Here is a 56899-nt window from a genome sequence, read left to right on the forward strand (position 1 = left end):
GCCCGGTTCGGCGCCCGCCTCGTCGGCGAGGGTCTCGGCGAGGATCTGCTCCCGCCGCTCGTGGAGTTCCCGGGTGCGGGAGACCAGCGACGGGGCGTCGTTGATCATCTTGGCCACGAGTTCGCTGCCCTCCGACGTGCCGTAGCGCCAGTCGCGGGTGTCGATCGCGTCGAGGAAGTCGCGGCGCAGGGCGTCGACGGCCGATTCGCCCGGGCGGCGGTCGCGGACCACGACGGCGAGGAGCTGCTCAGCCTCGTCGAGGCGGTCGAGGCAGAGGTCCTCCTTGGTCCTGAAGTAGTTGAAGACCGTGTTCACCGAGACGTCGGCGACCCTGGCGACCTCGGCGACGGTCACGTTGTCGAAGCCGTGGTGCAGGAACAGGCCCATCGCGATGTCCGAGATCTTGAGCCGCGTCTCCCGCTTCTTGCGCTCCCGCAGGGTCTCCATGGTTGGGATCCTACCAAACTTGTAGTGACACCAATTTTAGAGTTACTCTATCGAAGTGATTACCGCCAGAGCGCTGACCAGGACCTTCAAGGGCGTGCCCGCCGTGCGGGGCGTCGACCTCGACGTCCACGAAGGGGAGATCTGCGGCTTCCTCGGCCCGAACGGGGCCGGGAAGACCACCACGCTGCGCATGCTGACCACCCTCCTCAAGCCGACCTCCGGCACCGCGACCGTGGCGGGCCACGACCTCGTCGACGACCCGCCGGGGGTGCGCCGATCCATCGGCTACGTCGCCCAGGGCGGCATGTTCTCGCCGCTCTCCCTGATCGGCGACGAACTGCGCCTGCAGGCCCGGCTGTACGGCCACTCGGCCCGCGAGGCGCGGCGGCGGACGGGGGAGGTGCTCGACCGGCTCGACCTGGGCGGCTTCGAGAAACGCACCCCGGCCTCGCTCTCGGGCGGCCAGGCCCGGCGGGCCGACCTGGCGATGGGCCTGATCCACACCCCCCGGGTGCTGTTCCTCGACGAGCCCACGAACGGGCTCGACCCCCGGGCGCGGGCCGAGCTCTGGACGTACATCAGGGGCCTGAAGACCACGATCTTCCTCAGCACCCACTACCTCGACGAGGCCGACGCCCTGTGCGACCGGGTGCTGATCATCGACGACGGCCGGATCGTGGCCGCCGGCTCGCCGGCCGACCTCAAGCGCGACCACGCGGCGGCCACCCTCGACGAGGTCTTCCTGACCGTCACGGGCCGCCCGATGGAGGGGGCGGCGGCGTGAACCGGGCCGGGAAATGGGCGCCGCGTTTGTGCGGAAATATGTTTCCGGATTTTTCCGGATGCCTTCATCGGATGGGTGCGCACAACCCAAACGATCTTCGTCGGGAAACGTCCCGGCATTCGGCTGACAAGAAGGAGGTCATCGGATGACTGCGTTTGTTGTGGCGGCGCATTATCTCCGCGAAACGTTCCGTAACCGATTCGTGATCGTTTTCGGGGTGGTCCAGCCCGGGCTCTATCTCGTCTTCTTCGGGCCGGTGTTCACCGGGTCGGGCGTCGGCTCGTGGGACGTCCTGGTCCCCGGCCTGCTCATGCAGCTCGCGTTGCTCACCTGCGGGCTCACCGGGTTCAACATCGTGTTCGACCACCGCTTCGGGGTGCTCGAACGGCTCCGGGTCACCCCCGCCAGCAGGTTCGCGCTGCTGGTCGGGCGGGTCCTCAAGGACGCCGTGCTGCTGCTGGTGCAGTCGGTGGCGCTGCTCGTGCTCGCCGTCGCCTTCGGGCTGCGCGCGTCGGTGCCGGGCATGCTGGCGGGGCTCGTGCTGGTGATCGTGATGGCCCTGGGGCTCGCGGCGCTGTCGTACGTGGCCGCCCTCACCCTCGGCGACGAGCTGTTCCCGCCGGTCGCCGGCACCGCGGTGGTGCCCCTGCTGCTGCTGTCGGGGGCGCTGCTCCCCATGGACGGCGCCCCCGCCTGGCTCGACGTCGCCTCCCAGGCCACCCCGTTCCGGCACGTCGTCGACGCCCTGCGGTCGCTGTTCGCCGGATCGGCCGACGGGTTCGGGACCGCCGTCGTGGGGGTGGCCCTGTTCCTCGCCGTCGCGCTCCCCCTGGCGACGCGCGTGTTCAGCCGGGAGAACGCCTAACCGAGCAGGTGGTCGAAGCGGCCCGACTTGATCTCGGTGAGCATCGCGGTCAGCGCCTCGGCGCCGAAGACCAGCGCCGGGCCCTCGGGGTCACGCGAGTTGCGCAGGGCCGTGGTGCCGTCGGGAAGGCGGGCGAACTCCACGCAGCTGCCGTTCGGGTTGCTGTGACTGCTCTTCTTCCAGACGACGTGCCGCAGCTGACCGGAATTCGGAACGTATCCCATCGCGCCCTCTCATTGGTTCAGAGGGCCACCCTAGTAGGTCATCTGCACGTGCATCGGAGATTACAGAGAGGTGCGAATCTCCGTCAGGAGATCGTGTGTCTGCCGGGCCTGGTAGGCCTCCACGCACAGGCTGTTCATGACCTGCATGTAACGGTCCACCTCGTCCAGTTTCTCCAGGTAGAGGGCGCTGGTGAGCTGTTCGAGGTAGACCACGTCGGGCAGTTCGCGCTCGTCGAAGCGCAGGATCGTGAACGGCCCGCCGGCCGCCGCGTGGCCGCCCCGGTCGAACGGCACGATCTGGAGCGTGATGTTCGGGTGCTCGCTCATCTCCAGCAGGTGGTCGATCTGGGCGCGCATCACGTCGCGGCCGCCGAGCGGGCGGCGCAGGGCGGCCTCGTCGATGACCGTCCAGAGCTTGACCGCGTCGGGGCCCTCCAGGCGGGCCTGGCGGGTCATCCGGAGGGCGACGCGGCGCTCGATCTCCGCCTCGGGGGCGCCGGCGTTGCCGAGCAGGATGACGGCGCGGGCGTAGTCGGGGGTCTGGAGGAGCCCGTGGACGAACTGGACCTCGTAGGCCCGGATCACCGAGGCGGCCTCCTCCAGGCCGACGTACATCTCGAACCAGGAGGGGAGCAGGTCGCTGTACTTGTGCCACCAGCCGGGCGAGTTGGCCTGCCGGGCCAGGGTGATCATGGCGTCGCGGTCGACCGCGCTGGTCACGCCGTAGAGGGTGAGCAGGTCGGCGACGTCGCGTTCCTTGAAGCTGACGCGGCCGAGCTCCAGGCGGCTGATCTTCGCGTGGGAGGCGCGGATGACGTGGCCGGCGTCCTCGGGGGAGATGCCCTTGGCCCGGCGCAGCCGCCGGAGCTGGGCGCCGAGAAGGATGCGCAGCACCGTGGGTCCACCACGGGAGTACGAGAGCACACCGGGGTGGGCCGGTTCAGCGGTCACGACAGTCTCCACACGGGTACGTCACAGGTCGGGCATTTCCTTAACCAGTGCATCATTGTCGCATCAGCGGCCCTTGGCAAACAGTGCCCTATTCATGGGAAAATGCCAAGAGCCGCCACCTGCACGTGCATATGCGATTATTTGTTGATTAGTACCGATTCGTTAGACCGGCTGACAATGGGGGCCGCGTCGTGGTGGCGCACCTCCGGCAGCAGCCGGTCGAGCCAGCGCGGCATCCACCAGTTGGCCCGCCCGAGCAGCGCCATCGTGGCCGGCACCAGCACCAGCCGGACGAGCGTCGCGTCGATCAGCACGGCCGCCGCCATGCCCACCCCGGTCGTCTTGACGGTCACGTCGGGGTCGAGCGCGAAGCCGACGAACACCGCCACCATGATCGCGGCGGCGCTGGAGATCACCCGGCCGGTCGAGGCCAGCCCCCGGATCACGCTGCCCCGGGCGTCGCCGGTGGCGAGGTAGTCCTCGCGGATCCGCGAGAGCAGGAACACCTCGTAGTCCATCGACAACCCGAACAGCACCGTGAACATCAGGATCGGCACCCAGCTCGACACCGCCCCGCCGTGCGGCAGCCCCACCAGCGCGGCCCCCGCGTCGGTCTGGAACACCGCCGTGATCACCCCGTACGCCGCCGCGACCGACAGCAGGTTCATCACCGCGGCCTTGAGGGCGACGACCGGCGCCCGGAACAGCACGGTCAGCAGCAGCAGCGACAGCACCACCACGAACGCGACCACCACCCACAGCCGCTCGGCCAGCCGGTCGGAGATGTCGCCGAACACCGCCACCACGCCGGTGACCATGACCCCGCCGGGCAGGGTCGCGCGCAGGTGCCGGACGAGTTCGGTGGTGCGTTCGTCCTGCGGCCCGGTCGCCGGCTCGACGGTGATCACCGCGGCCGTGCCCTGGATGATCGGCGGCGACACCGCCACGACGTCCGTCAGCTTCGCCAGCTCGGCGGCCGCGGCCGGCGCGAGTGAGGCGTCCATGGCCAGCACGATCGGGCCGTTCGCGCCGGGGCCGAACTCGGCGGCGACCAGGTCGTAGGCGACCCGGGTGGTCTTGCTCTCGGGCTGGGTGCCGGCGTCCTGCGGCCAGGTGCGCATGCCCAGCATCGGCGCGGCCAGCGCCAGCAGCACCACGACCGCGACGAGCGCCGACCTGACCGGCCGCTCGCCCACCCACGCGGCCCACCGGGCCGTGCGCGGGGCCCGGACGACGGGCTTGACCAGGCCCAGCCGCTCCCGGCGGGGCAGCACCCGGCGGCCCGCCAGGCCCAGCATCGCCGGGACCAGCGTGATCGAGGCGACCATGACCGCCCCGACGGTGGCGAACGTGGCGTACGCGAACGACGCGTAGACCGGCAGCGTCGACAGGTTCAGCCCGAACAGCGACACCAGCACGGTCAGGCCCGCCATCAGCACCGACGTCCCGGCGGTCGCGGTCGCGTGCGCCGCCGCCTCCCGGGGCGGCAGCCCGGCCCGCAGCGCCTCGACGTGCCGGCTGACCAGGAACAGGGCGTAGTCGATGCCGACCCCGAGGCCGACCATGGTGGCGATCGTCGGGGCGATGGTGGAGATCTCGGTCAGCGCGGCCAGCAGGGTGACCAATGCGGTGCCGACGCCCAGGCCCATCAGCGCGACGAGGATCGGCAGCCCGGCCGCGACCAGCGAGCCGAGCCCGGCGATCAGGATGACCAGGGCGGCGACGATCCCGACCACCTCGGCGGTGCCGCTCGGCGCGGAGACGTTCTCCGGCACCTCGCCGCCGAACGCGACCGTGAACCCGGCCTCCTTCGCGGGGGCGGCGGCGTCGGTGAGGGCGTCCACGGCCTCGGAACCCCGGAAGTCGGTCACCGGGATCGAGTAGCCGACCTCGACCAGGGCGGTGTCGCCGTCGGCCGACAGGCGCGGCGGGGCGACGCGGGAGACGTGCGGCATCGCGGTGAGGCGGTCGGTCAGCGTGGCCAGCAGGTCGGCCGGCACCGGACCGTCGCCGTGGACGACGACCCGCGACCCGGCCCCGGCCATCGCCGGGAAGTGCTCGGCCAGGAACGCCTTGCCGTCCTGCGACGGGATGCCGGGCACGTCGTAGTCGTCGTGGGTGGTGCCGCCCGCGGCCATCGACAGGCCGGTCGCCGCGACGAGCGCGACCAGCCAGACGGCGAGCGTGCGCCACGGATGTGCGGCGGCCGCGCCACCAAGGCGGCCGAGCAAGCGTGACATCGGGGGTGTCCTCTCGTGGTCGGGTTACACCCCCCACGTTCGGCCCGGCCGCTTGGTCGCCTCTTGGGGCGGGCTTGGAGACCGGGAGGTCACCCCTCCGCGAGCGCCGCCAGGGCCTTCTCGGCGTCGGCCGCCCACAACGGCGCGCCCCGGCCGAGGGCCACCTCGATCGCCAGCCGATAGCAGTCGGCCGCCTCGTCGAGGTCGCCCAGGCGGACCGCGAGGTCGCCCAGCAGGTGGGCGACCGGCCGCAGCGCGATCGACAACGAGGCCGCCCCCGGGATGCCGTCGCGCAGCGGCAGCAGCTGCTCGCGGATCTCCCGGGCCTCCTCGGGCGAGCCCACCCGGGCCACCGCCATGGCGCGCACGCCCAGGTAGACGGAGTAGTAGAAGTCCTTGCGGATCGGGAGCAGCTCGGTGCGGATCTCGGCGGCCTCCCGCAGGCGGCCCTCGCGGCCGAGCGCCACCGCCACCAGGTCGTTGACGATCGCGCCGTGCTCCTCCTTCAGGGCCCAGGCGACGTCGGCGTACTCGCCGTGCCGGTCCTGGGTGAGCCGGATCGAGAAGACCGCCAGCGCGTGGGCCCCCGCCGCGTTCAGCGAGCCCTTGCGGTGGAGCAGGCCGAAGGAGGCGGCGTAGGCCGCCTCGGCGCCGTCGAGGTCGCCGGCCACGTGGCGGAGCGTCGCGTAGGCGACGTTGACCACCTCGCGCGCCTCGATCATCTGGTACGCCGTCGCGAGCCCGTTGGCCGCCTTCAGGTGCCGGTGCATGCCGGGCAGGTCACCCAGCATCCAGCAGCCCCGGGCGGCGACGAACATGCCGTACCAGCGGTAGGCCAGCAGGTGGTCGTGGCGCTCCGACAGGTCGATCAGCCGGATCGCCAGGTCGAGCACCTGCCGGGGGTGCAGCTCGAACGGGGTCTCCTTGATCCGGACCGTGAGGGCCAGCGCCGTCATCGCCGGGTCGCCGAGCGTGGCGGCCAGCTCCTCCAGTTCGGCGGCGGCCGCCGCGCTGCGCGGGTCGCCCTCGTTCTCCAGCTCGGAGACGATCATCTCCAGCAGGCGGCACCGCACGACCGGGTCGAGGCCGCCCCGGTTCAGCAGGCGGGTGATCAGGCCGACGGTGTGCTCGTCGACGTAGGAGTAGGGCCGGATCAGCCAGGGCGTGGCCTCGGTCCAGCACGAGAACGCGGCGATCAGCAGGTCGTCGCGGCCCGCCGTCTGGGCGATCTCGACCGCCTTCTGCCGGGTCTGCCGGGCGTGCGCCACCGCGCCGTCCTGCACCTGGGCGCGGACCAGCGCGGCCAGCAGCCCGACCTTGGCCGCCTCGCGGTCGGCCACGGCCTGGGCGGGCACGCGCTCGAACGCGTCGAGCGCCTGCTCGTAGAGCTCGGTGGCGGTGTCGTAGGCGTAGCGGCGGGTGGCCAGTTCGGCGGCCTTGACCGAGTGGGCGACGGCGCGTTCGGCGGTCGCCGAGGTGCCCGCGCGGGCGTAGTGGTGGGCCAGCGCCGTGTGGTCGTCGGGGTGCAGCGCGGCCAGGGCGTCGGCGACGCGGGCGTGCATGCGGGTGAGCCGCACCTGCGAGAGGTCGTGGTAGAGGGTGTCGCGGACCAGCGCGTGGGCGAACCGCACCCGGCCCGGCGACGGTTCGGTGAGCAGGCCGGTCAGCACGCCCGCCTCCAGGGCGTCGAGCACGCCGTCCTCGTCGGCGTCGGCCGCGCCGACCAGCACCTCGACCTCGGCCTCGCGGCCGACGGCGGCGGCGAGGCGGAGCACGGTGACGGCGGGCGCGGGCAGCCGGGCCAGCCGGCGGCGCAGGACGTCGCGCACCCCTTCGGGCACACTCCGGGCCACCCCCGCCAGGCTGCCCTCGGAGGCCAGCAGGCGGGCGCTCTCCCGTACGTAGAAGGGGTTGCCGCCGGTGCGTTCGGCGATCCAGGCGACGGTGCCGGCCTCGACCTCGGGTCCGCAGACCGAGGTCACCAGCCGTTCGACGTCGCCCTCGGAGAGCCCGTCGAGGTGGAGGCGGGTGGGGGAGCGCCCGGCCAGCGCGGCCAGCGCGTCCTCCTGGGCGTCGGTCACGTCGGAGGGCCGGTAGGCGGCCACCAGCAGCACCCGCGCGGCGGTCAGCTCCCCGGCCACGGCGACCAGCAGGCCGAGCGTCTCGGCGTCGGCCCGGTGCAGGTCGTCGAGCACGATCGCGAGCGACCGGCCCGACGTCGCGGTGAGGGAGCGCAACCAGGCGCAGGCGGCGCGGTGCATGCGGAACCGGCCGGCCGCGCCGTCGTCGGAGGGCGGGCGGGCGTCGCCGAGCAGCGGGGCCAGCGCCTCGGCGTGCTCGTTCAGCGGGGCGATCCGGGTCAGCGGGGCCAGCGCCTCGATCCACGCCCAGGCGGGCGGCGCACCCTCGGTCTCGGGGCAGCGCCCGGTCGCGACCAGCCAGGCCGCCGGGTCGAGGTCGTCGGCGATACGGGCGATCAGGGTCGACTTGCCGGCCCCCGGCTCGCCGCTGATCAGCACCACGCCCGCGTCACCAGCGGCGGCGCGGGCGGCGGCCTCGGCGATCTCGGCCAGTTCGAGGTCGCGGCCGACGAACAGCGGCCCGGCGGGATCGGTCCAGTTCTCGGCCGCGCGGGGCGCGGCCACCGTGATCGGCGCGGTCCCGGCCGGTCCGGGCGCGCGGGTGGCGGCGTGCAGCAGGTCGAGACGCTGGGCCAGCACGGCGTCCTCGAGGTCGGTCAGGGCCGGGCCGGGGTCGAGGCCCAGTTCGTCGACCAGGGTGGTGCGGGCCCGGCGCAGCGCCGCGAGGGCGTCGGCCTGCCGTCCGCTGCCCCACAGGGCCAGGGCCAGCAGCCGCCAGCCCTCCTCGCGCAGCGGTTCGCGCCGCGTCAGCATCTCGGCCGCCGGGACCGCGTCGGCCGGCGGCGCCGACCGCAGGGTGGTCTCGACCAGCAGCTCCTGGGCGACCAGGCGGACCTCGGTCAGCCGGGCGGCTTCGGCGACGGCCCACTCCTCGTCGGCGAACTCGGCGAACGCCGCGCCCTGCCAGATGCCCAAGGCGTCGCTGAGCAGCGTGCGCGCGGCGGCGGGGTCGCGGGCGCTCAGGTCGCGGGCCTCGGCGGCGGAACGTTCGAACCGCCAGGCGTCGACGGCGTCGGCGTCGAGGCGGACGGCGTACCCGGGGGCGGCGCTCACCAGCACCGAGGCGGGGGCACGCGGCGGCCGGCCGGGTTCGAGCAGGCGGCGCAGGTTGGCCACGTACGACTGGAGCGAGGCGATCGCCTTGGCCGGGGGCTCCCCGCGCCACAGGTCCTCGATCATGCGGTCGACGGAGACGACGTCTCCGCGCGAGGCGACCAGGAGGGCGAGCACGGCGCGCTGCCTCGGCCCGCCGAGGAGCACGGAACGCCCGTCGACGTCCGCTTGGAGGGGACCAAGCACCCGTACGCGAACGGTCACGCGGCCAGGTTATACCCCCAGAACATCCCAAGAGACCTTCAAGCCACATGGCGGACATTCAATGCCTGACCTCGACAGAAAGGTAAGACGATCATGTCTGCCGATCGGCCCGACACCCACGACATGCTCGTGGTCCACCGGGTGTTCCGGCGCGAGTCGCGGGTGCTCGCGGAGCTCGTGCCCACCGTCGCCGGGGGCGACGTCGCCCGCGCCCGGATCCTGGCCGCCCACCACCGCGACTACGCGATGGGCCTGCACCACCACCACACCGGCGAGGACGACCTCATCTGGCCCAAGCTGCTGGCTCGGGTCGACCTGGAGGCCGACCTGGTGATCCGCATGGAGCACCAGCACGAACGCGTGCAGGCCGGCCTCGACCGCATCGACGCCGCGCTGCCCGAGTGGGAACGCACCGCCGACCCCGCCCTGCGCGACCACCTCGCCGGCCTGTACGCCGACCACCGGGCCGCCCTCCTGGAGCACCTCGACGACGAGGAGAAACACGTCCTGGCGCTGATCGAGGAGCACCTCACGGTCGCCGAGTACGCCGCCGCCGGGGCCCGGTTCGCCACCGAGACCCCTCCAGACAAGCTGCTGCTGTTCCTCGGCGCGATGCTGGAGGAGGCCACCCCGGCCGAACGCGCCCACCTTCTCGGCAACCTGCCGCTGCCCGCGCGGCTGGCCTGGTTCCTGGTGGGCCGGCGTCGGTACCGGCGGCGCGTGGCCCTGGTACGCGGCTCTTCAAGAGGCTGACCAATCATCTCCAAGTGCCCCGTCCCAACCTGGGGCCCATGACGAACGAACGCCCTTACGTCCAAGAGATGGTCATGATCCACCGGGTCTTCCGGCGGGAGGCGAAGATGATGCCCGAGCTGTTCCGCCGGGTCAGGCCCGGCGACGTCGCCCGCGCCGCTCTCATGGCGGAGCACTACCGGGGCTACGCCGACGGCCTGCACACCCACCACACCGGCGAGGACGACCTGCTCTGGCCGAAGCTGCTGGCCCGGGTCACGCTGGAGGCCGACCTGGTCAACCGGATGGAGCACCAGCACGAGTACATCGCCGACACCATCCGCCGCATCGGCGACCTGCTGCCCGAGTTCGAGCGCACCGCCGACCCGGTCGTCCGCGACCGCCTCGCCGACCTGCTCACCGACCACCACCAGGCCCTCGACGAGCACCTGCGGGAGGAGGAGACGCACATCCTGCCGCTGGTCACCGAGCACATCACGGTCGCCGAGTGGAACGAGATGGGGGAGCGCGGCGTCAAGGAGGCGTCGGGCGGCTCGCTGAAGCAGCAGCTGATCGTGCTGGGCGCGATCCTGGAGGACGCCACCCCCGAGGAACGCGCCCACTTCATGGGCAACCTGCCCGTCCCCGCCAAGATCGCGTGGAACCTGGCGGGGAGGCGCTTCTACGCCAGGCGCAGGGCGCTGGTGCGCGGCTAGTTGGGCTCGGCCTCGCCGGTGGCGGCCTCGACCGCGTCCTCGGGGCTGGCCTCGAGGTCCTGCTCGGCGTTGGCGACCGCCAGCGCCGACTGCTTGTCGAGCCGCACCCAGCTGTTGACGCTCTCGACCGAGAACAGCACCACCAGGTAGAGGGTGAGCGCGCCGGCCACCCAGGTGAGCGTGCCGGTGGCCGCGCCCACGCCGAGCAGCAGCAGCCGCACCTCCCAGCCCAGACCCGCCTGGAAGATCCACGCCGGGGGCCAGATGCTCTGGCGGGTCCGGTAGACGGTGTCGTAGGTGTGGTAGCCGACGATGTAGAGCAGCACGAACAGCAGCCACTTGGGGGTGTCGGCGGCCAGCCCGACCAGGATGATCGTCAGGAACTCGGCCGCCCGGAGCAGCGGCGGCGTCAGCCAGTCGAAGCGTCCCAGGTGGTCGTGCGAGGCCGTCGGCAGCACCAGCACGGTCAGCACCACCGCGGGCACCAGCAGCATCGGGCCCTCGGTCAGCGACCCGGTCACCGCCAGCGCGATGATCGCCAGCAGCGCCGCCAGCGCCATCGGCACCGGCGGCAGCCCGCGGCCCAGCCGCGGCTTCAGCAGCGTGACCAGCGGGCCGTCGTCGCGGTAGGCCACCAGGCGGGCGGTCTGCACCCGCTGCCGCTCCAGGTGGGGGTCGACGACCTCGGGCTCGGGCTGGGGGTGCGTGATCATGCCATCGACCTCAGGAGACGTCCGGTCAGGGTGTACGTGGCCGCGATGCCGCCCCAGGTGATCAGCACCAGGAACGTGACCCTGGGGTCGAAGAACGCGGTGACGATGGCGATGGCGGCGAACCGCTCGCCGATCGGGAAGACGATCATCTTGCGGGCCCAGTGGACGGTCCGGAACTTCCCGGCCTTCGTCCACAACCGCAGCAGGTTCTTCACCGCGCCGCCGCTGGTCGCCTTGCGCACCTCGAGGGCGTCGCGCAGCGGCCGGTCGTCGGCCACGGCCAGGTCGAGCGTCGGCAGCGGGTTCGGCGGCTTGCGGCGGTTGGCCGCGCCGAAGGAGAAGTCGAGCAGGTGCTTGACCGACTGGAGCGCCAGCGCGATCAGGGCCAGCGTCCAGATCTGCTCGCCGTCGCCGAACTGCCCCGAGACCGTGGCGCCCACGGCGAGGCCGACGAAGACGGCGTACTCCTTGAACCGGTCGAACGTCGCGTCGAGCCAGGCCCCGAGCACCCCGAACTTGCGGGCGTACCGGGCGACCTGCCCGTCGACGCAGTCGAACACGAACGCGAAGTAGATCAGCACGCCGCCGGCGACGTAGCCGGGCCGCCCGCCGGTCGCGAACGCGCCCGCGGCCAGCAGGCCCAGCGCGATCGAGATCAGCGTGACCTGGTTGGGGGTCAGCCCCCGCCGCGCCGCCCACCGCGCGATGAAGCGCGAGTAGGTGCTGACGAAGTAGGTCGTGAAGAACCCGTCGGCGCCCTTGACGGCGTTGTCGAGCCGGGCCCGGTCCTCGTCGTAGGTGAGGAACTCCTGCACGGCCTCGGCCGCGTTCCCGGCGTCGACCTGCCGGTAGAACAGGTCACGGCGCCCGCGGATGCCGACCGAGACGCCGCGGCGGACCAGCCCCAGCACCAGCAGCTCGGTCACCCCGTCTTCCGGGCCGGTGAGCGAGGCGAACTCGGCCAGGTCGCTCGCGGCCTCGGCCAGGTTGGCGACCTGGCTCGCCTTCAGGTGCAGCGGCCCGAGCAGCGCCGCGTTGGGCCGGGTCACCTGGTGGTAGGCGCTGCCCTGCGAGATCACCCGGGTCTTGCTGATGCGGGCCCGCTGGGGACGCCCTTCCAGGACGTTCATCCCGATCTCGGGCACCGCCTCCTCGATGGGAGGCGGCTCGGGGGCGTCGGGGTCGCGCTCTTCGCGGACGACCAGCGCGACGGCGCCCCGCTTGGACTTCACGAGCTGGTAGATCAGCTCGTCGTGGATCAGCGAATCGGCCGGGAGGACCAGCAGGTCCTCGTCCAGCCCCGCGGCCACTTCGGCGATCGCCCGCAGGTCCCCGGCCCGGTCGGCGCTTTCCACCGTCCGGGCGCCCGGGTAAAATGCGGCTTGACCTGGCCTGATGATCACGACCGGTTCGGGGTCGTAAGGCACGGCCTGGTCGATCAGCCGCTGGAAGGCCATGGGGGAGCCCGGCAGGCCGGCGAGCGGCGGGGGCGCTCCGTTTTCGGAGCCCAGCAGCACCACGCGGGTCATGGCACCCTTTCTCTGGTTCATGCGGCGGGCGGAGGAAACCCACGCAGAGGCCAAAGCTTAGTGACCTTTCGGTTAACCCGTCGCACCCCAGGTTTACCGGACGTATAGACAGTGCCACGAGGTTACTTACCGAAATTTCACCAAACGTGACCCCGAGTAGGCTGACGCCGTGAGTCTCTACCGTGACGAGGGCGTCGTCCTGCGCACCCACAAACTGGGCGAGGCCGACCGCATCATCACGATCCTGACCCGGCGTACCGGCAAGGTCAGAGCGGTCGCCAAAGGCGTCCGCAAGACCAAATCCCGCTTCGGCGCCCGCCTGGAACCCTTCACCCACGTCGACGTCCAGTTCCACACCGGCCGCACCCTCGACATGGTCACCCAGTGCGAGACCATCCGCCCCTACGGCGAACCGCTGGTCTCCGACTACCCCCGCTACACCGCCGGCACGGCCATGCTGGAGACCGCCGACCGCCTGACCCTGGGCGAGAAGGAACCCGCCCTCCGCCAGTTCCTGCTGCTGGTCGGTGGCCTGCGCACCCTCGTCGACGGCTCCCACGAACCCCGCCTGGTCCTCGACGCCTTCTTCCTGCGCTCCCTGGCCGTCGCGGGCTACGCCCCGGCCCTGTCGGAGTGCGCGCGATGCGGCGCGGAGGCGGTCCGCGCGTTCGCGATCGTGGCCGGGGGCGTGGTCTGCGGCAACTGCCGCCCCTCGGGCGCGGCGGTCCCGGCGGCGGAGACGATCGCGCTGATGATCGCGTTGCTGCGCGGCGACTGGGAGACGGCCGACGCGTCGGAGGCCCGGAACCGGGTGGAGTGCAGCGGGCTGGTGGCGGCTTATCTGCAGTGGCACCTGGAACACGGAATCCGGTCCCTCAAACACGTCGAACGGGGCCTCGCGCCGTCCTGAGTTTCGCTACATTTCCGGCGGTGGACCTCATTCCGGCCGATCTTTCTTTCGCCGAGGAAAAGGTCGTCGCGGCCTTTCCCGTGGGAGCGCCGGTCGATCTCACCCGGCTTCCCGATCGCCGGGTGCGCGCCGAGGTCGTCGCCGCGGTGCTTTTCGGCGTGTGCGACCTGCCACGCGGCGCGCGACCCGCGTTACGTCTCACCGGAGCCCGGGTCGTGGAAGAACTCGTCCTGGAGGCGGGTTCGATCACCGCGCCCGTTTCGATGACGGGATGCGATTTCGAATCGGGCATCGACCTGGCCGACGCCACCGCCGTCACCGTCCGCCTGCGCGACTGCCGGCTCGCCTTCCTGCACGCCTCCGACCTGCGCACTCAAGGGGACGTCGAGCTCACCGACGGCTCGGTGGTGATGGGCGCGATCGACCTACAGGGCGCCCGGATCGGCGGCGACCTGCGATTGTCGAAAGTGCACGTGCACCCCGGGGAGAAGACGGCGGTGTATCTCAGCCGGACGAGAATCGAGGGCGGCCTTTTCGTCCGCGATTCGCTCGTCTGCGGTCAGCTCCGCATGATCAGCACCCACGTCGGCGGATTGTTCACCGCGCGGGGGTCGGATATCCGGGTGGACGAGGTCTCGGCGATCCACGCCGAACGGCTGAAGGTCGGCGAGAGCGTGTTCATCGACCGGGGATTCCGCTCGACCGGCCGGGTGTATCTGCGCGCCGCGGAAATCGCCGGCGGCATTGGGGCGCAGCACGGCCGGATCGCCCCGACGGCCGGTGAATGCGTCAATCTCACCCGCGCCGCGATAGGCCGCAACGTGCATTTCCACGGCGCCGAACTGAACGGCGACTTCGACGCGCGGGGATCGCACGTCGGCGGAAACATCGACCTTGACAAGACTGTCTTCGCGGCGGACGCCCGCGTCGACCTGTCGTTCGCCGAGGCGAGAACCGTCAGGGTCGCATTCGCCGATCCGCCCGATTCGCTGAATCTCGAAGGCGCGAAGTACGGCGTCATCGAAGACCGCCGCGACACGTGGCCCCGGCACGTGCGCCTGGAGGGCTGCGCCTACGGTGCGGTCAAGGACGACAGCGACGCGGGCGTGCGCGACCGGTTGACGTGGCTCGACCGCGACGAGGGCGGCTTCTCCCCGCAGCCCTACGAACAACTGAGCGCCATGTACCGGGCCCGGGGCGACGAGGCCGCCGCCCGCAGGGTCGCGCTCGAACGCCACCGCCGCCGCCGGAGGGCGCTGACCGCCGGCGGCAAGGCGGTCAGCTGGTTCTCCGAGGTGACCGTCGGGTTCGGCTACCGGACCTGGCTGGCCGGGATCTGGCTGGCCGCGCTGCTGGCGGCGGGCGCGGTGATCTTCTCCGTCTGGCCGCCCACGGCCGTCGACCCGAAGACGCTCCGCCACTTCGAGCCGGTGATCTACACCCTCGACCTGCTGCTCCCCATCGCCGACCTGAAGCAGGAGCCCTTCTGGCAGCCCGCAGGCGGCACCCGCTGGTTCGCGTGGGCGCTCGTGCTGTTCGGCTGGGGTCTCGGCACCGCCCTGATCGCGGGCCTGATGCGCCTGTTCAACCGGAACTGACGCGGAACGAGGACCGTCCGGGACCGAATACGCTCAGGGACCATGGTCCGACCCCCGACGCCCCACCCTTCCGGGGCCACTCCGCCCGCCCTGCCCGCTGATCTGGTCCCCCGTCACGTCGCGATCGTCATGGACGGCAACGGCCGCTGGGCCAAGCAGCGCGGCCTGCCGCGGACCAAGGGCCACGAGATGGGGGAGGCGTCGCTGTTCGACGTCATCGAGGGCGCCATCGAGATGGGCATCCCCTACCTGTCGGCGTACGCCTTCTCGACCGAGAACTGGAAACGCTCGCCCGACGAGGTCCGGTTCCTGATGGGGTTCAACCGCGACGTCATCCGGCGTCGCCGCGACGAGCTCAACGCCATGGGCGTGCGGGTGCGCTGGTCGGGGCGGCCGGGGCGGTTGTGGAAGTCGGTCATCCAGGAGCTCGCCGACGCCGAGGTCATGACCCGGGGCAATTCCACGCTGACGCTGCAGTTCTGCGTCAACTACGGCGGGCGGGCCGAGATCGTCGACGCCGCGCTCAAGCTGGCGGCCGACCTCGAGGCCGGCCGGATCAAGCCGGGCAAGGTCAACGAGAAGACCTTCGCCCGCTACCTCCACCAGCCCGAGATCCCCGACGTCGACCTGTTCATCCGGTCGTCGGGGGAGCAGCGCACCAGCAACTTCCTGCTCTGGCAGTCGGCGTACGCCGAGATGGTCTTCCTGAACCGACTGTGGCCCGACTTCGACCGGCGCGACCTGTGGCAGGCGTGCGAGATCTTCGCCAGCCGCGACCGCCGCTACGGCGGGGCGGTGCCCAACCCGGTCTAGCCGGCCGACCGCCCGCGCTGTTCGCGCCAGAGGCCGATCAGGTCCCGTACGGCCACCACCGCCGCGGGCGTCAGCAGCAGGTACGCCACGATCTCCCACCAGCCCGCGACGAGCGCGACCGCCCCGGCGGCCAGGCTCGCGGCCGGCAACCACGAGCGCCTTAGGAACAGGCAGGCCAGCAGCGCCGCCGCGGCGACCAGGCGGACCGGCCAGGGTGCGCCGGCCAGGCCGCCCAGGGTGACCGCGAGCAGCAGGGCGAGGGAGGCGTAGGCGCGCCGGCGCAGCCGTACGGCCAGGAAGGCGGTTCTGACGAGCCAGAACAACTCGGCGACCAGGCCCAGCACGGCGACCGCCAGCACCGCCCAGCGGGCCGGGGTGATCGTGCCGGGCGGCACGCAGGCGAAGACGACGCCGCCCAGCAGCGCCACGATGCCCAGGTGGAAGGACAACCGGGCCGCGTTCGCCCAGCGCAGCGCCTGGCGCAGGTGGCTCTCCTGCACGTTGCGCAACCACGGGGTGGGGGCGCCGTCGGTGAGCTCTCCGGGATACCAGGCGGCCAGGTCGCCGGGGGTGGCGGTGTAGCGGCGGGTCCACGCGGTGGCCTGGACGGTGCCGATCTGGGCCAGCCCGGCCGCGACGAAGAAGGCCAGCGCGACGTCGGGCCACCGGCTGACCGGCGGGCCGGCCGACGACTGCAACGCCAGCACGGCAAGGGTGAAACTCGCCCCGGCCAGCAGCGGGGCGGCGAACCCGCCGACGGCCTGGATGCTCTCGAGGTAGCCCAGCGGCGTCGGCGCGCGCCACGGCGTCTCACGCACGGGAGCAGCCGGGGAAGTGGTCGTCGTCGACGCCGCCGCACTCCTGGCAGGCGTATCCGGCTCCGGCGGCGCCGCGCGGGTCGCCCACGGGCCAGCCGATCGCGGGGGCCGGCACGCCGAGCGCGGTCCCGATGCCGGTGGCGAGGGCGCCGACGTCGGTCGCGGTGGTGACCGACAGCCGCAGTTCTCTTCCTTCGAGGGAGCGGACGAGCGCACCATGGAGGGCGAGCACGGATTCCGCGGCGTCGATCGAGGGCGGCGGGGCGGCGAAACGGAGCACGAGGGGGACGCGCAGCATCCCTGCATCGTGTCACCCGGCGACCGGAACGAGGGGCACCGTGATCGACGAATTGGCCGCCAGATACGAGCGTTACCTCCAGACCGACGACCCGGCAGAGCTGCTCGACCCGAGCACGGCGGCCCTCGTCGAGCGGATCGTGGCGTCGGGCCGCATCGACGTGCACGGGCTTCAGCTGGTCGTGCTGGTGTCGTGGGAACGTATGGGCCTGCTGCGCGAATGGGACGAGGAGGTCATCGGGCTGGCCGTGGCCCTGCACGAACGCCACCCGGAGATGCTGCCGCCCGACCTGCAGGCCGTCTGTGACGCCCGGCTGGCCGGTCGCGACCCCGACGATCCGGCCGACGACCCCGGCTACCGCCGCATGTACAGCACGCTGCACGCCGCGCTGGGCTCCGGCGACTTCGAGCAGATGGTGTACGCGGCCACCTGGTTCCAGGCCCGGATCGTCCACACCGAGCCCGGCAGCCCGCTGCGGCCCTTCCTGTTCTTCCAGCTGGGGTTGTTCTTCCGCTCCTGGGCGCTCCGGTCGGCCGACCCGCAGCCGGCCACCTCGGCGATCGAGATGTTCGCCCAGATCGCTCCCGGCCACGACCTGTACGCCGACGCCCTGGAGTTCGGCGGCGGCTGCCACCGGGTCAGGTTCGAGCGGACCGGCGCGTTCGAGGATCTCGACCGGGCCGTCGAGCTGACGGAACGGGCCCTCGGCCACGGCCAGACCTGGCGGCGCGCCTCCGGGGCGTGCATGGCCCGGCGTACCCGCTACGAACTCGGCCGGGCCCCGGCCGACCGGGAGGCCGCGCTCCGCCACGCCGCCACGATCGCCCGGCTGGCCCCGCGCGACCGGCCGGAGGGGCTGCTGGCGCTGGCCAACGCCGCCAACGTGTACGGGCCCGGCGAGCGGGGCACCACGCTGCTCCGCGAGGTGGTCGAGCGGCTCGACCCCGGCCACGACCGGTGGCCGTTCATCGTGGCCGACCTGGCCGCCGACCTGACCGAGAGCGACCCCGCCCAGGCCCGCGACCTCTACGCGACCGCGCTGGAGAGGATCCCGGACGACCATCCGGAGCGCGGCCGGATCCTGTTCAACCAGGCCCTGCTGGCGCCCGCGCCGCCACGCACCACCGAGGACCTGCTCGAACGCTACGCCGCGAGCGGCGACCCCGCCCTGCTGCGGCAGGCGTTGGCGGAGGCGCGGGCGGAACTGGCCGGGTTCCCCAGGGCCAACGGCGCCCAGGTCTTCACCATGCTCCGGCTGTCGATGCTGCTGCGCGAGGCCGGGGGCCGCGACTTCGACCCGGCCGCGATCGAGGAGGCCGTCGAGATGGCCGCCGACGCGCTGGCCCGCTGCGAACGGTTCCCCGACGCCCTGGGCGACCTGCTCGGACTTGCCCGCATGGGCCTGGCGTCGTGCCTGGCCGGGCGTTTCCCGTTCCGCTACGACGAGGCGTCCATGAACGAGGCCGTGCGCCTGCTGCGCCTGGTCGACGACGACCTGGCGAGGCAGGCCCTGGCCGGGGTGCTCAACGACCGCGCCAAGGGCGGCCGCCGCCCGGAGGACGTCGCCGAGGCCCTCACCCTGACGGGCGACCCCGACCTGCGGGCCCGGTTGTTGTTCACCCGCTTCGAACTCGCGGGCGACCCCGGCGACCTCGACGACGCGATCGCGCTGGCCCGGCGGGAGGCGGCCACGCTGCCCGGCCTGAGCGCGCTCAGCACGATGTTGCGCATCCGGCACGTCGTCCGGCAGGACGGCCCCGACCTCGACGCCGCCGTGGCGGCCGCGCGGGACGCGCTGGAGATCACCGTTCCGGAGCCGGAACCGGCCGACCTCGCCAACGCCCTGGGCGCGTTGTCGCTGGCCCTCGACCTGGCCGGCGATCCGGCCGGCGCGGCGGAGGCGGCCAGGAAGGAGCTGGCCGTGGTCGACGGCCCGGTCGGGCGGCAGCACCTGGGCATGGCCCTGCTGTCGTCCTTCCGCGCCTCGGGCGAGGCCGCCGACCTCGACGACGCGGCCGCGACCGTGCGGGAGGCGATCGGGCTGTTGCCCGAGGTGTACGCCACCGCGCACCTCTACCACTCGCTGCTGACCAGCATCGAGCAGGAACGTTTCGCCCGCTCGGGCCGCCCCGAGCACCGGGAGGCGGCCAGGGCCGCCGTTGCGCGGGCGCTGCGCTCGGTGCCGGACGCCGACCTGATGCGTTCGGCCGTGCTGCTGCTGCACGCCCGCCTCCAGGACGACCCCGCCGATGCGATCGCCATCTACCGCGAGTGCGCCGCGCTGGGCACCGCCCCGGCCGACAACCGGGTCGCCGCCGCCTGGGAGTGGGGGAGCTGGCGGCCTCCCGGGGCGACGCCGCGGAGGCGTTCGCCGGATACGAGGCGGCGGTGGAACTGCTGCCGCTGCTGTTGTGGCGGGGCCTGGCGCGAAGCTCGCAGGAGGATCTGCTCACCAAGTGGCGGGGCGCCGCCTCGCTGGCCGCCTCGTGGGCGGTGGAGCTGGGCCGCCCCGAACGGGCGGTGGAGCTGCTGGAGCTCGGCCGGTGCGTGTTGTGGGGGCGGTTGTCGGAGACGCGTTCCGACCTGGGCGCGTTGCGCGCGGCCGATCCGGAGCTCGCCGACCGGCTGCAGCGCGCCGGTGAGCTGCTCGGATCCCGGGAGGCCGCCGACCGTGCGGCGGCGGCGCGGCGGTGGGAGGAACTGGTCGAGCGGGCCCGTGCGCTGCCGGGGCTGGCGGACCTCCTGCGTCCGGTGCCGTTCGCGACGGCGAGCCTGGCCGCCGGCGGGGGAGCGGTCGTCTACCTCAACTGCGCCGAGGCGCGCTCCGACGCGCTGATCGTGACGCCCGGCCGGGTCGAGGTGCTGCCGCTGGCCGGATGCGGCCTGCGGGAGACCGGTGACCTGGCCGTCGAGTGGCAGGCCGCGCTGCTCACGCTGGAGCGGGAGTGGTCGATGCGGGTCTTCCGGGTGGTCGAGCGGGTGCTCACCACCCTGTGGGAGCGGGTGGCGCGCCCGGTGCTGGCGGCGCTGCCCGACGAGCCCCGGGTGTGGTGGATCCCGACCGGGCCGCTGGCGCTGCTGCCGGTCCACGCCGCCCTCGGCGACGACGGCTCGGTGCTCGACCGGTCGGTGTCGTCGTACACGCCGACGTTGCGCGATCTGGCCGAGGCGCGCCGCCGCGCGGCGGTGGAGCGAGAGGTGAACGCGCTGGTGGTGGCGGTGCCGCAGGGGCCCGTGCCGCTGCCGGGCGCGGCCCGCGAGGCCCGGGAGGTCGGCCGGCGTCTCGGCGGCCGGTCGCTGCTCGACGCGACGGTGGCCGAGGTCGTCGGCGCGCTGCCGGCCGCCAGCCACGCCCACTTCGCCTGCCACGGCGCGCAGGACGTGCTCGACCCGGCCTCGGCCCGGCTGATCCTGCACGACGGCCCGCTCTGGCTGCGCGACCTGGCGGAACTGCGTCTCCCGGCGGCGCGGCTGGCCTACCTGTCGGCCTGCCGGACGGCCGTCGGCGCGTTGCGGCTGACCGACGAGGCGGTGCACCTGGCCGCCACGATGCAGCTCATCGGCTTCCCCGAGGTGGTGGCCACCGGCTGGGCCGTGGACGACAGCCTGGCGGCCGAGATCGCCGCCGGCGTCTACGACCGGCTGGCCGCCGGCGGCGCGGTGGCGTTGCGCGAGACGATCCTGGCGACGCGGGCCGCCCACCCCGACGACGTGTTGTTGTGGTCGGCCTACCTGCACCTCGGCCCGTAGCCGTGCGGCTAGGCGCGTCGGCGGGCCCGGTAGGCGGCGACGTGCATGCGGTTGCCGCAGGTGCGGGAGTCGCAGTAGACCCGTGAGCGGTTGCGCGACTCGTCGACGAACACGTTGGCGCAGTCGGGGGCCGAGCAGGTGCGCAGGCGTTCGCGCTCGCCCTCGACCAGCACGTGGGCCAGGGCCACGCCGCAGTCGGCCGCCAGGTGTTCGGCCAGCGAGGCCCCGGGCGCGAAGTAGTGGACGTGCAGCGCGAAGCCGTCGTGCCGCGTCAGGCTCGGGGTGATGCGGGTGCGGCCGAGGAGGGCGTTCAGGCGGGTGACCGCCGCGTCTTCGTCGGAAGCGGTGAAGACCTCGCGGAAGGCGGCGGAGAGGCTCTGCACCTCGGCCAGGTCGGTGGCGTTGACGAACTCGACGCCGCTCACCTGGCGCCGGAGCACCAGCGCCCCGAGTTCCTCGATGTCGGCGGGCGGGGAGTTGACCAGATCGACCACAGTGGCCAGAGAGTGCACCATGTCGTGACTGAACGGCATCGCAGCTCCTGTGTCGCGTGTCCAGGAACTCTAACCCTTCGCGCACGCCCCGCAGGTGCCGAACACCTCGACGGTGTGGGTGATGGCGGTGAAGCCGTGCTCGGCGCCGACCCGCTCGGCCCATACCTCGACGTCGGGGCCGTCGACCTCGACGGTCAGGCCGCAGCCGCGGCAGACCAGGTGGTGGTGGTGGGCGGAGGTGGCGCAGGCGCGGTAGACGGCCTCGCCGTCGTCGGTGCGCAGGACGTCGACCCGGCCGTCGTCGTTGAGCGCCTGGAGGGCGCGGTAGATGGTGGTCAGGCCGATCTTCGAGCCGTCGGCGCGCATCTCGGTGAAGATGTCCTGCGCGCTGCGGAACGCGGCGCTCTGTCGAAGGATCTCGTGCACCGCGTCGCGGCTTCTGCTCATGCTGTCGACTCCCCTGTACGGCTCCGCCTCACGAATCTACCGATCCCGAGCGCGACCGCGAACCCGGCGAGGGCGAGCAGCACGATCGTCGCCCCCGAAGGGACGTCGAGGTAGAACGACGACGTCAGACCGCCCACGGTGGCGAGCACACCGAAGACCATCGACAGCGCCATGGTGGTCCGGAAGCTCCGGGTGAGCTGCTGTGAGGTGGCCACCGGCACAACCATAAGCGCGCTGACGAGCAGCAGGCCGACCGCGCGCATGGCGACGACCACCGTCACCGACGCGATCACGGCGATGAGCAGGCCGAGGAACCTGACCGGCAGGCCGCTGGCCTTGGCCACCTCCTCGTCCTGGCAGAGCACGAACAGCTCCCGCCCGAAGACCGCCAGCAACGCCAGGACGGCCACCGCGAGGCCCGCGATGACCCACAGGTCGGTCGAGTCGACGCTGGTGATCGCGCCGAACAGGTAGGAGTTGAGCGACGCGGTGCTCTCGCCGGGCGTCAGATAGATGATCATCACGCCGCCGGCCAGGCCGCCGTAGAACAGCAGGGCCAGCGCGACGTCGCCGCTGGTCTTGCCCCGGGCCCTGACCATCTCGATCGCCACCGCCCCCAGCGCGGCCACCACGACGGCGGTCGCGACCGGCGCGGTGCCGGTGAGGAAGCCGAGGGCCACGCCGGTCAGCGCCACGTGGCCGATGCCGTCGCCGAGCAGGGCCAGCCGCCGCTGCACGATGAACGTGCCGACGGCGGGCGCGGTCAGCCCCACCATGACGGCCGCCACGAGGGCGTAGCGCATGAAGTCGAGGTCGAAGATGGTCATGCCTTCTCCTGGGCGAGCACCCAGCTGGGCAGGCCGCTCTCCGCCGGCTCGGGCTCATGGGGGTGGACGTGGTCGTGGCCCGGGAGCGCGTGGGCGCCGACCGCCGTGGGCGGGGCGCCGTCGTGGACCTTGCAGCCCTGGTTGAGCACGACCGCCCTGCTGATCAGCGGCTCCAGCGGGCCGAGCTCGTGGGCGACCAGGACCACCGTCTTGCCGCGGTCGACCAGGCCCGACAGGGTCTCGGCGAGCATCTTCTGGCTGCCGGCGTCGACCCCGGCCGTCGGCTCGTCGAGCACGAACGCGTCGGGCTCCCCGGCCAGCGCGCGGGCGATCAGCACCCGCTGCTGCTGGCCGCCCGAGAGCGACGACACGGGGTCGCCCGCGCGGTCGGACAGGCCGACCTCGTTCAGCGCCGCCGCGACCGCCTGCCGGTCGGCCGCGCTGGTGAGGCGGCCGCGCCGCTGCCGGGCGATCCGGCCCGAGGCGACCACCTCGCGGACCGTCGCCGGCACCCCGCCGCCGACCGACAGCCGCTGGGGCACGTAGCCGATGCGCCACCATTCACGGAAGCGGGCGGGCGGGCGGCCGTACAGCAGGGTGGTGCCGCCGGAGAGGGGCTGGACCCCGAGCAGGGAGCGGACCAGGGTCGACTTGCCGGAACCGTTGGCGCCCAGCACGGCCACGACCTCGCCGTCGTCGACGGTCAGGTCGACGCCGCGCAGGATCTTCCTGCCGTCGATCGTCACCTGACCCGCGGTCATGTCGAAAGCCGTGCTCATGGGTCGCCTTCCGGTCACTGGCAGCCGAGTGCGGTGCGGAGTTCGGAGAGGTTGGCGGTCATGCCGGAGATGTAGTCACCACCCTGGGGAGGGCTCTCCAGCGGGTTGAGAACCGCCGTCTTGGCCCCGACCTCGCTCGCGAGGACCTCGGCGACCTTCGGGCTGACGAGCTCCTCGGTGAAAATGGTAGTCACCTTCTTCTCCTTCGCGATCCGGGCGGCCTCGGCCAAACGGGCAGGAGACGGCTCGGCGTCGGGGTCGATGCCCCCGATTCCGACCTGTTCGAGCTTGTAGCGGTCGGCCAGGTAGCCGAAGGCGGTGTGCGCGGTGACGATGGTCCGGTTGGCGCAGGTCGCGAGGCCCTTGGCGAACTCGGCGTCGAGGGTGGTCAGCGCCGCCGCGGTCTGCTTCGCCCGTTCCTTGTACGCCGCCCCGTGGGCCGGATCGGCCTCGGCCAGGCGCCCGCCCAGCGCGGTCGCGATCGTGGCCATGCGGGAGGGGTCGAGCCAGAGGTGGGGGTCGTAGGCGATCTCCTCGCCCTCGTGGCCGTGCTCCTCCTCTTCCTCCTCGGAGTGGACGGCCTCAAGGGTGGGCACGGCCGTCGCCGCGTCGAAGCCGCGTTCGGCGGCGTGCTGGGCCACCGCCTCGTCGACGGCGGGCTGCACCCCCTTGACGTACACGATCAGAGAGGCCTTGGCCACGCCGGCCACCTGCTGCGGGGTCAGTTCGAGGTCGTGGGGTTCGACCCCGGGCTTGGTCAGGCCCTCGACAGTCACGTCGGCGCCGCCGACCTGCTCGGAGAGCCACTGAAGAGGGAAGAAAGCAGCGTCGACCACCGGCTTGCCCGACTCGGCCGCCGTGGTGCCTCCACAGGCGGCGGTCAGGACAAGGGTGGATCCGGCGATGAAACGCACAACATTTCCGGGCATCACCCGATCGAGTGTGCCAGAAAATGAAAATGATTGTCAAAACGGTTCAGAAGGACCCGAAGCGTGTCGCGGGCGGCCGGAGGCCGACCGTGACACGCGCTCCGGAATCTGCCTAGAGGAACTGCGTCGCGGCGACTGCCAGCAGGAACGCCAGGAGCGCCAGGCGCAGCACCCGCGCGCCCACCCGCAGGGAGGGCCACGAGAGGTAGGCGAGCCAGCCCGTGAAGGCGATCACCGGCAGCATGCACAGGCCGCCGCGCCAGTCGGGCAGGGCGAAGCCGCCGATGAAGAAGGCCACCAGCACGACGGGCAGCAGCCACTTCGGCATCTGGTAGAGGAAGACGAGCAGCGGCGCGCTGCGGGTCTCGACGGTCTTGCGCAGCCCGGTCGCGCCGGGCGTGAAGAACTGCTCGCCGGGCGGCAGCGGCCGCGGGGCCTTTTTCTTCTTCTGGGGCTGCGCGAGCGGATGGCGGGGTCGACGGTTGGCCACCCGTCGAGGTTACTGGCAGGTGGAAGAGCCCCCGCTGATGGCATGCTGGGCTCATGCTGGCCGTAATCCGCTATTCGGTGCCCGAAGCCAGGGCCGAGGAGTTCGAACTGCACGCCCGCGAGGTGATCGACCTCTTCTCGGCCCAGAGCGGCTTCCTGCGCGGGCAGGTGGGCCGTTCGGTCGACGAGCCCAACCTGTGGGCGCTGGTCAGCGAGTGGGAGGGGGCCGGGTTCTACCGCCGCGCCCTGTCGGCGGCCCGCATGACGATGTATCCGCTGATGACCCTGATGATCAACGAGCCCGGGGCGTTCGAGCAGGTCTACCCGAAGGGCTGAGGCCACTAAGCTTGCGCCATTCCCGTTTTCCCATCGCCGACACCCAGCCGGATGGAGCACTACTCATGGCACGTCGCGCCGACGTCATGGACACCATCGTCAGTCTCGCCAAACGCCGCGGGCTCGTCTACCCGTCGAGCGAGATCTACGGCGGTCTGCGGGCGTCCTGGGACTACGGGCCACTGGGTGTCGAGCTCAAGAACAACGTGAAGCGCGAGTGGTGGAAGACCATGGTGCAGGGCCGCGACGACGTCGTCGGCCTCGACTCGTGCGTCATCCTGGCCCGTGAGGTCTGGCAGGCCAGCGGCCACGTCGAGACCTTCACCGACCCGCTGACCGAGTGCCAGGCGTGCCACAAGCGCTACCGCGCCGACCACCTCGAAGAGGCCTACGCCGAGAAGCACGGCAACCCGCCCGCGAGCCTGGCCGACATCACCTGCCCCAACTGCGGCAACAAGGGCGCCTTCACCCAGCCCAAGCAGTTCTCCGGCCTGCTGAAGACCTACCTCGGCCCGGTCGAAGACGAGTCGGGCCTGGCCTACCTGCGCCCCGAGACCGCGCAGGGCATCTTCATCAACTACTTGAACGTGCAGCAGTCGGCCCGCAAGAAGATCCCGTTCGGCATCGGCCAGCAGGGCAAGTCGTTCCGCAACGAGATCACCCCGGGCAACTTCATCTTCCGCACCCGCGAGTTCGAGCAGATGGAGATGGAGTTCTTCGTCAAGCCCGGCACCGACGAGGAGTGGCACCAGTACTGGATCGACGAGCGCCTGCGCTGGTACGTCGACCTCGGCATCTCCAAGGACAACCTCCGGCTCTACGAGCACCCCAAGGAGAAGTTGTCCCACTACTCGAAGCGGACCGTCGACATCGAATACCGCTTCAACTTCACCGGCGCCGAGTGGGGCGAGCTCGAGGGCATCGCCAACCGCACCGACTTCGACCTGTCGAGCCACGGCAAGGCGTCCGGCACCGACCTGTCGTTCTTCGAGCAGGAGAGCGGGGAGCGCTACGTCCCCTACGTCATCGAGCCGGCGGCCGGCGTCGACCGCGCCACGCTGACCTTCCTGCTCGACGCCTACACCGTCGACTCGGCCCCCAACGCCAAGGGCGTCATGGAAGACCGCACGGTCATGCGCCTCGACCACCGGCTCGCGCCGGTCAAGGTCGCGGTGCTGCCGCTGTCGCGCAACGCCGACCTCACCCCGAAGGCGAAAGACCTGGCCGCCCAGCTGCGCCGCCGCTGGAACGTCGACTTCGACGACGCCGCCGCGATCGGCCGCCGTTACCGCCGTCAGGACGAGATCGGCACCCCGTTCTGCATCACCGTCGACTTCGACACCCTCGACGACCACGCGGTGACGATCCGCGAGCGCGACACGATGGCGCAGCAGCGCATCGCGCTCGACCAGGTCGAGTCCTACCTGCGTCAGCACCTCAACGACTAGGTCGCCGGACAGACGGTGCCCTTCGCGGGCACCGTCCCGTTGAGCAGGTAGGCGTCCACGATCCCGGTCACGCAGAGCGTCTGGCCGTAGGCCCCGTGGCCCTCGCCCTCGAACGTGAGCAGCACCGCGTTGCCGAGTTCCGAGGTGAGCTTCGGAGCCCACACGTACGGCGTGGCCGGGTCGTTGACCGCCCCGACGACCAGCACCGGATACTGGGTGCCCCGCGAGCTCACCCGCTTGTTGCTGTCCTCGCCCGGCACCGGCCACACGCTGCAGATGCCGGCGCTGGCGGCGTCCGGGCCGAAGATCGGCGAGACCTTCGACAGGTCCTTGGCCAGTTCCTCCGCCTGCGCGAAGGTCGGCCGTTCGGTGGTGTCGGCGCAGAGCACCGCGTTCAGCGACGACAGCAGGGTGTTGTACGTGCCGTCGGGCTGGCGGCCGGCGTACTGGTCGGCGAGCGTCTGCACGCCCACGCCGTCGCCCTTGATCGCGGCGGTCAGCGCCTCGGTCAGCAGGGGCCAGCTCAGCTTGCTGTAGAGCGCCTCGCCGATGGCGGCCCTGACGGTGTCGTCGGTCACCTTCCGGCCGTTCACCACCAGCGGAGTCTTGTCGAGCCGGTCGAGCAGGGCCACCACCTCCGCGTTCCCGCCGAACGGGCACCCCTGCGGCTGCTTCTTGCAGTCGGCCAGGTAGTTCTCGTACGCCTTCTGGAAGCCCAGCACCTGCGTGCGCGACTGGTCGAGCAGGCCGACCGTCGGGTCGAGGGCCGCGTCGAGCACCATCCGGCCCGTCTTCTGCGGGTAGAGCGTGGCGTAGGTGGCGCCCAGGTGGGTGCCGTAGGAGAAGCCCAGGTAGTTGAGCTTCGGGTCGCCGATGGCCTGCCGGAGCAGCTCCATGTCCTTGGCGGCGTTCACGGTGCCGACGTAGGGGAGGATGCGCCCGGCGTTCTTCTGGCAGCCCTCCACGAACTCGACCGACAGGTCCCGCTCGGTGTCCTCGTCGAGCGACGGCTCGGCCTCCAGGAACTCCTCGAACTCCCGGGGCGGCAGGCACTGGATGCCGCTGCTGCGGTCGACCCCGCGCGGGTCGAAGCTCACCAGGTCGTAGCTCCGGTTGAGGGACCCGAACGCGCCGCCCGAGGCGAGCAGGGTGGTCACCCCCGAGCCGCCGGGGCCGCCGAAGTTGAGCACCAGCGACCCGATGCGCGGCCCGGTCGCCTTGGCGCGGATCACGGCCAGGTCGAGGGTGCCCTTGCCCGGATCGGCGTAGTCGAGGGGCACCGTCAGCGTCGCGCACTGGAAGGGCGCCGCCGGCGCCTCGGCGCAGGCCGCCCAGGCCAGACCGGCCGGCTCGACCGGCCCGCCGCCTCCGCCGACCCCGGTCATCGCCACCAGGGCGATCCCGACCAACTTCGCTCGGCTCATTCGTCACCCTCCGGAATGGGATCTTGTCGGAGGGTGTTTCCACGATAACAGGGCATTGGTCTCGACCAATTCCCGGGGGTCGGAACAATGCGCGCAGACGAATTGGTTCAGACCAATCATGGTCTTGTGAAAAAACGGCCGTTCTTTACGTTCTGGGGAATTGGATTAGACCGGTTCTACCCTCCCTGCCTGCGGGAACACTTATGTGTGACAGGCGTGAGGTTTCATGCTCTGCTTAATCGGTAGAGTCCCGCTCGCGGGGTGGTTCCGCGATTAATTGGGCCCCTGGAGGAGACCGTGCCGAAGCTCGTCTATGACTTCACCGAAGGAAACAAAGACCTGAAGGACCTCCTCGGGGGCAAGGGCGCGAATCTCGCGGAAATGACCAACCTCGGGTTGCCGGTCCCGCCCGGGTTCACGATCACCTCCGAGGCGTGCCGGGCGTACATGGACGACGGGTCGGTGCCCGCCGAGGAGATCGGCACCCACCTCGAGAAGCTCGAGGCGGCGATGGGCAAGAAGCTCGGCGACCCCGACGACCCGCTGCTCGTGTCGGTGCGCTCGGGGGCCAAGTTCTCGATGCCCGGCATGATGGAGACCGTCCTCAACATCGGCCTGAACGACCGCTCCGTGCTGGGCCTGGCCCGCCAGGCCGGAGACGAGCGGTTCGCGTGGGACTCCTACCGGCGGCTGATCCAGATGTTCGGCAAGACGGTCATGGACGTCGACGGCGACCTGTTCGAGGAGGCCATCGACGAGCTCAAGGCCGGCCGCACCGACCTCGACCTGACCGCCGGCGACTTCAGGGCGCTGGTCGGCACCTACAAGGAGATCGTGCGCCGGGAGAAGGGCCGCGACTTCCCCGAAGACCCCGAGGAGCAGATGGAGCTGGCCATCAAGGCCGTCTTCGGCTCCTGGAACGCCCCCCGCGCGATCCTCTACCGCCGCCAGGAGCGCATCCCGGCCGACCTCGGCACGGCCGTCAACGTGGTCGCGATGGTGTTCGGCAACCTCGGCATGGACTCGGGCACCGGCGTCGCCTTCACCCGCGACCCCGCCACCGGCCACCAGGGCGTCTACGGCGACTACCTGCAGAACGCCCAGGGCGAGGACGTCGTGGCGGGCATCCGCAACACCGTCCCGCTCCAGGACCTCCAGGAGATCGACCCGCACTCCTACGCCGAGCTCATGGAGATCATGGCCAAGCTCGAAGGCCACTACCGCGACCTGTGCGACATCGAGTTCACCATCGAGCGCGGCAAGCTCTGGATGTTGCAGACCCGGGTCGGCAAGCGCACCGCCGGGGCCGCCTTCTGCATCGCCACCCAGCTCGTCGACGAGGGCCTGATCGATCTCGACGAGGCGCTGCGAAGGGTCACCGGCGACCAGCTGGCCCAGCTGATGTTCCCGCGCTTCGCCGCCGACCACGGCAACACCGTGCTGACCCGGGGCATGAACGCCTCCCCGGGCGCGGCCGTCGGCAAGGCCGTGTTCTCCTCGGCCCGCGCCGCCGAACTGGCGGCCGAGGGCGAGGACGTCATCCTGGTGCGCCGCGAGACCAACCCCGACGACCTGGCCGGCATGATCGCCGCCCGGGGTGTGCTGACCTCACGCGGCGGCAAGACCTCCCACGCGGCCGTGGTCGCCCGCGGGATGGGCAAGACGTGCGTCTGCGGCGCCGAGGAGATCGAGGTCGACGCCAAGGCGGGCCGGTTCACCGTCGGCGACGTCGTCGTCGAGGAGGGCGACGTCATCTCGATCGACGGCGGCAACGGCCGCGTCTACCTGGGCGAGGTGCCCGTGGTGGCGTCGCCGGTCGTGGAGTACTTCGAGGGCACCCCCTCCGGCGACGAACTGGTGCGGGCCGTCGACACGATCATGCGGCACGCCGACGAGCGCCGCCGCCTGGACGTGCGCGCCAACGCCGACACCCCCGACGACGCCGCGCGGGCCCGCCGGTTCGGGGCCAGCGGCATCGGCCTGTGCCGGACCGAGCACATGTTCCTCGGCGACCGCCGGGTGCTGATCGAGGACCTGATCCTGGCCCACACCGCCGAGGAGCGGCAGGCCGCCCTCGACGCCCTGGAGCCGCTCCAGAAGGCCGACTTCGCCGGGCTGTTCGCCGCGATGAAGGGCCGGCCGGTGACGATCCGGCTGATCGACCCGCCGCTGCACGAGTTCCTGCCCGACATCATCGACCTGTCGGTCAAGATCGCCACCGGCAAGGGCACCAAGAAGGACCGCCGCCTGCTGGAGGCCGTGCAGCGCCTGCACGAGCAGAACCCGATGCTCGGCCTGCGCGGGGTCCGCCTCGGGCTCGTCGTGCCCGGCCTGTTCGCGATGCAGGTGCGGGCCATCGCCGAGGCCGCCAAGGCGGGCGACGACGCCAGACCCGAGATCATGATCCCGCTCGTGGGGGCCGTACAGGAACTGGAGAGCGTGCGCGAGGAGGCCCGGCGCATCCTCGCCGAGGTCGGCGTGGACGCCCTCATCGGCACCATGATCGAGGTGCCGCGCGCGGCCCTGACCGCCGGGCAGATCGCCGAGGCGGCCGAGTTCTTCTCCTTCGGCACCAACGACCTGACCCAGATGACGTGGGGCTTCTCCCGCGACGACGTCGAGGCGGCGTTCTTCGGCACCTACCTCGACAAGGGCATCTTCGGCGTCTCGCCGTTCGAGTCGCTCGACCGCGACGGCGTCGGCCGCCTCATGCGCGTGGCCGTCGAGGAGGGCCGCCGGGCCCGGCCCGGCCTCAAGCTCGGCATCTGCGGCGAGCACGGCGGCGACCCGGCCTCGGTGCGGTTCTGCCACGAGATCGGCCTCGACTACGTCTCGTGCTCTCCGTTCCGGGTCCCCGTGGCCCGGCTGGAAGCAGGGCGCGCGGCCTGTCTCTAAGGCAGATTCCGGACGCGAGCCGCGGCCGGCCTCCGGCCGTCCGCGGCTCGCTTTGTAACACGCCCCGGCGACTCAGGCAATCAGATGTTTCCAGCGCGTTTGTCGTGAAGGTCGATATTTGCGGGTACCTTCTAGCTCCCTCGCCGCGACGAAAGGGGGAGCCGTGAGGCCATATGACCAGCACGACGAGGCACGCTGGGTTCCCGAGCCGCCGGGGAATCCGGAGCGCAGCCCGTTCGAACGCGACCGCGCCCGGGTGCTCCACAGCGACGCCCTGCGCCGCCTCGCCAGCAAGACCCAGGTGGTGGCGCCGGTCGACCAGATGATGCACAGCCCGCGCACCCGCCTGACCCATTCCCTCGAGTGCGCCCAGATCGGCCGTGAGATGGGCAAGGCCCTGAACCGCGACCCCGACCTGGTGGAGACCGCCTGCCTGGCCCACGACCTGGGCCACCCGCCGTTCGGCCACAACGGCGAGTTCGCGCTGAACCAGATCGCCGAGCGCGCGGGCGGCTTCGAGGGCAACGCCCAGAGCCTCCGGCTGCTGTCCCGGCTGGAGGCCAAGGTCATCACCGAGGACGGGTTCAACGCCGGCCTCAACCTGACCAGGGCCACCCTCGACGCCGCGATCAAGTACCCGTGGGACCGGTCGTGCGGGGAGAAGTTCTGCGTCTACCCCGACGACATGGAGATCTTCGACTGGGTCAGGCAGGGCGCCCCGCCCGGCTCGGTGAGCTTCGAGGCCCAGATCATGGACTGGGCCGACGACGTCGCCTACTCCGTCCACGACCTCGAAGACGCCCTGCACAGCGGCTACGTCACCCCCGGCATGCTGCGCGACCCGGCCGAGCGCCTGGAGGTCTGCAAGCTCACCCAGGAGTGGTACCTGCCCGACGCCGACCTGAACGAGCTCGAGGAGACCTTCACCCGCCTGATCGGCGAGCCCCTGTGGCCCGGCCGGTTCGACGGCGGTTTCCCCGACCTGGCCGCGCTGAAGCAGCTCACCAGCACGCTCATCGGCCGCTTCTGCCGCCGCGCCCAGGACGCCACCCGGGAGGCCTACGTCCTCGACGAGGCCGGCCGCCACGACGCCGACCTGATCGTGCCCCACGTCACCCGGCTGGAGTGCGCCCTGCTCAAGGGCGTCACCGTGCGGTTCGTGATCGGGGAGGCCGACAACCAGACGGTCCGGGCCCGGCAGCGCGAACTGCTGGCCGAGCTGACCTCGCTCACCATGCTGGGCGCCCCCCACACCCTCCAGCCCGCCCTGCGCCCGGCGTTCGAGAACGCCAGGGACGACGCGGGACGGCTGCGGGCGGTGATCGACCAGATCGCGTCGCTGACCGACGCGTCCGCCACCGCGATGCACCGGATGTTGTCCGCCCGGAGCGCGTAAAGGAGCACGAATGTTCGTCATCATCGGAGCCGGCCTGGCCGGAGCCAAAGCCGCCGCGACCCTCCGCGAGGAGGGCTACGAGGGCGGCGTCACGCTCCTCGGCGCCGAGCACGAACGCCCCTACGAACGCCCGCCGCTGTCCAAGGGCTACCTCCAGGGCGCCGCGGAACTCGAGAAGGTGTACGTCCACCCCGAGGGCTGGTACCGCGAGCACGACGTCGACCTGCGGCTCGGCACGGCCGCCACCGCGATCGACCGGGCGGCCCGCGAGGTGGTGCTGGGGACGGGCGAGCGGGTGGCGTACGAGAAGCTGCTGATCGCGACCGGCGCCACCCCGCGCCCGCTGCCCTTCGAGGGCGCCGACCTCGACGGCGTCCACTACCTGCGCACCGTGGCCGACAGCCAGGCCCTCAAGGCCGCCTTCGCCCACGGCGGCGGCGTGGTGGTGATCGGCGGCGGCTGGATCGGCCTGGAGACCGCCGCCGCGGCCCGCAAGGCCGGCTGCGACGTCACCGTGATCGAGCCCGAGCCGACCCCGCTCCATCGGACGCTGGGCCCCGAGATGGGCCAGGTCTTCGCGGGCGTGCACCGCCGCAACGGCGTCGACCTGCGCCTCGGCGCGAAGGTCGCCCGGCTGGCCGGCGACGGCCACGTGCGCGAGGTGATCCTGGAGAGCGGCGAGGCGATCCCCGCCGACGAGGTGATCGGCGGCATCGGCGCCGCCCCCAACGTCGAACTGGCCCGCGACGCCGGCCTGGAGATCGGCTCGGGCATCCTCGTGGACGCCGCCCTCCGGTCGAGCGACCCGGACATCTTCGCCGCCGGCGACGTCGCCGAGGCGTTCAACCCCCTGCTGAACCGCCGCATCAGGGTCGAGCACTGGGCCAACGCCCTCAACCAGGGCCCGGTGGCCGCCAAGGCGATGCTCGGCCAGGACGTCGTCTACGACCGCGTCCCCTACTTCTACACCGACCAGTTCGAGATCGGCATGGAGTTCTCCGGCGACATCACCGGCGCCGACGACCTGGTCGTCCGCGGGTCCGACCTGGAGTTCATCGCCTTCTGGCTGCGCGAGGGCCGGGTGATCGCGGGCATGAACGTCAACGTGTGGGACGTGGTCGGCGACATCCAGAAACTGATCAGAAACGGCGACACCGTCGACCCGAAGCGACTGGCCGACCCCGAGACGCCTTTGGCAGGATGACCTCACCTTCGGTCCAAACCGGCCGTTGGGTCATGTCACGTCAGATAACGTCACCAGGGTGGAGATCATGCGACCGGGGACCTCGACCCTCCTCGTGCTGGCCTTTCTGACCGCCGCGTGCAGCGGTCCGGCGGGTGTCGCGGGCGTCAGCACCCACCCACCCGCCGCGCCCGCGCCGGGTGCGGCGCTCGACGACCCCGGCGCGACCCACGAGCCGGCGTTCATCTCGGCGGCGGTGCCGCCCACCGGCGACGAGCCGGTGCTGCTGCCGCCGCCGAAGTTGTCGAAGTTCGAGTACGCCTTCCCCGTCAAGGGCTGCAAGGTCTCCTACGCGCGCAAGCTCCTCGTGCTGCCCAAGACGACCATCTGGGCCGACAGGGGCTGCGCCTTCGTGGCCCCGGTCTCCGGGACCGTCCGCGAGGTGAACGTCCAGAACCGCTGGGTGCCCTCGACCGACCGCGGCGGCGACCGCGAGGGCCGCTACGTCACCCTGCTGGGCGACGACGGCGTGCTCTACCTCGGCGGGCACCTCGACACGGTGGCCGAGGGCGTCGTGCCCGGGAAGAAGGTGAAGGCGGGCCAGACCCTCGGCACGGTCGGCAACACCGGCAACGCCCGCGACACCGCCAGCAACCTCTACTTCGCGGTCACCTGGAAGACCGACGCCAACGAGTGGTGGATCAGGCGCGGCATGGTCGAGCCGTGGGACTACCTCGACGCGTGGCGCAACGGCAACCGCACCTACTCTCCCGCGCACGAGATGAAGGAGGTCCGGAAGAAGACCGGACCGCTCCCGGCGTGCTCGGTGGCCTGCTCGGCCAAGCCCGAGGTGAAGGGCGTCGAACGGCCGCAGCGCCCGCAGCCGACCCGCAAGCCCGTGCAGCCCGTCGAGGTCGGGCCGCTGGGCGTCAAGCTGCCCGGCGCGGGTGACTAGACTCACGGCGTGGCAGGCCGGATCAGCGATGACGACATCGCCCTCGTCAGGGAGCGTTCCCCGATCGCCGACGTGATCGGCGAATACGTCCAGCTCCGCAACGCCGGAGGCGGCAACCTCAAGGGCCTGTGCCCGTTCCACGACGAGAAGTCGCCCTCGTTCAACGTGACCCCCGCGCGGGGCATGTACTACTGCTTCGGCTGCTCCGAGGGCGGCGACGTCATCTCCTTCCTCCAGCGGATCGACGCGCTGACCTTCGCCGAGTCGGTCGAGCGGCTGGCCGGGCGGGCCGGCATCCAGCTCCGCTACGAGCAGGGCGGCTACGTGCCGGGCCGGCAGCAGGGGGAGCGGTCGCGGCTGATCGAGGCCCACCGGGCCGCCGCCGAGTTCTACGTCTCCAACCTGACCTCGCCCGAGGCCGCGGTCGCCCGCCGGTTCCTGTCGGAGCGCGGGTTCGAGCGGGCCGACGCCGACCACTTCGGGGTGGGGTACGCCCCCAACGAGTGGGAGGCGCTGTCGCGTCACCTGATGGGGCGGGGTTTCAGCGTCCAGGAGCTGATCAAGGGCGGGCTGGCCCGCGAGGGCCGCCGGGGGCCGATCGACCGGTTCCGCGGCCGGCTGATCTGGCCGATCCGCGACATCACCGGCGACGTCATCGGGTTCGGCGCCCGCAAGCTCATCGAGGCCGACGACGGCCCCAAGTACCTGAACACCCCCGAGAGCCCGATCTACCACAAGAGCTCCGTGCTCTACGGCATCGACCTGGCCAAACGCGAGATCTCCAAACGCTCCCAGGCGGTCGTGGTCGAGGGCTACACCGACGTGATGGCCCTCCACCTGGCGGGGGTGCCGACCGCCGTGGCGACCTGCGGCACCGCGTTCGGCGAAGACCACATCAAGGTGCTGCGCCGCATCCTGTTCGACCAGGGCCAGGGCGAGGTCATCTTCACCTTCGACGGCGACTCGGCCGGGCAGAAGGCCGCCCTGCGGGCGTTCCAGGACGAGCAGAAGTTCGTCACCCAGACCTTCGTGGCCGTGCAGCCCGACGGGCTCGACCCCTGCGACCTGCGGGTGCAGAAGGGCGACGCGGCGGTCCGCGACCTGGTGGCCAGCCGCGAGCCGCTGTTCGCCTTCGCCATCCGCAGCGTGATCGGCCGCTACGACACGAGCACCAACGAGGGCCGCCTGTCGGCCCTCGACGCCGCCGCCCCCGTGGTCGCCTCGATCAAGGACAAGGCGCTGCGCCACATGTACGCCGTCGACCTCGACCGCTGGCTCGGCTTCATGAACGAGCGCCTGGTCGTCGAGCGGGTCACCGAGATCGCCGCCCGCCCGGCCGAGGCCGCCCGGCCCGAGAAAAAGGCCGCCCAGGCCCCGCTCGACCCGGTCGCCCGCCTGGAGCTGGAGGCGCTCAAGCTGGCCGTCCAGCGCCCGGCCCTGCTCGGCCCGGAGTTCGACGCCCTGGGCCCCGCCGCGTTCGGCGTCGCCGACCACGCCGCCCTGTTCCAGCTGATCGCCTCCTGCGGCGGCACGGCCGCCGGCGGGCCGGGCGGGCGCGAGTGGGTCGAGATCCTCCTCGCGGCCGTCTCCGACGATCTCAGGCAGCTGCTGACCCGCCTCGCGGTCGACCCGGTGAAGGTCGAGACGAACGGCGAGGAGCGCTACGGCACGGCGGTTCTGGCCAAGCTGCAAGAGGTCACGGTGGGTCGTCAGCTCGACGCGCTGAAGGCGCGGATGCAGCGGCTCAACCCGATCGACGAACAGGGCGACTACAACCGCATGTTCGCCGAACTCGTGGCCCTCGAACAGCAACGACGCGTGTTGAGAGAACGCGCGGCCGGGGCGTGAATATCAATTCCTTTCCGCCCCTCACAGAGGCGAAACACGGGTTTGATATCGATTCGGTAATGACGCAGATCTAACCTTCGGTGACAAAAATAGGCCTGCCGTTTTGTTGTGGTTATACCGCAGACTGTGTTCCGTGGGTGCATCGGTGCTGCCAAGCGGGCCGCCATCGGTAGACCAGGTGGCCGAGCTCGTCGTGAAGGGAAGGGAGCGCGGGAGCGTCACGGTTGACGACGTGGCCGCCGCGCTCGACCGATCCGGGCTTGAGGCCGACGCGCTGGAGCGCGTCGTGCGCATGCTCGCCGAGAACGGAGTGGAGGTCCTCGAGCCGCAAGGCGACGAAGAGACGTCCAAGCCAGACGAGGAAGACGTCGGTAAGAGGGCGCCGACCAGCGACCTGGTAAGGATCTACCTGCGGGAGATCGGCCGGGTTCCGCTGCTCACCGCCGAGGAGGAGGTGGAACTCGCCAAGGCCATCGAGGCCGGCCTCTTCGCGGAGGACAAGCTCTGTGAGAGCCCCGCGATCCGGGTGGCCCGGCCCGAGTTCGAAGATCTCGTGTGGGAGGGCGTGCGGGCCAAGCAGCGTCTCATCGAGGCGAACCTGCGGCTCGTCGTCTCCATCGCGAAAAGATATGTGGGCCGGGGAATGTTATTCCTCGATCTCATTCAAGAGGGCAATCTCGGATTGATTCGCGCGGTCGAGAAATTCGACTACACCAAGGGCTACAAGTTCTCGACTTATGCGACCTGGTGGATTCGGCAGGCGATCACGAGGGCCATCGCCGATCAGGCGCGGACCATTCGAATTCCCGTCCACATGGTGGAGACGATCAACAAGCTGGTGCGGGTGCAGCGTCAGTTGCACCAGGACCTCGGCCGTGAACCCGCGCCCGAGGAGATCGCCGCCGAGATGGACCTGCCGATCGACCGGGTCATCGAGATCCAGCGCATCGCCCAGGAGCCGGTCTCGCTCCAGTCGCCCATCGGCGAGGAAGACTCCGACCTCGGCGACTTCATCGAGGACGCCGACGCCGTGGTGCCGATCGAGGCCGCCGCGTTCATCATGCTGCAAGACCAGCTCGACGACATCCTGGCCACGTTGTCCGAGCGGGAGCAGCGCATCATCCAGCTCAGGTTCGGCCTGGCCGACGGGCATCCGCGCACGCTGGAGGAGGTCGGGCGGGAGTTCGGGGTGACCCGGGAACGCATCCGCCAGATCGAGTCCAAGACGCTCGCCAAGCTGCGTCACCCGACGCGCGCCCAGATGCTCCGCGACTACCTCGACTGACCGTCCACGTCACCGGGCCCGCGCTCCACTCCGGGGTGCGGGCCGGTAGATTTCAGGCGTGCCTCTGTTCGGGAACCGCCTGCCCGCCGACGTCCGCTCCCGTCTCGCCGGGGAGCGGGTGCTGAGTTACGCCGCCACGCCGTCGGGCGGCTACGCCGTCGCGACCTTCGTGGCGCTGCACCTGCCCGGCGGCGAACGGGTGCCCTGGCACACCGTCGACAAGGCCTCCTGGGACGAAACCGGGATGAACATCACGACGGTTACGGGCGGCGTTTATCGGGTGGATATCGAGGAGCCCGGCTTCTTGCCGGAAACCATCCGCGAAAGGGTGCAGAACTCCATCGTCGCCAACCGCTATGTGAAACTCACCGCGAACGCGGGGGTTCGCTTCATCGCCCGGCGGCTCGCCGGCACCGACACCATCGAATGGGAACTGGCGTTCGACGACGGGCTCGACGGCGGCGACCCCGGCGTGCTGGCCGCCGCCGAACAGGCCCTGGAGCAGGTGCGCCGGAGCCTCGGCGTCTGAGACGTCACGAAGGCCCGCCCCACGATCCCGGGGGCGGGCCTTCGCCGTCTCGTCGTCAGGTGATCCGGTTGACCTCTGGGTCCGGCCAGCCTGTCGGGCCGGCTGTGGTCTCCCCGTCCCAGGGGTCAGGCTTACGCAGGAACGGGACCCTGTCCTTGGCCGCCACGGTCATCTTCGACACGCGGGCTCCCACCAGTCCGGCCGCCTCCTGGACGGCGGGGCTGTCGGACACCCTCTTCGTGGCTCGCACGATCTGCTCGTAGCGCTCACGCCCGGCGCGGGTGCCCAGGACGTATCCAAGACCCAGCCCGGCGGCGAACATCACCTTGTACCGCATCTTCCACCTCCGCGCTTCGCTACTCCGGCCCCTACCCAATGGGTGTGCATCTATCCAAACCGGGCTCCGTCAAAGGGCGCGCCAATGGATGTGACAGAGCACCCCCCGAGTGCGCTAATCTAGTTCCGCGCCGCAAGGAAAGCCGCAAGGCAGCGGAGCACCGCACGATCCCGTGTAGCTCAATCGGCAGAGCAGCCGGCTGTTAACCGGCAGGTTATAGGTTCGAGTCCTATCGCGGGAGCTGCCAGAAGCCCCGGTCTGAGAGATCAGACCGGGGCTTCTTCGTGTGCGCGTACACTCCCCGGCTCTTGACGCTCCGTGGCGGGCGATGCACAGATATAGATGACAAATCCGGGTGCAAGCGCAGAAAATGTGTCGGCGCCCTGAGCGAGACGCGGACGGCCGAAGGCCGGTCGTGGCTCGCGCTATGAATCTGCCCAAACGGCAGGCGTGGTCGCCGCGGACCAAACTACGCACCGGCGGTGGGGAGAGGGCCACCGCCACGAGGGTCGTCGTCGCCGCCCGGAACGGCCACCGGCGATCCGCGAGGGGAAAGTCGCGATGCGGACGTGGTGGAAGAGAACCGACGAGGCAAGAAGCGGTGAGGAGGCCGACTGGCGGGAGGCGGAGGAGTTCGTCCGGCTGCACCATGCCGAGGTGCCCTCGGCCGGCCCTGTCGAGGCGCGGCTGCGGGAGGTCGCGGCCGAGATCGAGCGGACCGGCACCTACACCCACACGCTCGACGAACTGACGTTCGGCGCGCGCGTGGCCTGGCGCAACAGCGGCCGGTGCATCGGGCGGCTCTACTGGCAGTCGCTGCGCGTCCGCGACCGGCGTGAGGTCGACACGGCCGACGCGATCGCCGACGAGTGCGTCGCCCATCTGCGCGAGGCGACCAACGGCGGCCGCATCCGGCCGACGATCACCGTGTTCGCCCCCGACCGGCCCGGCCAGCGCGCCGCCCGGATCCGCAACGACCAGCTGATCCGGTACGCCGGCTACGAGCGCGACGGCGAGGTGGTCGGCGACCCGTCGCACCTGGCGCTGACGCGCGAGGCCCGTGCGCTCGGCTGGGAGGGCCGCGGCGGCCGGTTCGACGTGCTGCCGCTGCTGATCGACGTGAAGGACCACGTGGAGATGCGGGAGCTGCCGCCCGACGCGATCCTGGAGGTGCCGATCATCCATCCCCACTATCCGTGGTTCGCGGAGCTGGGGCTGCGCTGGCACGCCGTCCCGGCGATCTCCGGCATGTGCCTGGAGATCGGCGGCGTCTGCTACCCGGCGGCGCCGTTCAACGGGTGGTACATGGGGACCGAGATCGGCGCCCGCAACCTCGCCGACGCGGGCCGCTACGACCAGCTCCCGGTGATCGCCCGGCGGCTCGGCATGGACACCTCCAGCGACCGCACGTTGTGGCGCGACCACACGCTCGTCGAGCTCAACGTGGCCGTGCTGCACTCCTTCGCCGAGGCCGGGGTGACCATGACCGACCACCACACCGAGGCCAGACGGTTCCTGACCCACCTGGAGAAGGAGGAGCGCTCGGGCCGGGTCTGCCCGGCCGACTGGTCGTGGATCGTGCCGCCGCTGTCGGGGGCGCTGACGCCGGTGTTCCACCGCTACTACGACGACGTGGCCCTGCGGCCGTCCTTCACCCACCACCGGGGGCTGTAGTAGAACAATATTCGTGAGTGACCTGGTGCTGAGCGACCTCGCCGACGGCGTCCTGACGCTGACCTTCAACCGCCCCGAGCGGCTCAACGCGTGGACCGAGGCCCTCGGGACCCGCTACTTCGACCTGCTCACCGAGGCCGAGCGCGACCCGGCGGTGCGGGTGATCGTGGTGACCGGGGCCGGGCGCGGCTTCTGCGCCGGGGCCGACTTCCAGACGCTGACCGCCCTGCAGGACGGCACGCTGGAGGCGTTCACGGAGCGGCGCCCGAACACCTTCCCGGTCTCGGTGCGCAAGCCCGTCATCGCGGCCGTGAACGGCGCCTGCGCCGGGCTGGGCATGGTGCACGCCCTCGTCTGCGATCTGGTCTTCACGGCCGCCGAGGCGAAGTGGACGACCGCCTTCTCCCGGCGCGGCCTGATCGCCGAATACGGCCTCGCGTGGGTGCTGCCGAAGCTCGTCGGCCAGGCCCGCGCCCTCGACCTGCTGCTGTCCGGCCGCACCTTCACGGGGGAGGAGGCGGCCGGTCTGGGCCTGGCGCTGCGCGCCGTGCCCCGGGAGGAGCTGGCGGGCGTCGTGGGCGACTACGCCCGCGATCTGGCCCGCAACAGCTCGCCCGCCTCGATGGCCGTGATCAAGCGGCAGGTCTGGGGCGACTGGGACCTCGGCCTCGACGACTCCCGGACCGCCGCCGAGAGGCTGATGGCCGAGTCGTTCGGCCGCCCCGACTTCGCCGAGGGCGTGGCCAGCTACCTGGAGAAACGCCCGCCGGAGTTCCCGCCCTTCACGGGGTAGCCCGGCGGCAGGACGTCAGCCCCAGGTGAGCGGATCGAGGTGCAGGTAGAACCGGATCCGGTCGGGATCGGGGTCGAGGCCGAACAGGCCCGTACGCGGCAGGCCGGGCCTGATCTCGTCGGCGGTGGCGAACAGCAGGGCCAGGTCGGCGTGCGGGTCGGCCCGGCCCAGCCGGCCCACGTCGACGAAGCCCGTCACGGTCAGCGTCGCGGGGTCGACGAGGATGTTGGGCAGCGTCAGGTCGCCGTGGCAGACGACCTCGTCGCGGGCCTCCTGCGCCCTGCGCAGGCCCATCTCCGGCCTCAGGCGGGCCAGGAGCTCGCGCGGCGGGGTGCCGGCCTGCTCCTCGGGCAGGAAGTCGGGATTGACCGCGCCGCGCGCGACGACGTCCTCGGCCAGCGCGAGCATCCGGTCGAGGCCGCGGGAGAAGGGGCAGCCGGGGAGGCCGTGGAGGCGGCGTACCGCCTCGGCGACGGACTCCCAGGCGGTCTCCAGCCCGGCGGGTGACAGCCGGTCGGCGGGCACGCCCCCGACGGCCGAGGTGACCAGGCGGGCCCGGTCTCCGGCCGCCTGCCAGTCGAGCACCCGCTGGCCCGGCACGTCGTGCCCGGCCAGCCAGGCGAGGCGGTCGCGTTCGGCAGTCAGGTCGGCGACGGGGCCCCACTTGGCGTAGCGGGCGCCGTCGGCCGAGCGGAACACCTGCGCGCCCGATTCGCCGTGGCCGACGGGCGTCCAGTCGCTCATGCCCCTCCTCGCACGGCGCGGAGGAACGTGCGCAGGTCGCCGACCAGGAGATCGGGCGTCTCCATCGCGGGGAAGTGGCCGCCCCGGTCGAACTCCGACCAGTGGGCGACCGCGCCGGCCGGGTCGGCGAGGGCCCGGACCGTCAGGTCGGCCGCGAACACCGCCACGCCCTGCGGCGGCAGGGGCATCGCCGACCAGCCGCCCTGGTCGCCGGTCGAAGCCATCTCCAGGTACGCCCGCATGCCCTCGTAGAGGATGTCGGCCGACGACGCGCCGGAGCCGGTGAACCAGTAGAGGCTCACGGTGGTGAGCAGCCGGTCGCGGCCGACCGCGTCCTCGGGCAGGGCGGCGGCGGGGTCCGTCCACTCCCGGAACTTCTCCGCGATCCACGCCAGCTGCCCGATCGGGGAGTCGTTGAGGGAGTAGGCCAGGGTGCGCGGGCGGGTCGACTGCTGGTGCAGATAGCCGAGGCCGTCGAGCCGGAAGGCGTTGAAGCGTTCGGCGCGCTCCCTGTCGGCGGCCGACAGGCCGTCGAGGTCGACGGCCGGGCCGAGCGGATAGGGCGAGGGGCCGTTGACGTGGGTGGCGAGCACCCGGCCCGGGGCGGCCATGGGCAGCAGGGCGGTCACCCCGCCGCCGATGTCGCCGCCCTGCGCGGCGAACCGCTCGTAGCCGAGGCGGCGCATCAGCTCCCCGAACGCGGCGGCCACCCGGAACAGGTTGCCCCAGCCCGGCTCCCGCACCGGATTGGAGAAGCCGAAGCCCGGCAGCGACGGGATCACGACGTGGAAGGCGTCCGCCGGGTCGCCGCCGTGCGCGCGGGGGTCGGTCAGCGGGCCGATCACGTCGAGGAAGTCGGCGAACGAGCCCGGCCAGCCGTGGGACAGCAGCAGCGGCAGCGCGCCGGGCTCGGGGGAGCGCACGTGCAGGAAGTGCAGGTCCTGGCCGTCGATGGTGGTCACGAACTGCGGGTGCTCGTTGAGCGCCTTCTCCTGGGCCCGCCAGTCGAAGCCGTCCGCCCAGTACGCCGCCAGCTCCCGCAGATAGCCGGCGGGCACCCCGCGCTCCCAGCCGGCGCCGCCGGTCTGCCGGGGCCAGCGGGCGCGGGTGAGGCGGTCGCGCAGGTCGTCGAGGTCGGCCGGGGGGACGTCGACGCGGAACGGGCGGATCTCGGTGGTGTCGTCCATGACCCAGAATCTACGAGGCATACAGGAACGAGCCGTTCCTGTATCCGGGCAGAATCTCCCTTATGTCGGACACAGCACAACGCCTGCTGCGGCTGCTCTCCCTGTTGCAGACGCCGCGCGACTGGAGCGGCCCCGAACTGGCCGAGCGCCTCGGCGTCACCCCGCGCACCGTGCGCAACGACGTGGACCGCCTGCGCGGCCTCGGCTACCCGGTCAGGGGCCTCAGAGGCGTCACCGGCGGCTACCGGCTCGGCCCCGGCGCGGAGGTGCCGCCGCTGCTGCTCGACGACGACGAGGCGGTCGCCGTCGCGGTCGGGCTGCGGGTGGGCGCCACCCAGGGCGCGGTCACCGGCCTGGAGGAGGCCGCGCTGCGGGCGCTGACCAAACTGGAACAGATGTTGCCCGCGCGGGTGCGCCGCCGCGTCAACGGGCTGCGCGCCTCCTTCGCGCCGCTGCCGCAGCCCGGTCCGCGCGTGGACGCCGACACGCTCACCGCCATCGCGGCGGCCGTGCGCGACCACGAGCGGCTCCGGTTCGACTACACCGGCCACGACGGGGCGGCCGCCCGCCGCGAGGTCGAGCCGCACCGGCTCGCGCACGGCCGGGGCCGCTGGTACCTGGTCGGCTGGGACGTCGCCCGGTCTGACTGGCGCACCTTCCGGGTCGACCGGATGGAACTGAAGACGCCGAACGGCCCCCGGTTCACCCCGCGCGAGCATCCCGCCGGCGACCTCGAAGGCCACGTCGCCACCGGGCTGGCCACCGCGACCTGGCGGTGCCGGGCGCGGGTGACCGTCAGGGCGCCGGCCGCGTACGTGCGCGAGCGGCTGCCGCCGGGCGTGCCGGTCGAACCCCTGGGCGACGACGCCTGCGTGGCCGAGGTCGGCTCCGACACGCCCCACATGCTGGCCTGCCACCTCGGCCTGCTCGACGCCGACTTCGAGGTCACCGGGCCGCCCGAGCTCGTCGAGCGGCTCGGCGTGCTGGCCGACCGCTACCGGCGGGCGGTCCCGGAGCAGGCGGGTTAACCGAGCCGGCGGGCCCCGGCCGAGGGGACGGCGGTGCGGAAGACCGGGGACCGCCAGCCCCTGGCCTCGTAGGCCTCGGTCACCGTCTGGCGCATGGTGTCGGCGCGGTCGGCCGCGACCAGGGCGATGGCCGAGCCGCCGAAGCCGCCGCCGGTCATGCGGGCGCCCCGCGCGCCGCCCTTGATCGCCGACTCGACGGCCACGTCGAGCTCGGGGCAGCTCACCTCGAACTGGTCGCGCAGCGACAGGTGGGAGGCGTTCAGGAGCGCGCCGATCTCGGCCACCGCGCCGGCCCGCAGGAGGCCGACGACGGCCTCCACGCGGTGGTTCTCGGTGACGACGTGCTGGGTGCGTTTGCGCTCGTCTCCGCTCAATCTGGACAGGGCGCCGGCGAGGTCGGTGACGTCGCGCAGCGCCGCGACGCCCAGCTTCGCGGCAGCGCTCTCGCAGTCGGCCCGGCGCTTCGCGTACTGGCCGTCGGCCAGTTCGTGGTGGACGCCGGTGTCGATGATGACCAGGTCGAGGCCCTGGGAGGGCAGGTCGAAGGGGATCGCGCGGCTGCCGAGGCTGCGGCAGTCGAGCAGCAGGACGTGGCCCTCCTTCGAGAGCGCCGAGGCGGCCTGGTCCATGATGCCGCAGGGCATGCCGACGACCTCGTTCTCGGCCCGCTGCCCCAGCAGGGCCAGCTCCATCGGGGTCTGGCCGAGGTCGTAGAGGTCGTTCAGCGCCAGCGCGACCGAGACCTCCAGGGCCGCGCTCGACGACAGGCCCGCGCCGCGCGGCACGTCGCCGTCGATCGCGATGTCGGCGCCGCCGACCGGCAGACCGGCCTTGCGCATGGTCAGGGCCACGCCGATCGGGTAGGCCGCCCATCCGGCGACCTCCTCGACCGGGCCGCCGCCCGACTGGACCGACACGACCCGCACCCGGTCGTCGGACCGCCGGGCGACCGCCGCCGTGACGCCCCAGGGCACCGCGTAGGGGAGCACCAGGCCGTCGTTGTAGTCGGTGTGCTCGCCGATCAGGTTGACCCGGCCGGGGGCGTGCCAGACGCCCTCGGGTGTGCCGCCGAAGGCGGTCTCAAAGGAGGAAACGACCCGCATGGCCGTTAGGTTATCGCTGTGGTCTCGCCTCTCACCCGCGCCGACGGGGTCCTGCTGAAGCGTGACGACCTTCTCCATCCCGACATCCCCGGCAACAAGTGGCGCAAGCTCAAGTACAACCTCACCGGCGAGCCGATCGTGACGTTCGGCGGGGCCTACTCCAACCACATCCGGGCCGTCGCGGCGGCCGGGCGTGCGTTCGGGTTCCCGACCGGCGGGGTCATCCGGGGCGAGCCGGTCCGCAACGAGGTGCTCGACTTCGCGGCGGCGTGCGGCATGCGGCTGATGTTCCTCGACCGGGCCCGCTACCGGGCCAAGACCTCGCCCGAGGTGCTGCGGCTCGTGCGGGAGGAGTTCCCCGGCCACCGCGTCATCCCCGAGGGCGGCTCGAACGCCGAGGCGGTGCGCGGCTGCATGGAGATCGGGCCCGAACTGGCCCATCTCGGCGAGGCCGTGGTGTGCTGCCCCGTCGGGACCGGCGGCACGCTGGCCGGGCTCGCCGCCGGGCTGCCGCCCGGCTTCACCGCCGTCGGCTTCTCCGTGCTCAAGGGCGGTTCGTTCCTGGACGACGAGGTCGCCCGGCTCCAGACCGAGGCGCTCGGCCACGTCACGCCCAACTGGCGCATCGAGACCGGGTTCCACTTCGGGGGCTACGCCCGCACCACCCCCGAACTGAGCGCCTTCGTCGACGATTTCGAGGCCCGGCACGGGCTCCGGCTCGACCACGTCTACACGGCCAAGATGATGTACGGCATCCGCGCCCTCGCCCTCGGTCCCACGGTCGTCGCGCTGATCACCGGTAGGGTGTGAGGGTGCTGCTGGCCGAGGGCGTACACGCCGTGATCACCGATCGTCGTGGCGGCGTGAGCCCGGCGCCCTTCGGCGGCCGCAACCTCGGCGGGGCCGTCGGCGACGACCCGGCGAACGTCGCGGAGAACCGGCGCGTGACCGCGCTGGAGTGCGGCGTCGACCCCGCCCGCGTGGTGCTCATGCGGCAGGTCCACGGGCGCGAGGTCGCCTACGTCGACCGGCCGTTCGGCGACGAGCCGCCGGGCCTCGACGCGGTCTTCACCGCCGAAGAGGGGCTCGCGCTGGTCTCGCTGGCCGCCGACTGCGCCCAGGTGCTGGTGGCCGACCCGGTCGCCCGGCTCGTCGGCGCCGCCCACTCGGGCCGCCCCGGCACCCTCGCCGGAGTGGTGCCCGCGCTGGTCGAGGCCATGGCCGGGCGCGGGGGAGACCCGGGCCGGATGGTCGCGCTGGTCGGCCCGGCCGCCTGCGGGCGGTGCTACGAGGTGCCGGCCGAGATGCGCGACGAGGTCGCCGCCGTCGTGCCCGAGGCGTGGGCGACCACCTCGCGCGACACCCCCTCGGTCGACCTGCGGGCCGCGATCACGGCACAGCTCTCCCGGTCCGGGGTGGACGACGTCCGGCACGACGCCCGCTGCACCATCGAATCAGGCGATCTCTACTCATACCGCCGCGAAGGGCAGACGGGGCGCTTCGGGGCCTACATCTGGCTCAGCTAGGAACTTTCGTCCTGATTCCGCTCGTTCTCCGGGCATGGGATGGGACTACCGGAAGTCGGTAAAAGTCGGACCGATGCGCTTTCACCTCTCACGTCACGGCGTCTCCCGCAGTTACGGGGGCCGTCGATTCCACGTCTACCGCACCCCTGACGGACGCCGCCACGTGACCGTGCGGCTGCCCGGCGGGTTCCACATCGGGAAGACGTTCTAGCGAGACGCGGCCGTGGCCCGCGTCAGGGTGTCTTTCTCGGCTAGGCGTCTCACGATCTGATACATATCCTCTCGTATCGCGAGACGAGGCGTACTCTCGTGCCCATGCACTACACGCATGGGCACCATGAGAGCGTGCTGCGGTCCCACCGCTGGCGCACCGCCGAGAACTCCGCGGCCCACCTGCTGCCGCACCTGACCCCCGACACGACCCTGCTCGACGTGGGCTGCGGCCCCGGCACCATCACCGCCGACCTGGCGGCCCGGGTCGCCCACGTCACCGCCACCGAGGTCGGCCCCGACGAGCTCGGCCTGGCCCGCGCCGAGGCGGAGCGGCGGGGCACGCCGAACATCGCCTTCGAGGTGGCCGACGCGCACGCGCTGCCGTACAAGGACCAGACCTTCGACGTCGCCCACGCCCACCAGGTCCTCCAGCACCTCGCCGACCCGGTGCGGGCGCTGCGCGAGATGGGCAGGGTGGCCCGGCTGGTCGCCGCCCGCGACAGCGACTACGGCGCGTTCACCTGGTATCCGGCGCTGCCCGAGCTCGACGAGTGGCTCGGGCTCTACTACGCCGTGGCCCGGCGCAACGACGGCGAGCCCGACGCCGGGCGGCGCATGCTCTCGTGGGCCCGCGCCGCCGGGTTCACCGACATCGAGGTGTCCACCTCGACCTGGACCTTCGCCACCCCGGGCGACCGCGAGTTCTGGGGCGGCATGTGGGCCGACCGGGTCGTGAAGTCGTCGCTCGGCCGCCAGGCGCTGGACGCGGGGCTGGCCACGCCGGAGGACCTGCGGCGCATCGCCGACGGATGGCTCACCTGGGCCGCCGACCCCGACGGCTTCCTGACGATCGTCCACGGCGAGATCCTCTGCCGTGTTTCCTGAGGCAGATTCCAGACGCGAGCCACACCCGGCCTTCGGCCGTGCGCGTCTCGCTTGACGTTCACGCTGATGTGAAGGTTTAGCCTGCGGACATGCGGATCGGTGAGCTGGCACGGCGTTCGGGTGTGAGCACCCGCGCGCTGCGCCATTACGAGGAGAAGGGCCTGCTGGCCGCCCGCCGGGGCGCCAACGGATACCGCGACTACGACGAGGCCGACGTGCGGCTCGTCCAGGAGATCCGGGCCCTGATGGCCGTCGGCTTCACGCTGGAGGACGCCCGCCCGTTCGTCGCCTGCCTGCGCGCCGGCAACGAGTCGGGCGGGGTCTGCCCCGAGTCGGTGGACGTCGTCCGCCGCAAGCTCGCCGAGATCGACACCGAGATCCGCGACCTGATGGCGCGCCGCGACGAGATGCTACGGAGGAACACATGATCGAGGTCACCGCGGAGACGTTCGAGCGCGACGTGCTGGGCAGCGACCGCCCGGTGCTGCTCGACTTCTGGGCCGAGTGGTGCCCGCCCTGCAAGATGATCTCCCCCATCCTGGAGGAGATCGATCGCGAGTACGGCGACAAGGTCGTCGTCGCCACGATCAACGCCGACGAGCACCCGTCGATCGCGCTGCGCTACGACGTCATCGGCCTGCCCACCCTGAACCTCTACCGCGACGGCGAGGTCGTCCACCAGATCAGGGGCGCCCGCCCCAAGCGGGCCATCGTCGACGGGATCGCCCCTCACATCTGAGCCTGGAAGTGCTCCAGGGCCTCGTCGGTGAACAGCACGAACCGCACCTCCTCCACCTTGGTCGGGGTGGCCCTGACAGTCTCGACGGCGATGCGCGCCGCGTCGTCCATCGGCCAGCCGTAGATGCCCGCCGACACCGCCGGGAAGGCGACCGTCGAGGCGCCCAGTTCGTCGGCCACCCGCAGCGCCTCGCGGTAACACGACGCCAGGGTCTTCGACCGGTCTTCGTTCTTGCTGTGCACCGGCCCGACGGTGTGGATGACCCACTTCGCCGGCAGACGCCCCGCCGTGGTGGCGACCGCCTGGCCCGCGGGCAACCCCTTGCCGTAGGCGGAGGCCCGCAACCGGCGGCACGCCTCCAGGATCTCGCTGCCGCCCTTCCGGTGGATCGCGCCGTCGACGCCGCCTCCTCCCAGCAACGAGGAGTTGGCGGCGTTGACGATCGCGTCGGCCCGCTGATCGGTGATGTCACCCTTGAGCATGATGATCCGCATGGCCGGATTGTGCCCGTTGGGTCAGACGTTCACCACGTCGAACTGCTCCCAGGGCCCGATCGCGGTCCGGTTGGCGATGAGGGGCTGCGCGCCCCCGCCGTCGGCGCAGACCAGGTTGCCGTTGGCCTGGGCGCGGAGGCTGATCGTGCCGTTGGAGTTGTTCACCACCTGGAAGGTCTCCCACGGCCCGACGGCGGTCCGGTTGGCGATGAGCGGCTGGGCGCCGGCGGCCTCGGCGGCGACGTACATGCCGTTGGCGCGTGAGCGCAGGGCGATGTTGCCGTTGCCCAGGTCGACGCGGTCGAACGTGGTCGCGGCGCCGTTGGCGACCAGCGTCGGCCCGGCGTTGACGAGCTGGTTGTTGGCGCGCGACCGCAGCTGGATGCCGGGCGTCCCGCCGGTGGCCCCGAACCAGGAGAGGTCGAAGGCGTTCGCCATGGCCTGGAACCCGGCGTCGTTCGGGTGGAGGTGGTCGCCCGGGTCGTAGGCGGGCAGGAACCGGGTCGGGTTGGCGGGGTCGCGGGTGGCGGCGTCGAAGTCGACGACCCGGTCGCAGCCGCTGCCCGAGCCGCGCACCCACGCGTTGTAGGCGGCGCGGCTGTTCTCGCCGTCCTGCGTCCAGTAATTGGCCCCCTGGAACGGGGTGAGGGTGGCGCAGATGAACTGGATGCCCCGGGCGTGCGCCCGGCTGATGAGGTTCTGCGCGCCGGTGATGAGCTGCTGCGCCGTCGGCACGGGCCGGTTCGACCCGACGTCGTTGATGGGGTTGTCGGCGAACACGACCCACTTGACGCCGGTCTGGTTGAGCACGTCGCGCTCGAACCGGTTGATGGCGCTCTGCCCCGCGCCGTCACGGAGCAGCTGGTTGCCGCTGATGCCCTGGTTGACCACCCCGACGACGCGCCCGGAGGCGTTGAGCCGGTTCGACAGCAGGTTCGGCCACCGCCGGTTGGCGTTGTGGCTGGAGGCGACCCCGTCGACGATGGACGCGCCCAGCGCGACCACGGTCCCCGCGCCGTTGGCGCTGTCGACGTCGACCCCCGACAGGATGAAGTTGTCACCGGTCTCACCGGTCGGCGTGATGGTCGCGTTGCCCGCGACGTTGCCGCCGGCGATGTAGCTGGTCTGCAGCGCCGTCTGGTGATAGGTCGCCGGCCCCGTCGCCGACGGCAGGTGGAAACTGACCGCCAGGTCGGAGGAGGCCGCGACCGGCACACTCGCCGCGTCGCTGATGGCCAGCCCCCCGACGGGGATCGTCACCGACTGCTGCCCGCCGAACGTCATGAGCCGATCTGTGGACGTGTCGACCGACGACCCGCTCGTCCGCCGCGCCACGTGCACGTTCTGCACCGTGATGGCACGCGTGCCGAAGGCGTTGGAGAGCTGCACCCGAACGGCGGAGCCGCCGATGCTGGTGCGGATGATCTGACGGAGCGTCTGGTTGCTGAACTCGCGGTTCGACCCGCTCTGCGGAGAGGCCGCCCAGGTGCCGAGCCAGGGGGCGGCGGAGGCGGGGGCGGGGAGGTTGGTCGCGACGAGGACCGCGACGAGGGCGGCCGTGAGCGCCCGGATTAACCGTTGCATTGTGTCCTTCTGCCTGTACGAGACCACGCTCGTGATCAGGCCGAGATTAAGCTGACAGGTCTTTGTCGTCAACAGATAGGTTGGATGTATAGGCGCGGGAACGTGACAAAGTGGGCGTTCGAGTGCCTCGAAACCGGACATAGGTCGGACCTGATGGCCGGATGACTAATTCGCGCGGAATGACCCGGATATTCTCGGATATAGCGGGATTTGAAGGATTGTCAGGATGACTGTTTCGATGGTTTTGTTACTCCGGAAACAGAGATATCTCTAGAATTCCTGCGCATCATGCGGTCTGGCCCTATACCCTCTGCGGCGTCACGTTTTCAGATGAGTGTCCGAGGGAACCGGCATGCCATTCACGTGGGGCGATCTCCCAGTGGGGAGGGTGCTCCGCATTGCCGGAGTGGATTCCAGCATTGACGCCAATGTCATGGAATTGTTGCTCGACCCTTTACCGGAGACCGGCCCGGCCGTCGTCACCTACGCGGCGGCGGAGTGTGACTCGGTCGCCGACCTGGTCGGATCCATCCTCCGGGAACTCGAGACGCTGGCCGTCGGGCTCTTTCCGGCCTGGCTGCCCGAAGGCGACAAGCTCGACGGTCCGGGCGGCGGCGGAATGGCGGCGGCGCGGGTTCTCGCGATGCGCATGGCCACCGGCGGCCGTCATTTCGGACCGTTCCTGGCCGAACTCGCCGCCCACGCCATTCAGCACCGGGGCGAGTTCTCCCTCGCGCTCAGGCCCGTTCGTGGCCGGAGATTTCCCGCCGAGGTCCGGGCCGCCGGACTGGCCCGGGTCGTCGCGGCCGCGTATGGGCGTCAGGCGGCGGCGCTCGTCGTCCACGTGCCGGAGAAACCGAGTTCCCACGGCGAGACGGTGCTCGTGGCCGGTTGTGAGTGGCTGGCCCACCAGAGCGGGATGGGCGTCTGGCTGGTCGGCCCCGAGGTGAAGCGGGTCGAGACCGTACACCTGACCGTGCCCGAGGCGGTGGCCCGGCTGGCGGCGCGGCTTCCGCCGCCCGAGACGCCCGCCAAGTCGTTGCGGGTGCCCCCGCTCCGCGGCGAGCCCGCCCGCTACAGCGAGGTCGAGCAGGCCGTGGAGAAGGCGCTGCTCGACTGCCCCTGGGCGCACGGGCGCGAGTGGAACCAGACCTACGCGTCGAACGACTCGCTGTTCGTGACGATCCGCACCGACCTGATGTGGGCGCACGAGAAGTGCGTGGTGGAACTCGACGGGCCCGAGCACCTGACGCCCGCCAAGGCCGAGATGGACCGGATTCGGGACCGGCATTTGGAACGTGACGGTTTCACCGTCTTGCGCTTCACCAACGAGCAGGTGCTCGACGATCTGCCGGCGGTGCTCCGCCGGATCAGGGATTTCCTCCTGGGGCGTCGCCTCGGGCTGAGCGAAGGAGCAGTCTGATGTCCGAAGAAAGACTCACATACCGGCAGGTTGCGGCCCTCCTTGTCCTCAAGGAACTGGGGACCGCCGTGGGCCACAAGGATTTGCGCGACAACTGGGGCCTGGACCTCGACACCAAGAACCGCGCCGGATTGGTGGACGCCAAGCTGATCGAGTCGGAGACGCGGGAACGCCGGACCATCTGGTATTGGATCACGCCGGCCGGTGAGGAGAAGGCGCTGAACGAGGTGCGGAAGGGTGTCACAGTGAGCTCGCGGTCGGGCAAGACCCTGGCGCTGCTCTACCTGCGCACCCTTGTCGCGCCCGCGACCCCGGCTGCCGTTGAGGCGCCCGAATCGGTGGCTGCACCGGAACCGGTGACCGCACCCGAACCGGTGGCCGCGCCGATCGCCCGCCCCGACGACGAGGTGGAGGACCGCATCCGCGAGGCCTATTCGAAGATCACCCCGGGAGTGGGGGAGTGGGTCTCGCTGACGAGATTGCGACCGCTGCTCGACGACATCGACCGGGCCGAACAGGACAACGCGCTGCGCAGGATGTTGTTCAACGCGCCTGAGGTGCACATTCTCGCCGCGGCGATCGTCGGCCACCTGTCGCCCGAGGACCACGCCGCCGCCGTCATGATCGGCGACGAGCCCAACCATCAGCTGCGGATCGGATCCCGCTGATGATCACAGACTGGTATGCGATCAGCTCGCTGAACGTCATCTCGACCGTCAACGGAGGGGAGGACGTCTGGCGTCCCGTGCCCTTCCACGTCGAAGGATTACATCCCCAGGCGTCGCAAGCACTGACTTCGGGGTTGGAGGCGGCCGCCCGCAGCGGGGGCACCTCCAGCCCGATCGGCGTCGTTCTCGAAGGGACGGCGGGCAGCGGCAAGACGCACCTCATGAGCTGGCTGCGTGAGCAGGTCATCCGGCGCGACGGCTACTTCTTCCTGATGAGTGTGCTCGACGCGCGCAACTTCTGGGAGAGCGCCCTGGTGTCCATCCAGGACGGTCTGGGCCGGATCGGGGCCGATGAGGAGAGCCAGCTCAAGCGCTTCCTCCGCAATCTGACCGAGCCGATGGCGCTGCCCCGCCGGACCCAGCAGGCGGTCATTGGCAACCAGCCGTTGGAGAAGGCGCACCTCAAGGAGTTCATGCAGGGGCTGTACAAGCGGGACCCCCGGGTGTTCATGGAGGCACAGGACACGGCCCGCGCGCTGGTGCTGCTGGCCTCCAACGACTACAACCTGGCCAGCCTGGGCGACGGCTACATGTACGGCATGGAGGACTTCGACGGCGGTCGGCGGGAATGGGAATTCCGGCCGATCACCCGGACTCCGCAGGAACTGGTCCGGGACATCTCGCGGCTGCTCGCGATGACCGGGCCCAGTGTGATGGCCTTCGACCAGCTCGACCCGCTCATCAGCTCGATGACGCTGTTCGGGAGTGGCGAGGTCGACCCGAAGACCCGGGCCACCGCCCTGCAGATCGCCCACGGGCTGACCTCACTGCGTGAGGTGACCAGCAGGACCCTGTCGGTCGTCTCCTGTCTGCCGGACACGTGGATTCTGCTCAAGCAGCTGGCGGTGTCCAGCTTCAAGGACCGGTTCGAGGAGACCACGGTCCTCAAGCGGGTGCCCTCTCCCGAAGTGGGCCGGGAACTGGTGATCAGGCGGCTGGCGGAGCACTTCAAGAGCATCGGCTTCGAGCCGCCCTACCCCACGTGGCCGGTCCGGCCGGAGGCCTTTGCCGAGGCGCAGGCCTATACGCCGCGAAAGATCCTCCGGGCCCTCACCGACCACATCGGGGCCTGTGTCGCCCGAGGCGAGGTCAGGGAACTGTTCCGCTTCAACGGGGTGGAGACGCACCAGATCGAACCGGTCACCGCGATTCAGGCGACCCTGAGCGAGGTCCACGGCATCGAGACCAAGTTCGCGCTGCTCGAAGACGCCGCCCACGTCACCGGTGCGCTGGACGCGACGCAGGAGGACGCCGTCCTGCCGAGCCTGCTCGCCGCCGGGTTGCAGGCCTGGGCGATCGAGAAGGGCGACGACACGACGACCTACAAGGTCGACCCGACCTTCGGCCAGAAGACCTCCCTGCACGCGCGCCTCCGTCAGGTCCTCGACGAGGCCAGGGAGGACGAGATCCACTGGGCGATCCGCGGCATCAGCGCCAAGCACCCCAACGCGGCGCTGACCCGGCTCAAGAGGGCGGCCATCGCGGCGGGACTCGAAGCCGAGACGCCCAAGCGCCGGCTCGTCGTCCTCAGGAACGTTCCGTGGGCGGCCGGGCCCAAGACCCAGCAGGCCCTGGCCGACTTCCGGGCCCGTGGCGGCCGGATCGTCACGGTCGACGAGGACGACCTGAAGACCCTCTGCGCCCTGCGCGACCTGATGGCGCAGAACCCGCCGAGCCTCAACAAGTGGCTGGTCCTCAAGCGGCCGGCCAGCGCGGTCAAGCTGCTCAGGGAGATTCTCGAAGACTGGTCGGACCAGCCCGTCGAGGCGGCGCCGGCCGCTCCGCAGGTGCAGCACGTCCCAAAAGCACCTGAGGGCGACATCCTGGAGGAGCCGCCCGCGCTGCCGACCCGTGAGGCGGGCACGTCGGGGCACGCGCCGGTGACCCTGACGGATCCCGTGGTCCTGCCCGTCAAGGCGCCCACGCTGGTCGTCGGGCGCTCCTACGAGCGCGGGCTGCCGGTCTCGGTCGAACTCGAGGCGCTGCGCAAGCACACCGCGATCTTCGCCGGGTCGGGCTCGGGCAAGACCGTGGTGATCAGACGGATCGTCGAGGAGTGCGCGCTCCAGGGGGTCTCCTCGATCGTGCTCGACACCAACAACGACCTGGCCCGGCTCGGCGACCCCTGGCCCGAGGAGCCGTCGGCCTGGGGGCCCGGCGACGCGGCCCGCGCGGCGCGCTACATCGCCGACACCGACGTCGTCGTGTGGACGCCGCGCCGGGAGAAGGGCCGGCCGCTGGCGTTCCAGCCGCTGCCCGACTTCGCCGGGGTCAGGAACGACGTCGACGAGTTCAACGAGGCCGTCGACGCCGCCGTCGCCGCGCTGGTGCCGAGGGCCAAGGCCGAGGGGAACACCAGCAAGGCCGCGGTTTCGCGGGCGGTGCTCAAGGAGGCCGTCGTCCACTTCGGGAAACACCGGAGCGGCGGCCTCAACGGGCTCATCGGCCTGCTCGCCGACTTCCCCGAGGACATCAGCCAGATCAGCGGCGCGGTCAAGATCGCCGACGGGCTCGCGCAGGTGCTCCGGGCCGCGATGGTCAACGACCCGCTGTTCGGCGGCGAGGGGCAGCCGGTCGACCCGGGCCTGCTGCTCACCCCGGCGGCGGGCAAGCGGGCGCGGGTCTCGGTCATCTCGTTCGTGGGGTTGCAGAGCGACTCCGAACGGCAGTCGTTCGTGAACCAGCTGCAGATGGCCCTGTTCGCGTGGATCAAGAGGAACCCGGCGGGAGACCGGCCGCTCGGCGGGCTGTTCGTCATGGACGAGGCGCAGAACTTCGCCCCGTCCGGCGCGACGACCGTGTGCACGCAGAGCACGCTGGCGCTCGCCTCCCAGGCCCGGAAATACGGGCTCGGGCTGGTGTTCGCCACCCAGGCGCCGAAGGGGCTGCACAACCGCATCCCCGGCAACGCGGCCACCCAGTTCTACGGGCTGCTCAACGCGCAGGTGCAGATCGAGGCGGCCAAGGAGATGGCGCGGGTCAAAGGCGGCAGCGCCGACGACATCGGGTCGTTGCGCAGCGGTCAGTTCTACGTCGCGCCCGAAGGGGCCGGCTTCGCGAAGGTGCGCACGCCGCTCTGTCTCAGCCACCACCCCCGTGCCCCGCTGACCACCGAGGAGGTCATCGACCGGGCGAGCCGGTGACGCGGCTGACCAGCCAGAACTCACCCGCTTCGTGTTCGCCCCGCAGGGTGGGGAGGATCGTGCGCGGCACCAGGACGTTGGTTCCCGGGTGCGGCTGCACGACCTCCCCGCCCCGCCGGACCCCCGTCGGCCAGCCGGCGTCGGTCACGTCTTCGATCCGCGACAGGCCCTGTGCGGAGGACGCCCACGCGTAGCCGTCGCCGGTGTCGCGGCCGGTCTCGGTGTCGCGGCTCACCGCGAAGGCCGCCTCCGCGGTGAACAGGGAGCGGCCGGACACGATGCGGTGGACGCGCAGGTGGTCGGGGGCGCGGGGGATCAGCCACGTCTCGATCTCGACGTCGTCCCATGGGGACCAGCGCAGGTGGAGGTCGCCGAGGGATTCGGGGACCTCGCAGCAGCGCCAGTGGCGGCCGTCGTCGCTCAGCGCCAGGGTGTTGTCGTACGCGCCTTGGTCGAGGCCGTGGTTTCCGGCCGGGACGCTGAAGCCGAAGACGGTCGAGTAGGCGAACTTGGCGTACTTGGCTGCGCCGCCGCGGGCCCACATGTTGTGCTGCGCGGTGCTCAGCACGACCACGTGGCGGCCCTCGTCCGAGCGGATCACGGCGGTGCCGGCTTCGGGCTGGTGGACGACGCCGTCGGGCAGCGCCGCGGGGGTCTCCGGGGTCGTCCAGAAGGGGTGGGTTTCTGGCAGCGCCAGCGGGAGGAACGCCTTCATGGCCCAGTAGGGCGAGCCGGGGGCGTTGTACTGTTCGGCGAGCAGCGGTTGCGGGTAGGCGTAGCCGATGGTCAGGACCCCGTCGCGGTCGGCCACGGCGCGGTCCTGCCACCAGCGCAGGTGGCGCAGCAGGTAGCCCTTCGTTTCGCCCCACGGCAGCGCGTCGACTCCGGCGAAGGCCAGGGCGCCCCAGAAGGCGGCCTGGGCGTACCGGTAGGTCATCGACCGGCCGAAGGGGACGGCCGCGCCGTCGGCGGCGAACCAGTGGCGGAAGTCGAGGGCGAACTCGCCCGCGCGGCTGCGGAAACGCTCGGCTCGGGCGTCGTCGCTCAGACCGGCGTAGATCAGGCCGTAGTAGTGCATCGCGAACGGCACGTAGTAGTCGCGCTGGGCGGTCGGGCCGTCGGAGTACCAGCCCCGGCCCAGGGCGAACGACTCCAGCCGGTCGAGCCGGGCCCGCAACGGCTGTTCGT

The 56899-nt window shown here is 71.5% G+C and carries 53 protein-coding genes and 1 tRNA gene (1 of these 54 running past the window's edge); 31 read left to right on the top strand and 23 right to left on the bottom strand.

Annotated elements, in window-relative coordinates; translation table 11 throughout:
• Nucleotides 1–447 (bottom strand): TetR/AcrR family transcriptional regulator (locus AW274_RS35410; RefSeq protein ID WP_232320644.1); only part of this gene is annotated, 447 nt, incomplete at its 3' end.
• Between the two features lie 55 nt (nucleotides 448–502).
• Between AW274_RS35410 and AW274_RS35415 the strand changes: the two genes are divergently transcribed.
• Nucleotides 503–1231: an ABC transporter ATP-binding protein gene (locus AW274_RS35415; RefSeq protein WP_083975383.1), complete on the top strand. Its 729-nt coding sequence runs from the start codon at nucleotides 503–505 to the stop codon at nucleotides 1229–1231.
• A 145-nt stretch (nucleotides 1232–1376) separates the two neighbouring features.
• The gene (locus AW274_RS35420; protein ID WP_062442459.1) at nucleotides 1377–2096 is read left to right on the top strand and encodes an ABC transporter permease; all 720 of its coding nucleotides are present in this window, start codon (nucleotides 1377–1379) and stop codon (nucleotides 2094–2096) included.
• On the opposite strand, the gene AW274_RS35425 is transcribed toward AW274_RS35420, so the two are convergent.
• The 4 genes from AW274_RS35425 to AW274_RS35440 all read right to left on the bottom strand — a co-directional run bounded on the left by AW274_RS35425 (nucleotide 2093) and on the right by AW274_RS35440 (nucleotide 8969).
• Nucleotides 2093–2320, bottom strand: a complete 228-nt coding sequence (locus AW274_RS35425; RefSeq protein WP_062340091.1) for a DUF397 domain-containing protein — start codon at nucleotides 2318–2320, stop codon at nucleotides 2093–2095. The genes AW274_RS35420 and AW274_RS35425 overlap by 4 nt on opposite strands.
• 60 nt (nucleotides 2321–2380) lie before the next feature.
• Nucleotides 2381–3271, bottom strand: coding sequence for a Sco1979 family transcriptional regulator (locus AW274_RS35430; RefSeq protein ID WP_232320646.1), 891 nt, complete (start codon nucleotides 3269–3271; stop codon nucleotides 2381–2383).
• A 137-nt stretch (nucleotides 3272–3408) separates the two neighbouring features.
• A complete protein-coding gene (locus tag AW274_RS35435) occupies nucleotides 3409–5511 on the bottom strand; it encodes an MMPL family transporter (protein ID WP_062442463.1) in 2103 nt (700 codons plus the stop codon).
• 89 nt (nucleotides 5512–5600) lie between these two features.
• Complete coding sequence (locus AW274_RS35440) at nucleotides 5601–8969, bottom strand: ATP-binding protein (protein WP_062442467.1); 3369 nt, start codon at nucleotides 8967–8969, stop codon at nucleotides 5601–5603.
• A 93-nt stretch (nucleotides 8970–9062) separates the two neighbouring features.
• Here AW274_RS35440 and AW274_RS35445 point away from each other — a divergent pair, with 93 nt between their 5' ends.
• Together AW274_RS35445 and AW274_RS35450 are read left to right on the top strand one after the other, a co-directional pair.
• Nucleotides 9063–9722, top strand: a complete 660-nt coding sequence (locus AW274_RS35445; RefSeq protein WP_062442472.1) for a hemerythrin domain-containing protein — start codon at nucleotides 9063–9065, stop codon at nucleotides 9720–9722.
• Between the two features lie 38 nt (nucleotides 9723–9760).
• On the top strand, nucleotides 9761–10417 hold the full coding sequence (locus AW274_RS35450) for a hemerythrin domain-containing protein (protein ID WP_062442858.1): 657 nt from the start codon (nucleotides 9761–9763) through the stop codon (nucleotides 10415–10417).
• Here the strand turns inward: AW274_RS35450 and AW274_RS42840 are convergent.
• Both AW274_RS42840 and AW274_RS42845 read right to left on the bottom strand, forming a co-directional pair.
• Nucleotides 10414–11130 carry a DUF5941 domain-containing protein gene (locus AW274_RS42840; protein ID WP_062442475.1) on the bottom strand — a complete coding sequence of 239 codons (717 nt, stop codon included), beginning with the start codon at nucleotides 11128–11130 and terminating at the stop codon, nucleotides 10414–10416. The two genes, AW274_RS35450 and AW274_RS42840, sit on opposite strands and share 4 nt — an antisense overlap.
• On the bottom strand, nucleotides 11127–12659 hold the full coding sequence (locus tag AW274_RS42845) for a CDP-alcohol phosphatidyltransferase family protein (protein WP_062442480.1): 1533 nt from the start codon (nucleotides 12657–12659) through the stop codon (nucleotides 11127–11129). The genes AW274_RS42840 and AW274_RS42845 overlap by 4 nt, the downstream gene beginning before the upstream one ends.
• Nucleotides 12660–12828: 169 nt before the next feature.
• Here AW274_RS42845 and recO point away from each other — a divergent pair, with 169 nt between their 5' ends.
• The 3 genes from recO to AW274_RS35475 are packed head-to-tail and all read left to right on the top strand — an operon-like array spanning nucleotide 12829 to nucleotide 15980.
• A complete protein-coding gene (gene recO, locus AW274_RS35465) occupies nucleotides 12829–13569 on the top strand; it encodes a DNA repair protein RecO (protein ID WP_062340084.1) in 741 nt (246 codons plus the stop codon).
• A gap of 20 nt (nucleotides 13570–13589) precedes the next feature.
• Complete coding sequence (locus AW274_RS35470) at nucleotides 13590–15167, top strand: hypothetical protein (RefSeq protein WP_062442484.1); 1578 nt, start codon at nucleotides 13590–13592, stop codon at nucleotides 15165–15167.
• 42 nt (nucleotides 15168–15209) lie between these two features.
• Entirely contained in the window at nucleotides 15210–15980 is a 771-nt protein-coding gene (locus AW274_RS35475; protein WP_062442487.1) for an isoprenyl transferase, read from the top strand.
• On the opposite strand, the gene AW274_RS35480 is transcribed toward AW274_RS35475, so the two are convergent.
• Nucleotides 15977–16798, bottom strand: coding sequence for a hypothetical protein (locus AW274_RS35480; protein WP_062442490.1), 822 nt, complete (start codon nucleotides 16796–16798; stop codon nucleotides 15977–15979). The two genes, AW274_RS35475 and AW274_RS35480, sit on opposite strands and share 4 nt — an antisense overlap.
• Nucleotides 16791–17096 (bottom strand): hypothetical protein, encoded by a 306-nt coding sequence (locus tag AW274_RS35485; protein WP_062442492.1) that lies wholly within the window; start codon nucleotides 17094–17096, stop codon nucleotides 16791–16793. Before AW274_RS35485 ends, AW274_RS35480 begins: the two co-directional genes overlap by 8 nt.
• Before the next feature lie 40 nt (nucleotides 17097–17136).
• Between AW274_RS35485 and AW274_RS35490 the strand changes: the two genes are divergently transcribed.
• Entirely contained in the window at nucleotides 17137–19932 is a 2796-nt protein-coding gene (locus AW274_RS35490) for a tetratricopeptide repeat protein (RefSeq protein ID WP_062442495.1), read from the top strand.
• Nucleotides 19848–20846, top strand: coding sequence for a CHAT domain-containing protein (locus tag AW274_RS35495; protein WP_062442497.1), 999 nt, complete (start codon nucleotides 19848–19850; stop codon nucleotides 20844–20846). The genes AW274_RS35490 and AW274_RS35495 overlap by 85 nt, the downstream gene beginning before the upstream one ends.
• A gap of 8 nt (nucleotides 20847–20854) precedes the next feature.
• On the opposite strand, the gene AW274_RS35500 is transcribed toward AW274_RS35495, so the two are convergent.
• From AW274_RS35500 to AW274_RS35525, 6 genes are all read right to left on the bottom strand, one after another.
• The gene (locus AW274_RS35500; RefSeq protein ID WP_062442502.1) at nucleotides 20855–21379 is read right to left on the bottom strand and encodes a CGNR zinc finger domain-containing protein; all 525 of its coding nucleotides are present in this window, start codon (nucleotides 21377–21379) and stop codon (nucleotides 20855–20857) included.
• A 30-nt stretch (nucleotides 21380–21409) separates the two neighbouring features.
• Nucleotides 21410–21787 carry a Fur family transcriptional regulator gene (locus AW274_RS35505; RefSeq protein ID WP_062442509.1) on the bottom strand — a complete coding sequence of 126 codons (378 nt, stop codon included), beginning with the start codon at nucleotides 21785–21787 and terminating at the stop codon, nucleotides 21410–21412.
• Nucleotides 21784–22614: a metal ABC transporter permease gene (locus AW274_RS35510; protein WP_062442512.1), complete on the bottom strand. Its 831-nt coding sequence runs from the start codon at nucleotides 22612–22614 to the stop codon at nucleotides 21784–21786. Before AW274_RS35510 ends, AW274_RS35505 begins: the two co-directional genes overlap by 4 nt.
• Nucleotides 22611–23393 carry a metal ABC transporter ATP-binding protein gene (locus AW274_RS35515; protein WP_062442515.1) on the bottom strand — a complete coding sequence of 261 codons (783 nt, stop codon included), beginning with the start codon at nucleotides 23391–23393 and terminating at the stop codon, nucleotides 22611–22613. The genes AW274_RS35510 and AW274_RS35515 overlap by 4 nt, the downstream gene beginning before the upstream one ends.
• Before the next feature lie 14 nt (nucleotides 23394–23407).
• Nucleotides 23408–24307: a metal ABC transporter substrate-binding protein gene (locus AW274_RS35520; RefSeq protein ID WP_232320647.1), complete on the bottom strand. Its 900-nt coding sequence runs from the start codon at nucleotides 24305–24307 to the stop codon at nucleotides 23408–23410.
• Nucleotides 24308–24434: 127 nt separating this feature from the next.
• Entirely contained in the window at nucleotides 24435–24812 is a 378-nt protein-coding gene (locus AW274_RS35525) for a DUF6703 family protein (protein WP_062442522.1), read from the bottom strand.
• Between the two features lie 53 nt (nucleotides 24813–24865).
• Here AW274_RS35525 and AW274_RS35530 point away from each other — a divergent pair, with 53 nt between their 5' ends.
• Both AW274_RS35530 and AW274_RS35535 read left to right on the top strand, forming a co-directional pair.
• Nucleotides 24866–25147 (top strand): antibiotic biosynthesis monooxygenase family protein, encoded by a 282-nt coding sequence (locus AW274_RS35530; protein WP_030450688.1) that lies wholly within the window; start codon nucleotides 24866–24868, stop codon nucleotides 25145–25147.
• Nucleotides 25148–25212: 65 nt separating this feature from the next.
• The gene (locus AW274_RS35535) at nucleotides 25213–26595 is read left to right on the top strand and encodes a glycine--tRNA ligase (protein WP_198169564.1); all 1383 of its coding nucleotides are present in this window, start codon (nucleotides 25213–25215) and stop codon (nucleotides 26593–26595) included.
• Here the strand turns inward: AW274_RS35535 and AW274_RS35540 are convergent.
• The gene (locus AW274_RS35540; RefSeq protein ID WP_063813866.1) at nucleotides 26592–28019 is read right to left on the bottom strand and encodes an alpha/beta hydrolase; all 1428 of its coding nucleotides are present in this window, start codon (nucleotides 28017–28019) and stop codon (nucleotides 26592–26594) included. The genes AW274_RS35535 and AW274_RS35540 overlap by 4 nt on opposite strands.
• A 297-nt stretch (nucleotides 28020–28316) precedes the next feature.
• On the opposite strand from AW274_RS35540, the gene ppdK reads away from it, so the two are divergent.
• The 7 genes from ppdK (at nucleotide 28317) to AW274_RS35575 (ending at nucleotide 38110) form a co-directional block, all read left to right on the top strand.
• A complete protein-coding gene (ppdK, locus tag AW274_RS35545) occupies nucleotides 28317–30914 on the top strand; it encodes a pyruvate, phosphate dikinase (RefSeq protein ID WP_062442532.1) in 2598 nt (865 codons plus the stop codon).
• Nucleotides 30915–31077: 163 nt separating this feature from the next.
• Entirely contained in the window at nucleotides 31078–32310 is a 1233-nt protein-coding gene (locus AW274_RS35550; RefSeq protein WP_157520910.1) for a deoxyguanosinetriphosphate triphosphohydrolase, read from the top strand.
• Between the two features lie 10 nt (nucleotides 32311–32320).
• Nucleotides 32321–33514 (top strand): NAD(P)/FAD-dependent oxidoreductase, encoded by a 1194-nt coding sequence (locus AW274_RS35555; RefSeq protein ID WP_062442540.1) that lies wholly within the window; start codon nucleotides 32321–32323, stop codon nucleotides 33512–33514.
• 67 nt (nucleotides 33515–33581) lie between these two features.
• Nucleotides 33582–34448: a M23 family metallopeptidase gene (locus tag AW274_RS35560; protein WP_062442861.1), complete on the top strand. Its 867-nt coding sequence runs from the start codon at nucleotides 33582–33584 to the stop codon at nucleotides 34446–34448.
• Between the two features lie 9 nt (nucleotides 34449–34457).
• On the top strand, nucleotides 34458–36296 hold the full coding sequence (dnaG, locus tag AW274_RS35565; protein ID WP_062442543.1) for a DNA primase: 1839 nt from the start codon (nucleotides 34458–34460) through the stop codon (nucleotides 36294–36296).
• Between the two features lie 133 nt (nucleotides 36297–36429).
• Nucleotides 36430–37581: an RNA polymerase sigma factor RpoD gene (rpoD, locus tag AW274_RS35570; protein WP_439648806.1), complete on the top strand. Its 1152-nt coding sequence runs from the start codon at nucleotides 36430–36432 to the stop codon at nucleotides 37579–37581.
• Nucleotides 37582–37639: 58 nt separating this feature from the next.
• Complete coding sequence (locus AW274_RS35575) at nucleotides 37640–38110, top strand: hypothetical protein (protein WP_062442547.1); 471 nt, start codon at nucleotides 37640–37642, stop codon at nucleotides 38108–38110.
• 55 nt (nucleotides 38111–38165) lie between these two features.
• On the opposite strand, the gene AW274_RS35580 is transcribed toward AW274_RS35575, so the two are convergent.
• Nucleotides 38166–38447 carry a hypothetical protein gene (locus AW274_RS35580; protein ID WP_061294580.1) on the bottom strand — a complete coding sequence of 94 codons (282 nt, stop codon included), beginning with the start codon at nucleotides 38445–38447 and terminating at the stop codon, nucleotides 38166–38168.
• Nucleotides 38448–38615: 168 nt separating this feature from the next.
• On the opposite strand from AW274_RS35580, the gene AW274_RS35585 reads away from it, so the two are divergent.
• The 3 genes from AW274_RS35585 (at nucleotide 38616) to AW274_RS35595 (ending at nucleotide 40914) form a co-directional block, all read left to right on the top strand.
• Nucleotides 38616–38688, top strand: a tRNA-Asn gene (locus tag AW274_RS35585).
• A gap of 320 nt (nucleotides 38689–39008) precedes the next feature.
• A complete protein-coding gene (locus AW274_RS35590) occupies nucleotides 39009–40121 on the top strand; it encodes a nitric oxide synthase oxygenase (RefSeq protein WP_062442552.1) in 1113 nt (370 codons plus the stop codon).
• A gap of 13 nt (nucleotides 40122–40134) precedes the next feature.
• On the top strand, nucleotides 40135–40914 hold the full coding sequence (locus tag AW274_RS35595) for an enoyl-CoA hydratase-related protein (protein ID WP_062442554.1): 780 nt from the start codon (nucleotides 40135–40137) through the stop codon (nucleotides 40912–40914).
• A gap of 15 nt (nucleotides 40915–40929) precedes the next feature.
• On the opposite strand, the gene AW274_RS35600 is transcribed toward AW274_RS35595, so the two are convergent.
• Together AW274_RS35600 and AW274_RS35605 are read right to left on the bottom strand one after the other, a co-directional pair.
• Nucleotides 40930–41658, bottom strand: coding sequence for an aminoglycoside 3'-phosphotransferase (locus tag AW274_RS35600; RefSeq protein ID WP_062442559.1), 729 nt, complete (start codon nucleotides 41656–41658; stop codon nucleotides 40930–40932).
• Nucleotides 41655–42845 carry an epoxide hydrolase family protein gene (locus AW274_RS35605; protein ID WP_062442562.1) on the bottom strand — a complete coding sequence of 397 codons (1191 nt, stop codon included), beginning with the start codon at nucleotides 42843–42845 and terminating at the stop codon, nucleotides 41655–41657. Before AW274_RS35605 ends, AW274_RS35600 begins: the two co-directional genes overlap by 4 nt.
• 62 nt (nucleotides 42846–42907) lie before the next feature.
• Here AW274_RS35605 and AW274_RS35610 point away from each other — a divergent pair, with 62 nt between their 5' ends.
• The gene (locus AW274_RS35610) at nucleotides 42908–43873 is read left to right on the top strand and encodes a helix-turn-helix transcriptional regulator (RefSeq protein ID WP_062442567.1); all 966 of its coding nucleotides are present in this window, start codon (nucleotides 42908–42910) and stop codon (nucleotides 43871–43873) included.
• On the opposite strand, the gene galK is transcribed toward AW274_RS35610, so the two are convergent.
• Nucleotides 43870–44976: a galactokinase gene (galK, locus tag AW274_RS35615; RefSeq protein ID WP_062442570.1), complete on the bottom strand. Its 1107-nt coding sequence runs from the start codon at nucleotides 44974–44976 to the stop codon at nucleotides 43870–43872. The genes AW274_RS35610 and galK overlap by 4 nt on opposite strands.
• Before the next feature lie 18 nt (nucleotides 44977–44994).
• On the opposite strand from galK, the gene AW274_RS35620 reads away from it, so the two are divergent.
• The 6 genes from AW274_RS35620 (at nucleotide 44995) to trxA (ending at nucleotide 48339) form a co-directional block, all read left to right on the top strand.
• Complete coding sequence (locus AW274_RS35620; protein ID WP_232320648.1) at nucleotides 44995–45786, top strand: 1-aminocyclopropane-1-carboxylate deaminase/D-cysteine desulfhydrase; 792 nt, start codon at nucleotides 44995–44997, stop codon at nucleotides 45784–45786.
• A gap of 2 nt (nucleotides 45787–45788) precedes the next feature.
• Nucleotides 45789–46502: a peptidoglycan editing factor PgeF gene (gene pgeF, locus AW274_RS35625; protein ID WP_062442576.1), complete on the top strand. Its 714-nt coding sequence runs from the start codon at nucleotides 45789–45791 to the stop codon at nucleotides 46500–46502.
• A gap of 34 nt (nucleotides 46503–46536) precedes the next feature.
• Nucleotides 46537–46713 (top strand): DUF4236 domain-containing protein, encoded by a 177-nt coding sequence (locus tag AW274_RS39825; protein WP_081898213.1) that lies wholly within the window; start codon nucleotides 46537–46539, stop codon nucleotides 46711–46713.
• A 104-nt stretch (nucleotides 46714–46817) separates the two neighbouring features.
• Complete coding sequence (locus AW274_RS35630; protein WP_062442579.1) at nucleotides 46818–47600, top strand: class I SAM-dependent methyltransferase; 783 nt, start codon at nucleotides 46818–46820, stop codon at nucleotides 47598–47600.
• An 89-nt stretch (nucleotides 47601–47689) separates the two neighbouring features.
• Nucleotides 47690–48028, top strand: coding sequence for a MerR family transcriptional regulator (locus AW274_RS35635; protein ID WP_062442582.1), 339 nt, complete (start codon nucleotides 47690–47692; stop codon nucleotides 48026–48028).
• Nucleotides 48025–48339 (top strand): thioredoxin, encoded by a 315-nt coding sequence (trxA, locus tag AW274_RS35640; protein ID WP_062442586.1) that lies wholly within the window; start codon nucleotides 48025–48027, stop codon nucleotides 48337–48339. Before AW274_RS35635 ends, trxA begins: the two co-directional genes overlap by 4 nt.
• Here the strand turns inward: trxA and AW274_RS35645 are convergent.
• Together AW274_RS35645 and AW274_RS38725 are read right to left on the bottom strand one after the other, a co-directional pair.
• Nucleotides 48330–48833: an O-acetyl-ADP-ribose deacetylase gene (locus AW274_RS35645; protein ID WP_062442589.1), complete on the bottom strand. Its 504-nt coding sequence runs from the start codon at nucleotides 48831–48833 to the stop codon at nucleotides 48330–48332. The genes trxA and AW274_RS35645 overlap by 10 nt on opposite strands.
• Nucleotides 48834–48854: 21 nt before the next feature.
• Nucleotides 48855–50417: a GDSL-type esterase/lipase family protein gene (locus AW274_RS38725; RefSeq protein WP_063813867.1), complete on the bottom strand. Its 1563-nt coding sequence runs from the start codon at nucleotides 50415–50417 to the stop codon at nucleotides 48855–48857.
• A 442-nt stretch (nucleotides 50418–50859) separates the two neighbouring features.
• On the opposite strand from AW274_RS38725, the gene AW274_RS35655 reads away from it, so the two are divergent.
• The 3 genes from AW274_RS35655 to AW274_RS35665 are packed head-to-tail and all read left to right on the top strand — an operon-like array spanning nucleotide 50860 to nucleotide 55711.
• Entirely contained in the window at nucleotides 50860–51840 is a 981-nt protein-coding gene (locus AW274_RS35655; protein WP_198169565.1) for a DUF559 domain-containing protein, read from the top strand.
• Nucleotides 51840–52508 (top strand): hypothetical protein, encoded by a 669-nt coding sequence (locus AW274_RS35660; RefSeq protein ID WP_157520911.1) that lies wholly within the window; start codon nucleotides 51840–51842, stop codon nucleotides 52506–52508. Before AW274_RS35655 ends, AW274_RS35660 begins: the two co-directional genes overlap by 1 nt.
• The gene (locus AW274_RS35665) at nucleotides 52508–55711 is read left to right on the top strand and encodes an ATP-binding protein (protein WP_062442604.1); all 3204 of its coding nucleotides are present in this window, start codon (nucleotides 52508–52510) and stop codon (nucleotides 55709–55711) included. The genes AW274_RS35660 and AW274_RS35665 overlap by 1 nt, the downstream gene beginning before the upstream one ends.
• Here AW274_RS35665 and AW274_RS35670 read toward each other — a convergent pair.
• Nucleotides 55689–56899, bottom strand: partial view of a DUF2264 domain-containing protein gene (locus tag AW274_RS35670; RefSeq protein ID WP_232320649.1) — the 3' portion only. Its footprint extends 469 nt past the window's final position; only the last 1211 of its 1680 coding nucleotides appear in the window; its start codon lies beyond the right edge, outside the window — the gene reads right to left on this strand; it ends in the stop codon at nucleotides 55689–55691. The genes AW274_RS35665 and AW274_RS35670 overlap by 23 nt on opposite strands.

It is taken from the genome of Herbidospora daliensis (assembly GCF_001570585.1).
GTDB classification, from domain to species: domain Bacteria; phylum Actinomycetota; class Actinomycetes; order Streptosporangiales; family Streptosporangiaceae; genus Herbidospora; species Herbidospora daliensis.

Coding starts and splice junctions, on each gene's coding strand:
- AW274_RS35420 (WP_062442459.1), top strand. CDS start 1,377: ATGACTGCGTTTGTTGTGGCGGCGCATTATCTCCGCGAAACGTTCCGT.
- AW274_RS35425 (WP_062340091.1), bottom strand. CDS start 2,320: ATGGGATACGTTCCGAATTCCGGTCAGCTGCGGCACGTCGTCTGGAAG.
- AW274_RS35435 (WP_062442463.1), bottom strand. CDS start 5,511: ATGTCACGCTTGCTCGGCCGCCTTGGTGGCGCGGCCGCCGCACATCCG.
- AW274_RS35445 (WP_062442472.1), top strand. CDS start 9,063: ATGTCTGCCGATCGGCCCGACACCCACGACATGCTCGTGGTCCACCGG.
- AW274_RS35450 (WP_062442858.1), top strand. CDS start 9,761: ATGACGAACGAACGCCCTTACGTCCAAGAGATGGTCATGATCCACCGG.
- AW274_RS42840 (WP_062442475.1), bottom strand. CDS start 11,130: ATGATCACGCACCCCCAGCCCGAGCCCGAGGTCGTCGACCCCCACCTG.
- AW274_RS42845 (WP_062442480.1), bottom strand. CDS start 12,659: ATGACCCGCGTGGTGCTGCTGGGCTCCGAAAACGGAGCGCCCCCGCCG.
- AW274_RS35475 (WP_062442487.1), top strand. CDS start 15,210: ATGGTCCGACCCCCGACGCCCCACCCTTCCGGGGCCACTCCGCCCGCC.
- AW274_RS35485 (WP_062442492.1), bottom strand. CDS start 17,096: ATGCTGCGCGTCCCCCTCGTGCTCCGTTTCGCCGCCCCGCCGCCCTCG.
- AW274_RS35500 (WP_062442502.1), bottom strand. CDS start 21,379: ATGCCGTTCAGTCACGACATGGTGCACTCTCTGGCCACTGTGGTCGAT.
- AW274_RS35505 (WP_062442509.1), bottom strand. CDS start 21,787: ATGAGCAGAAGCCGCGACGCGGTGCACGAGATCCTTCGACAGAGCGCC.
- AW274_RS35510 (WP_062442512.1), bottom strand. CDS start 22,614: ATGACCATCTTCGACCTCGACTTCATGCGCTACGCCCTCGTGGCGGCC.
- AW274_RS35515 (WP_062442515.1), bottom strand. CDS start 23,393: ATGAGCACGGCTTTCGACATGACCGCGGGTCAGGTGACGATCGACGGC.
- AW274_RS35530 (WP_030450688.1), top strand. CDS start 24,866: ATGCTGGCCGTAATCCGCTATTCGGTGCCCGAAGCCAGGGCCGAGGAG.
- AW274_RS35535 (WP_198169564.1), top strand. CDS start 25,213: ATGGCACGTCGCGCCGACGTCATGGACACCATCGTCAGTCTCGCCAAA.
- AW274_RS35540 (WP_063813866.1), bottom strand. CDS start 28,019: ATGAGCCGAGCGAAGTTGGTCGGGATCGCCCTGGTGGCGATGACCGGG.
- AW274_RS35555 (WP_062442540.1), top strand. CDS start 32,321: ATGTTCGTCATCATCGGAGCCGGCCTGGCCGGAGCCAAAGCCGCCGCG.
- AW274_RS35560 (WP_062442861.1), top strand. CDS start 33,582: ATGCGACCGGGGACCTCGACCCTCCTCGTGCTGGCCTTTCTGACCGCC.
- AW274_RS35580 (WP_061294580.1), bottom strand. CDS start 38,447: ATGCGGTACAAGGTGATGTTCGCCGCCGGGCTGGGTCTTGGATACGTC.
- AW274_RS35590 (WP_062442552.1), top strand. CDS start 39,009: ATGCGGACGTGGTGGAAGAGAACCGACGAGGCAAGAAGCGGTGAGGAG.
- AW274_RS35600 (WP_062442559.1), bottom strand. CDS start 41,658: ATGAGCGACTGGACGCCCGTCGGCCACGGCGAATCGGGCGCGCAGGTG.
- AW274_RS35605 (WP_062442562.1), bottom strand. CDS start 42,845: ATGGACGACACCACCGAGATCCGCCCGTTCCGCGTCGACGTCCCCCCG.
- AW274_RS35610 (WP_062442567.1), top strand. CDS start 42,908: ATGTCGGACACAGCACAACGCCTGCTGCGGCTGCTCTCCCTGTTGCAG.
- galK (WP_062442570.1), bottom strand. CDS start 44,976: ATGCGGGTCGTTTCCTCCTTTGAGACCGCCTTCGGCGGCACACCCGAG.
- AW274_RS39825 (WP_081898213.1), top strand. CDS start 46,537: ATGGGATGGGACTACCGGAAGTCGGTAAAAGTCGGACCGATGCGCTTT.
- AW274_RS35630 (WP_062442579.1), top strand. CDS start 46,818: ATGCACTACACGCATGGGCACCATGAGAGCGTGCTGCGGTCCCACCGC.
- AW274_RS35635 (WP_062442582.1), top strand. CDS start 47,690: ATGCGGATCGGTGAGCTGGCACGGCGTTCGGGTGTGAGCACCCGCGCG.
- trxA (WP_062442586.1), top strand. CDS start 48,025: ATGATCGAGGTCACCGCGGAGACGTTCGAGCGCGACGTGCTGGGCAGC.
- AW274_RS35645 (WP_062442589.1), bottom strand. CDS start 48,833: ATGCGGATCATCATGCTCAAGGGTGACATCACCGATCAGCGGGCCGAC.
- AW274_RS38725 (WP_063813867.1), bottom strand. CDS start 50,417: ATGCAACGGTTAATCCGGGCGCTCACGGCCGCCCTCGTCGCGGTCCTC.
- AW274_RS35660 (WP_157520911.1), top strand. CDS start 51,840: ATGTCCGAAGAAAGACTCACATACCGGCAGGTTGCGGCCCTCCTTGTC.
- AW274_RS35665 (WP_062442604.1), top strand. CDS start 52,508: ATGATCACAGACTGGTATGCGATCAGCTCGCTGAACGTCATCTCGACC.